55 protein-coding genes (1 of these 55 running past the window's edge) are annotated in these 57,671 nt (G+C 40.3%); 27 read left to right on the top strand and 28 right to left on the bottom strand.

The annotated features are described in order from the left end of the window. On the bottom strand, positions 1–651 hold the start of the coding sequence (locus ABMY35_RS11620; protein WP_349286352.1) for an alpha-amylase family protein. It extends 771 nt beyond the left edge of the window; 651 of the gene's 1,422 nt are visible here — the first part of the coding sequence; its start codon is at positions 649–651; the stop codon falls past the left edge of the window. A 145-nt stretch (positions 652–796) separates the two neighbouring features. Then, positions 797–1,465 carry a DUF1826 domain-containing protein gene (locus tag ABMY35_RS11615; protein ID WP_349286351.1) on the bottom strand — a complete coding sequence of 223 codons (669 nt, stop codon included), beginning with the start codon at positions 1,463–1,465 and terminating at the stop codon, positions 797–799. 119 nt (positions 1,466–1,584) lie between these two features. Between ABMY35_RS11615 and ABMY35_RS11610 the strand changes: the two genes are divergently transcribed. Together ABMY35_RS11610 and ABMY35_RS11605 are read left to right on the top strand one after the other, a co-directional pair. Then, positions 1,585–2,229, top strand: coding sequence for a TetR/AcrR family transcriptional regulator (locus tag ABMY35_RS11610; RefSeq protein WP_349286350.1), 645 nt, complete (start codon positions 1,585–1,587; stop codon positions 2,227–2,229). Between the two features lie 233 nt (positions 2,230–2,462). Then, positions 2,463–3,440, top strand: a complete 978-nt coding sequence (locus ABMY35_RS11605; protein WP_349286349.1) for an MDR family oxidoreductase — start codon at positions 2,463–2,465, stop codon at positions 3,438–3,440. A 69-nt stretch (positions 3,441–3,509) separates the two neighbouring features. Here ABMY35_RS11605 and ABMY35_RS11600 read toward each other — a convergent pair whose 3' ends face one another. Both ABMY35_RS11600 and ABMY35_RS11595 read right to left on the bottom strand, forming a co-directional pair. Next, a complete protein-coding gene (locus ABMY35_RS11600) occupies positions 3,510–6,557 on the bottom strand; it encodes an efflux RND transporter permease subunit (RefSeq protein WP_349286348.1) in 3,048 nt (1,015 codons plus the stop codon). A 2-nt stretch (positions 6,558–6,559) separates the two neighbouring features. After that, positions 6,560–7,654 (bottom strand): efflux RND transporter periplasmic adaptor subunit, encoded by a 1,095-nt coding sequence (locus ABMY35_RS11595; protein WP_349286347.1) that lies wholly within the window; start codon positions 7,652–7,654, stop codon positions 6,560–6,562. A gap of 171 nt (positions 7,655–7,825) precedes the next feature. Between ABMY35_RS11595 and ABMY35_RS11590 the strand changes: the two genes are divergently transcribed. Next, positions 7,826–8,437, top strand: coding sequence for a TetR/AcrR family transcriptional regulator (locus ABMY35_RS11590; RefSeq protein ID WP_138481152.1), 612 nt, complete (start codon positions 7,826–7,828; stop codon positions 8,435–8,437). A gap of 85 nt (positions 8,438–8,522) precedes the next feature. On the opposite strand, the gene ABMY35_RS11585 is transcribed toward ABMY35_RS11590, so the two are convergent. The 3 genes from ABMY35_RS11585 to ABMY35_RS11575 are packed head-to-tail and all read right to left on the bottom strand — an operon-like array spanning position 8,523 to position 10,044. Continuing rightward, positions 8,523–8,894: a hypothetical protein gene (locus ABMY35_RS11585; RefSeq protein WP_349286346.1), complete on the bottom strand. Its 372-nt coding sequence runs from the start codon at positions 8,892–8,894 to the stop codon at positions 8,523–8,525. 4 nt (positions 8,895–8,898) lie between these two features. Further along, positions 8,899–9,441, bottom strand: a complete 543-nt coding sequence (locus ABMY35_RS11580) for a redoxin domain-containing protein (protein ID WP_349286345.1) — start codon at positions 9,439–9,441, stop codon at positions 8,899–8,901. A 21-nt stretch (positions 9,442–9,462) separates the two neighbouring features. Beyond that, positions 9,463–10,044 (bottom strand): NAD(P)H-dependent oxidoreductase, encoded by a 582-nt coding sequence (locus ABMY35_RS11575; protein ID WP_138481146.1) that lies wholly within the window; start codon positions 10,042–10,044, stop codon positions 9,463–9,465. 107 nt (positions 10,045–10,151) lie between these two features. Between ABMY35_RS11575 and ABMY35_RS11570 the strand changes: the two genes are divergently transcribed. Then, positions 10,152–10,517, top strand: coding sequence for a helix-turn-helix domain-containing protein (locus tag ABMY35_RS11570; RefSeq protein ID WP_349286344.1), 366 nt, complete (start codon positions 10,152–10,154; stop codon positions 10,515–10,517). Positions 10,518–10,536: 19 nt separating this feature from the next. Here ABMY35_RS11570 and ABMY35_RS11565 read toward each other — a convergent pair whose 3' ends face one another. After that, positions 10,537–11,016: an Lrp/AsnC family transcriptional regulator gene (locus tag ABMY35_RS11565; RefSeq protein ID WP_349286343.1), complete on the bottom strand. Its 480-nt coding sequence runs from the start codon at positions 11,014–11,016 to the stop codon at positions 10,537–10,539. Between the two features lie 122 nt (positions 11,017–11,138). Between ABMY35_RS11565 and ABMY35_RS11560 the strand changes: the two genes are divergently transcribed. Continuing rightward, positions 11,139–11,735, top strand: coding sequence for an OsmC family protein (locus ABMY35_RS11560; RefSeq protein WP_349286342.1), 597 nt, complete (start codon positions 11,139–11,141; stop codon positions 11,733–11,735). A gap of 80 nt (positions 11,736–11,815) precedes the next feature. Here the strand turns inward: ABMY35_RS11560 and ABMY35_RS11555 are convergent, their stop codons facing one another. Then, positions 11,816–12,520: an enoyl-CoA hydratase/isomerase family protein gene (locus tag ABMY35_RS11555; RefSeq protein ID WP_349286469.1), complete on the bottom strand. Its 705-nt coding sequence runs from the start codon at positions 12,518–12,520 to the stop codon at positions 11,816–11,818. Between the two features lie 201 nt (positions 12,521–12,721). On the opposite strand from ABMY35_RS11555, the gene ABMY35_RS11550 reads away from it, so the two are divergent. Continuing rightward, on the top strand, positions 12,722–13,318 hold the full coding sequence (locus ABMY35_RS11550) for a LysR substrate-binding domain-containing protein (protein ID WP_349286341.1): 597 nt from the start codon (positions 12,722–12,724) through the stop codon (positions 13,316–13,318). Between the two features lie 65 nt (positions 13,319–13,383). Further along, a complete protein-coding gene (locus ABMY35_RS11545) occupies positions 13,384–13,674 on the top strand; it encodes a hypothetical protein (RefSeq protein ID WP_349286340.1) in 291 nt (96 codons plus the stop codon). Between the two features lie 197 nt (positions 13,675–13,871). Here the strand turns inward: ABMY35_RS11545 and ABMY35_RS11540 are convergent, their stop codons facing one another. The 5 genes from ABMY35_RS11540 to ABMY35_RS11520 form a co-directional block, all read right to left on the bottom strand. Continuing rightward, positions 13,872–15,332: an amidase family protein gene (locus ABMY35_RS11540; protein WP_349286339.1), complete on the bottom strand. Its 1,461-nt coding sequence runs from the start codon at positions 15,330–15,332 to the stop codon at positions 13,872–13,874. A 172-nt stretch (positions 15,333–15,504) separates the two neighbouring features. Further along, on the bottom strand, positions 15,505–15,924 hold the full coding sequence (locus ABMY35_RS11535) for a GNAT family N-acetyltransferase (RefSeq protein ID WP_349286338.1): 420 nt from the start codon (positions 15,922–15,924) through the stop codon (positions 15,505–15,507). Next, complete coding sequence (locus ABMY35_RS11530; protein WP_349286337.1) at positions 15,921–16,454, bottom strand: endonuclease V; 534 nt, start codon at positions 16,452–16,454, stop codon at positions 15,921–15,923. The genes ABMY35_RS11535 and ABMY35_RS11530 overlap by 4 nt, the downstream gene beginning before the upstream one ends. 220 nt (positions 16,455–16,674) lie before the next feature. After that, positions 16,675–17,391 carry a penicillin-insensitive murein endopeptidase gene (locus ABMY35_RS11525; RefSeq protein ID WP_349286336.1) on the bottom strand — a complete coding sequence of 239 codons (717 nt, stop codon included), beginning with the start codon at positions 17,389–17,391 and terminating at the stop codon, positions 16,675–16,677. Positions 17,392–17,454: 63 nt separating this feature from the next. Then, on the bottom strand, positions 17,455–18,330 hold the full coding sequence (locus ABMY35_RS11520) for a LysR family transcriptional regulator (RefSeq protein WP_349286335.1): 876 nt from the start codon (positions 18,328–18,330) through the stop codon (positions 17,455–17,457). A 781-nt stretch (positions 18,331–19,111) separates the two neighbouring features. Between ABMY35_RS11520 and ABMY35_RS11515 the strand changes: the two genes are divergently transcribed. The 7 genes from ABMY35_RS11515 to def all read left to right on the top strand — a co-directional run bounded on the left by ABMY35_RS11515 (position 19,112) and on the right by def (position 23,622). Further along, positions 19,112–19,825 (top strand): type 1 glutamine amidotransferase domain-containing protein, encoded by a 714-nt coding sequence (locus ABMY35_RS11515; protein WP_349286334.1) that lies wholly within the window; start codon positions 19,112–19,114, stop codon positions 19,823–19,825. Further along, a complete protein-coding gene (locus ABMY35_RS11510) occupies positions 19,822–20,430 on the top strand; it encodes a glutathione S-transferase (protein WP_349286333.1) in 609 nt (202 codons plus the stop codon). Before ABMY35_RS11515 ends, ABMY35_RS11510 begins: the two co-directional genes overlap by 4 nt. Positions 20,431–20,615: 185 nt before the next feature. Beyond that, a complete protein-coding gene (locus ABMY35_RS11505) occupies positions 20,616–21,377 on the top strand; it encodes a hypothetical protein (RefSeq protein ID WP_349286332.1) in 762 nt (253 codons plus the stop codon). An 18-nt stretch (positions 21,378–21,395) separates the two neighbouring features. Beyond that, positions 21,396–21,689, top strand: coding sequence for a hypothetical protein (locus tag ABMY35_RS11500; protein WP_349286331.1), 294 nt, complete (start codon positions 21,396–21,398; stop codon positions 21,687–21,689). Between the two features lie 572 nt (positions 21,690–22,261). Then, complete coding sequence (locus ABMY35_RS11495) at positions 22,262–22,756, top strand: nuclear transport factor 2 family protein (RefSeq protein ID WP_349286330.1); 495 nt, start codon at positions 22,262–22,264, stop codon at positions 22,754–22,756. Positions 22,757–22,846: 90 nt separating this feature from the next. Continuing rightward, positions 22,847–23,038, top strand: a complete 192-nt coding sequence (locus tag ABMY35_RS11490; RefSeq protein ID WP_349286329.1) for a hypothetical protein — start codon at positions 22,847–22,849, stop codon at positions 23,036–23,038. An 83-nt stretch (positions 23,039–23,121) separates the two neighbouring features. Then, positions 23,122–23,622, top strand: coding sequence for a peptide deformylase (gene def / locus ABMY35_RS11485; protein WP_349286328.1), 501 nt, complete (start codon positions 23,122–23,124; stop codon positions 23,620–23,622). 433 nt (positions 23,623–24,055) lie between these two features. On the opposite strand, the gene ABMY35_RS11480 is transcribed toward def, so the two are convergent. The 5 genes from ABMY35_RS11480 to ABMY35_RS11460 all read right to left on the bottom strand — a co-directional run bounded on the left by ABMY35_RS11480 (position 24,056) and on the right by ABMY35_RS11460 (position 29,413). After that, positions 24,056–25,666: an ATP-binding protein gene (locus tag ABMY35_RS11480; RefSeq protein WP_349286327.1), complete on the bottom strand. Its 1,611-nt coding sequence runs from the start codon at positions 25,664–25,666 to the stop codon at positions 24,056–24,058. Then, a complete protein-coding gene (locus tag ABMY35_RS11475) occupies positions 25,663–26,280 on the bottom strand; it encodes a hypothetical protein (RefSeq protein WP_349286326.1) in 618 nt (205 codons plus the stop codon). The genes ABMY35_RS11480 and ABMY35_RS11475 overlap by 4 nt, the downstream gene beginning before the upstream one ends. A gap of 8 nt (positions 26,281–26,288) precedes the next feature. Further along, entirely contained in the window at positions 26,289–27,227 is a 939-nt protein-coding gene (locus ABMY35_RS11470) for a hypothetical protein (RefSeq protein ID WP_349286325.1), read from the bottom strand. Positions 27,228–27,457: 230 nt separating this feature from the next. After that, complete coding sequence (locus tag ABMY35_RS11465) at positions 27,458–28,318, bottom strand: hypothetical protein (RefSeq protein WP_349286324.1); 861 nt, start codon at positions 28,316–28,318, stop codon at positions 27,458–27,460. A 171-nt stretch (positions 28,319–28,489) separates the two neighbouring features. Then, positions 28,490–29,413, bottom strand: a complete 924-nt coding sequence (locus ABMY35_RS11460; RefSeq protein WP_349286323.1) for a histone deacetylase — start codon at positions 29,411–29,413, stop codon at positions 28,490–28,492. A 147-nt stretch (positions 29,414–29,560) separates the two neighbouring features. Between ABMY35_RS11460 and ABMY35_RS11455 the strand changes: the two genes are divergently transcribed. Next, positions 29,561–30,175: a flavin reductase family protein gene (locus ABMY35_RS11455; protein ID WP_349286322.1), complete on the top strand. Its 615-nt coding sequence runs from the start codon at positions 29,561–29,563 to the stop codon at positions 30,173–30,175. A 107-nt stretch (positions 30,176–30,282) separates the two neighbouring features. Here the strand turns inward: ABMY35_RS11455 and ABMY35_RS11450 are convergent, their stop codons facing one another. Then, complete coding sequence (locus tag ABMY35_RS11450) at positions 30,283–30,864, bottom strand: hypothetical protein (RefSeq protein WP_349286321.1); 582 nt, start codon at positions 30,862–30,864, stop codon at positions 30,283–30,285. Between the two features lie 153 nt (positions 30,865–31,017). On the opposite strand from ABMY35_RS11450, the gene ABMY35_RS11445 reads away from it, so the two are divergent. The 3 genes from ABMY35_RS11445 (at position 31,018) to ABMY35_RS11435 (ending at position 33,986) form a co-directional block, all read left to right on the top strand. Beyond that, positions 31,018–31,785, top strand: coding sequence for a DUF3667 domain-containing protein (locus ABMY35_RS11445; RefSeq protein WP_349286320.1), 768 nt, complete (start codon positions 31,018–31,020; stop codon positions 31,783–31,785). Positions 31,786–31,975: 190 nt separating this feature from the next. Next, positions 31,976–32,410: a nuclear transport factor 2 family protein gene (locus ABMY35_RS11440; protein ID WP_349286319.1), complete on the top strand. Its 435-nt coding sequence runs from the start codon at positions 31,976–31,978 to the stop codon at positions 32,408–32,410. A gap of 631 nt (positions 32,411–33,041) precedes the next feature. Then, positions 33,042–33,986: an alpha/beta hydrolase gene (locus ABMY35_RS11435; RefSeq protein ID WP_349286318.1), complete on the top strand. Its 945-nt coding sequence runs from the start codon at positions 33,042–33,044 to the stop codon at positions 33,984–33,986. A gap of 229 nt (positions 33,987–34,215) precedes the next feature. On the opposite strand, the gene ABMY35_RS11430 is transcribed toward ABMY35_RS11435, so the two are convergent. The 3 genes from ABMY35_RS11430 to ABMY35_RS11420 all read right to left on the bottom strand — a co-directional run bounded on the left by ABMY35_RS11430 (position 34,216) and on the right by ABMY35_RS11420 (position 39,819). After that, positions 34,216–35,772: an amidohydrolase family protein gene (locus ABMY35_RS11430; protein ID WP_349286317.1), complete on the bottom strand. Its 1,557-nt coding sequence runs from the start codon at positions 35,770–35,772 to the stop codon at positions 34,216–34,218. 10 nt (positions 35,773–35,782) lie between these two features. Continuing rightward, positions 35,783–36,910 (bottom strand): M14 family metallopeptidase, encoded by a 1,128-nt coding sequence (locus ABMY35_RS11425; protein ID WP_349286316.1) that lies wholly within the window; start codon positions 36,908–36,910, stop codon positions 35,783–35,785. A gap of 65 nt (positions 36,911–36,975) precedes the next feature. After that, a complete protein-coding gene (locus ABMY35_RS11420) occupies positions 36,976–39,819 on the bottom strand; it encodes a TonB-dependent receptor (RefSeq protein WP_349286315.1) in 2,844 nt (947 codons plus the stop codon). Between the two features lie 259 nt (positions 39,820–40,078). On the opposite strand from ABMY35_RS11420, the gene ABMY35_RS11415 reads away from it, so the two are divergent. The 4 genes from ABMY35_RS11415 to dgcA all read left to right on the top strand — a co-directional run bounded on the left by ABMY35_RS11415 (position 40,079) and on the right by dgcA (position 44,807). Continuing rightward, positions 40,079–41,797, top strand: coding sequence for a Na+/H+ antiporter NhaC family protein (locus ABMY35_RS11415; RefSeq protein ID WP_349286314.1), 1,719 nt, complete (start codon positions 40,079–40,081; stop codon positions 41,795–41,797). A 14-nt stretch (positions 41,798–41,811) separates the two neighbouring features. After that, complete coding sequence (locus ABMY35_RS11410) at positions 41,812–42,696, top strand: LysR family transcriptional regulator (protein ID WP_349286313.1); 885 nt, start codon at positions 41,812–41,814, stop codon at positions 42,694–42,696. A 114-nt stretch (positions 42,697–42,810) separates the two neighbouring features. Then, the gene (gene dgcN, locus ABMY35_RS11405) at positions 42,811–43,824 is read left to right on the top strand and encodes an N-acetyltransferase DgcN (RefSeq protein WP_349286312.1); all 1,014 of its coding nucleotides are present in this window, start codon (positions 42,811–42,813) and stop codon (positions 43,822–43,824) included. Next, positions 43,821–44,807: an N-acetyl-D-Glu racemase DgcA gene (dgcA, locus tag ABMY35_RS11400; RefSeq protein WP_349286311.1), complete on the top strand. Its 987-nt coding sequence runs from the start codon at positions 43,821–43,823 to the stop codon at positions 44,805–44,807. The genes dgcN and dgcA overlap by 4 nt, the downstream gene beginning before the upstream one ends. Before the next feature lie 93 nt (positions 44,808–44,900). Here the strand turns inward: dgcA and ltaE are convergent, their stop codons facing one another. Next, a complete protein-coding gene (gene ltaE / locus ABMY35_RS11395) occupies positions 44,901–45,908 on the bottom strand; it encodes a low-specificity L-threonine aldolase (protein ID WP_349286468.1) in 1,008 nt (335 codons plus the stop codon). A 227-nt stretch (positions 45,909–46,135) separates the two neighbouring features. Between ltaE and ABMY35_RS11390 the strand changes: the two genes are divergently transcribed. Next, the gene (locus ABMY35_RS11390) at positions 46,136–47,680 is read left to right on the top strand and encodes an FAD-binding oxidoreductase (protein ID WP_349286310.1); all 1,545 of its coding nucleotides are present in this window, start codon (positions 46,136–46,138) and stop codon (positions 47,678–47,680) included. Positions 47,681–47,727: 47 nt separating this feature from the next. On the opposite strand, the gene ABMY35_RS11385 is transcribed toward ABMY35_RS11390, so the two are convergent. Next, positions 47,728–49,134 (bottom strand): alanine/glycine:cation symporter family protein, encoded by a 1,407-nt coding sequence (locus ABMY35_RS11385; RefSeq protein ID WP_349286309.1) that lies wholly within the window; start codon positions 49,132–49,134, stop codon positions 47,728–47,730. Positions 49,135–49,184: 50 nt separating this feature from the next. Beyond that, a complete protein-coding gene (locus ABMY35_RS11380; RefSeq protein WP_349286308.1) occupies positions 49,185–49,580 on the bottom strand; it encodes an arginine deiminase-related protein in 396 nt (131 codons plus the stop codon). A gap of 173 nt (positions 49,581–49,753) precedes the next feature. Here ABMY35_RS11380 and ABMY35_RS11375 point away from each other — a divergent pair, with 173 nt between their 5' ends. Both ABMY35_RS11375 and ABMY35_RS11370 read left to right on the top strand, forming a co-directional pair. Beyond that, positions 49,754–51,577, top strand: a complete 1,824-nt coding sequence (locus tag ABMY35_RS11375; protein WP_349286307.1) for a 6-hydroxymethylpterin diphosphokinase MptE-like protein — start codon at positions 49,754–49,756, stop codon at positions 51,575–51,577. Positions 51,578–51,603: 26 nt separating this feature from the next. Beyond that, complete coding sequence (locus ABMY35_RS11370; protein ID WP_349286306.1) at positions 51,604–52,470, top strand: hypothetical protein; 867 nt, start codon at positions 51,604–51,606, stop codon at positions 52,468–52,470. A gap of 270 nt (positions 52,471–52,740) precedes the next feature. Here the strand turns inward: ABMY35_RS11370 and ABMY35_RS11365 are convergent, their stop codons facing one another. Next, positions 52,741–54,957: a TonB-dependent receptor gene (locus ABMY35_RS11365; protein ID WP_349286305.1), complete on the bottom strand. Its 2,217-nt coding sequence runs from the start codon at positions 54,955–54,957 to the stop codon at positions 52,741–52,743. A 448-nt stretch (positions 54,958–55,405) separates the two neighbouring features. On the opposite strand from ABMY35_RS11365, the gene ABMY35_RS11360 reads away from it, so the two are divergent. Beyond that, positions 55,406–56,680 carry an amidohydrolase family protein gene (locus ABMY35_RS11360; RefSeq protein WP_349286304.1) on the top strand — a complete coding sequence of 425 codons (1,275 nt, stop codon included), beginning with the start codon at positions 55,406–55,408 and terminating at the stop codon, positions 56,678–56,680. Positions 56,681–56,729: 49 nt separating this feature from the next. Here ABMY35_RS11360 and ABMY35_RS11355 read toward each other — a convergent pair whose 3' ends face one another. Then, on the bottom strand, positions 56,730–57,173 hold the full coding sequence (locus ABMY35_RS11355) for a hypothetical protein (RefSeq protein WP_349286303.1): 444 nt from the start codon (positions 57,171–57,173) through the stop codon (positions 56,730–56,732). 323 nt (positions 57,174–57,496) lie between these two features. Here ABMY35_RS11355 and ABMY35_RS11350 point away from each other — a divergent pair, with 323 nt between their 5' ends. After that, entirely contained in the window at positions 57,497–57,670 is a 174-nt protein-coding gene (locus ABMY35_RS11350) for a hypothetical protein (protein WP_349286302.1), read from the top strand. The last annotated feature ends 1 nt before the right edge of the window (position 57,671 follow it).

Below are 57,671 nucleotides of genomic sequence, written 5' to 3'. Positions count from 1 at the left end.
TTTTAACGCATTTAAATACGCTTTTTGTTGAGTGATAACCCAATTGTTAGGGTCTAAATCGGGGAGGCCGGGATCGGGGGCAGCGCCACACAGCCGGTTATATTGTACATCGCCAACGTCATTGTAATTACTGATACATTTTGGACCACCTTGGTCGTATGTACCGTGAAAATCACCCGCGCCGAATAAACCATCTTTAATATCACCGAATAGTGTAATGTCGTTGTAATAGTTAATATCAGCGGCGTAATCGGCTAAAACTTCGCTTCCTGGGTAGTTAAGATCAGCGCGTTTCCATTGCTCGTTTGCCATATGATTAAAAACAATGTCGGCATAAGTCTCTACACCTTGTGATTTAAGCGCTTGCACCATGGCCTTAAAATCATTGGTATCGCCCAAAGGGTTATCGATGACACGAAGATCTTGTGGCTGATAACGAGACCACCATGCATCTCCAGTCGATTTATAAGCAGGAGAGACGAGTACTTTTTTATACCCAAGTTCAGCAATCTCTTGAGCCTTGTTCGCAACGTCATCATAGCGCCAATTAAATGCATGCAAAATAACATCTGCGCTACTTTGGAAGCTAACAGCACCAAGTACAAGCGCTGCAATTTTAAGTTGTTTATTTGATTTCATATGTGTTGTCATGTGTTTACCTTTTATCGCATTCCTTGCGTGTTGAAATAGGAAACATAAAACTCACATATAAACTAAGTTAATGAAATGTTATGCATACGTATTCATTAAAAGTCTTTTCTCAATAATCAAAACTCCAGGAGAGTTTGAACAGATTTTATTCAATAAAATCAATGTATATACAAAGTTTAAATTCGTTATTACAAAATGTAGGAGAGGCACAAGTAATTGCGCTTTTTTCATGATCAACCCAATGAGCGCCTTTCATAAGAGCAATGTCACCATCTTGTAATTGAGAAATATGATGAGGTAAAGGCGCTTTAATTTCGGGCTTTAATTGGTTTGGCGCTAATGGCAAAAACTTCACTTCATCGGGAGCAATCCACCTCTCACCAAGGCCACCTAATGTAGAAGCCATTCTTACAAGGTTTTGCGGTTGATGGAAATGAGGGCTTAAAGAGGTATCACAAGCAATCAGTCTTAACCCAATTTCTTTGGGCTCAAATAACACCTCAAACATTTCTAGCATGAGTTCAATATGTTGTGCTAATAACGATGAATGTGTACTACCCTCAAGCTTAAATAGAATCTCTTCAAATAAGTCTTTATTTATCTCACCCTGATATTGGATCACAGTACCTAGGTTTTGCTTGGCAAATAACTGTGCTGCATGTGATATAGCCCAACTAGATTTCTTTGAGAAGCAAGTCAGTGTGACTTCCTTTTTGTAAATTTTGCTTAAAACATCCGCAGAGGCGCTTATTTGGCAACTAGCTGTTTGGTTTAGTTCAGAGTATTCAAGTGGGGCCGCAGTGTTATGACTCATGTTAATTTTATTTGATTGATACAATATAACAAAACTAACATTAAATAATTCTCATTTAAAGTTTTGATAGTTAAAAAATGAGAATTGCTTTTATTAGACAGTCGGTCTAATATCGTTTCATGATCGAAAAAACAGCAAAACCTCGACGAGGTCGCCCACCCAAAGTGGCGCGTGAAAATCAAGATACAAGAGCCGAGCTAATTCGAGCTGGACTTGAGCAGTTAACAGAATCAGGCTTTGCCGCTTCAGGTATTGAACAAATATTAAAACGAGTGGGTGTACCAAAGGGCTCGTTTTATCATTATTTCAGTAGCAAAGAGGCCTTTGGTTTGGCCGTACTTGAAAGTTATGCCGTGTATTTTTTGAAAAAGCTAAACAGGCATTTAGCGCAAAGTGATGAAGCGCCTCTGTCAAGACTGAGTAATTTTGTCGAAGATGCCAAGTCAGGTATGCAAAAGCATAGTTTTAAACGCGGTTGCTTGGTCGGTAATTTGGGGCAAGAGGTAGATTTATTACCCATCAGTTTCAGAAAAGAGTTGGTGGCAATATTTAAAACTTGGCAATGTGAAGTCGCGGTATGTTTAGAAGAAGCCAAAAAACAAGGTCAAATTGCACAAAACGCAGATTGCACGCTGCTTGCTGAGTATTTCTGGATTGGCTGGGAAGGCGCTGTCAGCCGTGCTCGTTTAGAGGCTTCGGTCAAACCACTCGATAATTATTTTAAGTGTTTTGTTATGGGGGTTTCAGTGACCCCAGATGGGTAATACCAACCCTCAATAATATTTAATCATTTTTAGGGATTAAAGTTACCGCTAACTGCTTTAAAAATTTCTCATTTAGAACAACTAAATAGAAAAATTTTTGCCTTGTTATCGACAAACTTTCCTATCCTAAAAATAGCCCACTTAGTTAAGAGAATGGGTATAAGTAGGTAAAGTAAGTTTAAGAAAATTTTTTTAACCATTAATAGACGACCGGTCTAAATTAGGAGCGAACGATGTTTAAAGGTATTTTGATCAATAAAGATGAACAAGGTTATCAGGCGTCAGTTACTGATATTGATGATAAGGTCTTACCTGAAGGAGATGTCACTGTAAGCGTGTCTCACAGTACGATAAACTACAAAGATGCATTGGCAATAACAGGTAAAGCGCCCGTCGTTCGTACTTTTCCGATGATCCCTGGTATCGATTTAGTTGGCGAAGTTGAGCAATCTGATTCTGATAAATTCAAAATCGGTGACAAAGTATTATTAAATGGCTTTGGTGTTGGTGAAGTACACTGCGGTGGGTTAGCTGAAAAAGCTAGACTAAAAAGTGAGTGGTTGATCCCTTTGCCTGAGTCTTTATCTGCGAAACAAGCTACGGCAATTGGCACAGCGGGTTACACCGCTATGTTATGTGTTTTGGCACTTGAAAAGCAGGGTGTTACGCCTGAAAAAGGCGATATTCTTGTTACGGGAGCAAATGGTGGTGTAGGCAGTTTTGCCATCGTTATATTAGCTAAGCTGGGCTACAAAGTGGTTGCTTCAACTGGTCGCATGGAAGAATCTGATTACTTGACCAAATTAGGCGCAAGTGACGTGATTGATCGCAATACGTTATCTGAGCCTGGCAGGCCACTTGGCAAAGAGCGATGGGCAGCAGCAATTGATTCTGTGGGAGGCCATACTTTAGCCAATGTGTGTGCGGGTATTAAATATGGTGGTGTTGTAGCTGCATGTGGTTTGGCGCAAAGCATAGAGTTTCCTGCAACTGTGGCGCCTTTCATTTTAAGAGGTGTGACGCTTGCAGGTATCGATAGTGTAATGCGTCCGCTTGAAGACAGAATAGAAGCTTGGTCACGTTTAGCAGATATTATTGAACCTGACATGTTTGAGGCCGTTGCGGCTGATATTGGTTTAAACGAAGTCGTTGAAACCGCTTCTAAACTATTAGAAGGCAAAGTGAGAGGGCGCGTGGTGGTTACCCTTTAATTGTTTTTATCGACTAAAAAAAGGAGAGCGAATGTGATGCTCTCCTTTTTGTTGGGAATTAAACGGCTATTAAGACACGGTTTTACGATAACTTAATCGATAAAACAGACTGTAAAACACAGGGACTGCAATCAAGGTCAAAATGGTTGCAAATGCTAAACCGCCCATGATGGTCACAGACATATCCGCAAAGAACGCATCGCTCAATAGTGGGGCCATACCTAAAATGGTAGTGATAGCAGCCAGTGCAACAGGGCGTAAACGCGAACTACTCGCTGAAACAATCGCTTCTCTAGGTTCGGTGCCTTCGGCAATTTGCAGGTCAATTTCTTCAAGTAAGACAATGGCGTTCTTGATCAACATGCCAAATAGACTTAAAAATCCGAGCAGTGACATAAAGCCAAACGGCATATCAGTGACGAGCAGGCCTGTTACCACACCTACTGCGGCCATAGGCACCACAAGCCAGATTATGAGCGGCTGACGCACGCGACCAAATAGCAAAATAGACACTAATAACATTACTAAGAAACCAGCAGGTAGGCCTGTGCCTAGGGCTTCTTGCGCGTCTCTTGATGATTCGTACTCGCCACCCCATTCAATTTTGTAGCCATCAGGTAGTGGTAGGGCTTCAATTTGTGGCTTAATGCGGGCAAACGCTTTACCTGCGGTTTCGTTAAAGCCAGGCTCTGCCGAAATGGTAATGGTTCTAACACGATCTCGACGATGAATAAGAGTTTCTTCATTTTCTAATTCAACCCCCTTTGAAACCTGTTTAAAAGGAATATAAGTGCGCTGTGATGAACTCCAAACTTGGCTGTTCTCAATGGCTTCGATATCGTTTTGTTCAACTCCTGCCACTTTGGCTTTGATTGAGTAGCTGTAATCACCATTTTGTAACTTACCTAACTCAAGTCCATTTGAGGCATATTGAATGGCTTGTGCGAAATCGTTACGAGATACAGCAGCAATACCTGCGCTGACAGAGTCATAGTGGGCATTCAGCACAAGCCCTTTTTCGCGCCAGTTGTGACGAATATCTCGAATTTGCCCATCATTTATCATCAGCAACTCGGCTTGTTCGGCAAGTTCTCGCAGTACCTCGGCATCTGGACCTGAGAATCTAACCGCGAGCTTTGCGCTTCCTCCCGGGCCAAATTGCATACGCTCAGTATAAAAATCGGCGTTTAAATCGAGTGCAGGCATACTCCTATTAAGCTTTTGGATCAGACCATCGATTTCATCACGATTGTGCGTGCGCACCAAGAAGTAGCCATAGCTTTCATTTGGTTGCTGTGGTGCATAAGTTAGGGTAAATCTATCTGCCCCACGACCAACAAAACTGGTGACAGACTCGACTTCATCATGCTCTAAAATAAGTGCTTCGGTAAGCGCGACTTTACGGGTGGTCTCGCGAATATCTTGGCCTTGCGGGCCCCAATAATGCACAAAGAACAATGGCGCATTTGATGGCGGAAAGAAACCTTGTTTGACTAAGCCAAAACTGCCATATGCCACAACTGTGATTGCGAATAAGCCAGCAACCGTGAGCCAGCGGAGCTTAAGCGCACCACGAAGTACTTTTTCATAGCCACGGTAAAATGCACTATGCTGTTGTTGGTCAGCTTGGCTTTGTTCAACTTTGTAAAAGTACTTTCCAAATAGCGGCACGACTGTGATTGCAAGAACCCAGCTCAGCATTAAAGACACCAAAACAACGGCGAATAAAGAATACAGAAATTCACCTGTTGCATCGTCAGATAAACCAATACCAGAAAAGGCTGCGATCCCTATAATGGTAGCGCCCAACAATGGCCATTGTGTTCTTTTGACAATAAAGCTTGCAGCTTCAGCGGCTTTTTTACCTTGCTTCATGCGCAGCATCATACCTTCTGCAACCACGATGGCATTGTCGACCAGCATACCCATCGCGATAACCATCGCGCCTAACGAGATACGCTCTAACTGTAATCCCATTAACCACATGATTAACACCGTGCCCATGACGGTTACTAATAGTACAGAGCCAACCACCACGCCTGAGCGCCAGCCCATGAATAGCATCAAGGTCAGTGTTACAACCACAACCGATAGCACCAAGTTATTAATAAAGCCTTTTACTGACTCATCGACGATGGCTGCTTGATCATAAATAGGCGTGAGGGTGATCCCTGCGGGTAATTTTGTCAGTAATTCATTGGCTTTATCGTTAACACGTTGGCCCACTTCAACAATGTTCACATCATTAATGGCAGAAACAGCCAGAGTAATGGCATCGTGACCTTGATATCGAATAAGCACAGGTTGAATGTCGACTGGCTCAAACTTAAGAGTGGCGATATCACGAACTTTGATTGACTGATTCGTCCCTGGTACGACTAAGGTGAGATTATAAATTTCTTCAATGTGATCAACTGGATTTTCAACAACTAAACGAAGCTGGCGACCTTCCACTTCAACACGACCGCCGTTAAATGGCTGCAGGTTTTCTTGCAATAGTCTGGTTAGATCAGGAAAAGAGATCCCTAAGCCAGATAGTTGATAGGGGTTGATATAAGCCACTAATTGCTCTTGCTGAATACCGCTCACTTGCACTTTTGCAACGCCTTCTGTTACTAACAGTTCGCGACGAATAACGCGGGCAAATTCACGTAACTCATGTAGAGAAAAGTCAGGGGCACTGAGTGCGTAATACATGCCGTATACATCACCAAAGTCATCATACACATTGGGGGCGTGGCTGCCCGTAGGCAATTGTTTTGCTGCATCTCTTAAGCGTTTTCTGAGTTCATCCCATATTTGGGGGAGTACATCAGAATCAAAATGTGATTGCACTTCGACTGAAATTTCAGAAATGCCTGGCTTAGAAATTGAGGTTAACCGCTTTAATTGCGGCATTTGCTGTAATGCAATTTCTAAAGGCTCGGTGATCTCGCGCTCTACTTTCTCGGCACTGGCACCGGGAAACTGCGTGACTACTTGCACTTGTTTAATAGTAAAGGCGGGATCTTCTAAGCGACCAATTTTACCAAGGGCAACGGCACCACCGACTAAAAATACGATCACCAGCAACCAGATGTTGACTGGATTTTTTATGGCATAACGTGCGATATCCATGGTTATAGCTCCGCTTTATACGGTTTTACTGCTAAACCTTCACGCATTTTCGGTGCGCCGGCTGCAACCACTAAATCATCTCTACTTAAACCTTGAGCAATGGCAGCCATATTGTTATCAATTTTAAGTACCTCGACGTTGCGTTTTTGCACGGTTGAATTGGCTTTGTCGTATGCCCAAACATGAAAGCCGTCAGCGTTACTACCTTGTAATGCATTGAAAGGTACTAACATCACATCATCGTTTGCATTGTCTTCGAGACTGACTTTAACAATGGCGCGAGCACCGGGTGTTAAACTGTTGTCGCTGACTTGTGCAGCAAATACGACTTTGTATGTTTGTGTGATGGGATCAGGCTGTGTGGCATGCTCTATGTAAGTAAGTTCATACTTCTTTTCTGGAGTAGAAATAATATGGGCTTCAGTTTTGAGTAAACTACCTTGTTGGTAGCTACTAAGCAGGCGCTCAGGCACATTCACGTTGAAGTAAAATAGTGAAACATCTTGCAATTTGGCGATGATGTCGCCAGCTTTTACATAGTTACCGTTTTCAACAAAGCGTTCAGATACTTGTGCATTAAATGGCGCCGAAAGCGTAGTGTAACTCAAGTCTTGCTCGGCTTTACTCAGGGCTATTTCAGCTAATTCAAAGTTCGTTTTCGCATTGTCTAATTGACTTTGTGAGGCCAAACCATTTTTAGCTGTCGCTTCAATACGTTTTAAATCTCTTGCGGCTTGATTCAATCGCGTTTGTGCTTCTTGTACTCTTTGTTTGAAAAGCGTTGGGTCGATTTTCGCCAAAATCTCACCTTCATTCGCCACAGATCCGGTTTGCAGCTTGGTATTGATAAGACGGCCTGACACTTCAAAACTTAAATCTATGGTTTTTACTGCCGCAACTTCAGCAGGAAAAGTTCGGGTATATTGCTTCGCGTTGGTTATAACAGGTGAAAGTTTTACTGTTTGAACAACTTGCGTTTCTGTTTGCTGCTCGTTGGCAGGCGCGCAAGCGGTGAGGGCAGACGACATAGCGATTGTCATAATAAATGCAGTCGTGACCTTGAGGGTTGTTAAATTAACTAAAGCATTAAGTTTCATACTGTATAGGCTCGCCAAAAAGTGAAATTAATTTTTTGACTTGCTGCTGCTGGAATATTAAACGAACTTGGCAGTCTAGCAAGTAAACTATACGGTGTAGTTTACTGGTGAAAATTGAAAAGTAAACTAATTAGTGTAAAAATAACCTAGTCAGATATCTGAGAGTGAGTTATGAGCGAAGTTAAAAAAACACGTAGTGAGCTTAAGCGTGAAGCCATAGTGAATGGCGCAGTAGAGGCGTTTCAAAAATATGGTGTAAGTGATACCAGCATGGATAAAGTGGCCGAAACTGCTGGCGTGTCGAAGCGTACCGTGTACAATCACTTCCAAAATAAAGAGACTTTAGTTACAGAAATAATTAAAGATATTTGGAGTCAAAACTTCGTAAACCACGACTTTCCTTACGATGCCACGACCCCTGTAAAAGCGCAACTTCATGAGCTGGTGGTGAAAGAAATTCAGTTCATGAATGACAAAAAGATGCATGAACTTATTCGCGTTGCGATGGGGGTGTGTTTATTCAACCCAGACAAATTTGTCGATAACATTGGTGAGTTTTTCGAACAAGAAACGACAACAATCCGATGGTTAAAGTCGGCCATGCAGGATGGAAAAATCAAAGAGGCTGAGCCACGTTTAGCGCATGAGCAGTTGGTGAGCTTATTAAAAGGCCAAGCATTTTGGCCGCAAATTTTGCATCAAGCAGAGTCATTGACTGAGCAAGAGATCACTAAATTGGCTGAAGATACCATCGACTTCTTCTTGGCCTACTACGAAGTTTAAGCTAACAAATATTAAAACACCTTTTAGTTAATATACTAAAAGGCGTTTTTGTTATGGTATTCAATTTGTTGCCTAAAATCACATCTTAGTTAGTCTGCTTTGACTCCACAATAATCGCAATAATTTCGGTGTCGCCAACATTACTCACTTGATGTACCCATTGATCGTGCCACATAGTGTGGCCATCAGGGATATCTATGTTGAGTGAAGCTTTTTCAGTTTTTATAACAGCATGGCCACCTTGTTGAAAATACACAGTTTCGGCATTGTGCTTATGAAAACGGTCACTCTCACCGGGTTTAAGTACCATTTTGAGTACCAGTACCTGTTCGTTTTCAAGCAACACGCTGTAGTGCTCAGGTGAAGCAAGATGCGCATGTTCATAAACAGGCTTGGTTTGTACATTGAACACCAACAATAAACAAAGAAAGCAAAATCCGGTTAATTTATTAAACATAAACTTACCTGTGCATACCACGAATAGGGTAGTTATTGTCTGGGTTTCTGATCCATGCTAAGCCATTTACAAGTGCTTGAAGTTCAGGACGCACAAATGGATTGTTTGAAATATCGACCACCTGAATATGACCTTCAGCGTTTATTACGAACAAGCCAGGCTCAGCAAATGGGTGATCAGTTTCTTGTTCTGAGCGCGGATCTGAGATGTATAAGCCAAGCGTTTTCATTTGCTCAATACTCAAGCCATAACTTATGTCATAGCTTATCTCTAATTGCTCACGGTGTGCCTCTAGCTGCGCTTTACTGTCGCCAGAGACGGCAATGATGTCGACGCCAATGTCGGTTAGGGCGCCTTTAAACTGCTCTAGCTGGTTGAGATAGCGAGTACATAAAGGGCAATGCTTACCACGATACACCAGCACAAGTTTCCAATCAAAACCAGTCTTTGGCTTTGCAAGATTGACTGACTCACCACTTCGTAAAGTGGCAGTGGTGTCAGGAAAAACAGCGCCCGCATGAAGTTTAGTCGTGTAATCTGAGTTCATTTTATTATCCTAGAGTGAATTTTAAAAATGTGCGTTTAAATGTGCTTCAAAGCGTTTTAAATCGTTCTCAATATCGGCGTTTTTCATCACATCAAAGCAGGCAAATGTGGCCATAGGTTGCATATCAAAAAACTTAAAATTCATATGCATAGGGAACATTAAGTCATCAACTGACTTACCTTCAAAAAAGTCATTAGTGTCGTTAAATGATTCTTCAGGTGCATTAAATGTCAGTGAAAGCATGTATTTAGTGCCTGTCATTGTACCGCCTTTGCCATAGTTGGCTTTAGGTGCTTGTTCATTTCGACCGTCACCTAAGCACAGTGCACCGCCCATACCTGCTGTGTAAACTTCATCCATATACTTTTTGAAAGACCAAGTTACGCCCATCCAATTGACCGGTGTTTGTAAGAATACATAGTCAGCCCATTGGTGGTTTTCAAGCTCTTTTTCGACGTCGATGTTGTCTTGCATCGTCACAACGCGAGTTGAATGACCCTTGCTTTGAAAAATGCTGACAGCTTTGTCTACCAAGGTTGCGTTTAACTTACCTTCAGAGAACGGGTAATACTGATGACCATTGATGATTAAAATATTGCTCATGTTTTGCTCCAGTGTGTTTGCAATTAACTTGTGGTATATTTTAGAAACCTATCAACCTTAATCAATTAGTATACTTTTAGTAACCTATTAAAAATGAGCGTCAAAAAATGAAAAGTCGAGTAGAAACAGATAGTAAAGGGCGAAAAAAAGTTTTAGATGCCTGTACTGAACCCTGTGCTATAGAAAAAGGCATGCGTTTAATTGGTGGTAAGTGGAAGGGCTCGATTATTTATCACTTAAAAGATGAGCCAGTGAGATTCAATGATTTGTCACGTATGTTAGGCGGCGCCACCAAGAAAATGGTCGACCAAAGACTTAAAGAGTTAGAGCAAGAAGGCATGGTGTTGCGCAAAGTAATCAGTGAACGCCCTGTTGCTGTGACCTATGAGCTCACAGAGTTCGGGCGCTCAGCCTTGAGTATTTTAGAAGCATTGCGACAGTGGTCAGAATCGCATGATATTGAATTGAGCTAACATGCAAAAAGGCGACACCTTAATCCAACTCTACAGGCAAGGCAGTGGTGTGTTTAACCTGATCTAACACAAATAAGGTTTGTGCTTCTTTAATTTCAGGAAAACTTCTTAATTCTTTGAGTATAAAACGAGAAAGTTCTTTATTTGAACGCGCAACGACTTTCATTAAGTGGTCATAGGCACCAGAGAGCGAATAGCATTCTAAAATAAGTGGGTGCTCAATCACAGCCAGTTTGAATTTATCAAATGCCGCTTCATTTTTCTGGTCAATGCTCACCTGCACAAAGGCTAATACTCCAAACCCTGCTTCTTCGGCATCGAGTACGGCACTGTAACCTTTAATGACGCCTTTCTCTTCAAGCGTTTTGGTGCGACGTAAACAAGTCGATTCAGACATATGGGTTTCTTTGGCCAAATCAACCATAGACATGCGGCCGTTACTCTGTAGCTGTGAAAGTATTTTTTTGTCTTGCTTCTCAAGCATGGTGGTTTCCGTCATATTTTACCTTTAAGATAAAGGATAACATCAAACTAGATTCAATTTTAGGCTATTTTGACGGCACCCTGCAGACAAAATGGCATAAGCTATTTTTAAACAAAAACACGTTTAAAGAGAGCATCATGACAGAACAAAAGTTTTATCACGTAGGTGAGAGAAGCCCTGAGCAACCCGCAACAACTCAATACCAACCTTCAAAATTTGCTAAAGCAAAGCACCCAGAGCCGTACCGCTTTGAAGTCAACTTAAGTGCAGAAGCAGGCAATATGCAAAGTAAAACCGGTGTGGTTTCGGTGAATATTCCGGGCTTTAGCCCAGTGAAATTATATTGTGACGAACAACCTCCTGTAGGTGAAGATACTGCGCCGCCGCCACTGGCATTTTTCTCGGCAGGCATTGGTTTTTGCTTGATGACACATTTAACCGATATTTTGACGGCACGAAAAATTCAGGTAGATAGCTTAAAGTTAGAGCAGCGCATTGTATTTCGTACAAACTTGGGACACATGCGTGAGCATGGTTACATGACAGATGGCGGCTGTGATGTAGTCGAGACTCATGTGCTCATCGAAAGCCCAGAGCCTGAAGAGAAAATCAAAGATCTATTGGATGAAGCTGAAAATGGCTGTATGGCACACTTTGCGCTTCGAAATCCTATTCCTTGGTCGACACGCTTAGTTTATAACGGTAAAGAAGCGATCAGTCGTTCAGGTGAATAATCTTGATTTACGACAGAACATCAGCCAATGAATAGGCTAGTGAATTAAGAGGCTAACCTCGATTAGCCTCTATGCATTTACTAACTTAATTCTGCCGCTGTATCTTGAAAGATCCCTTGAATGTTATGTGCTTCGCGTTCAGTTTGGCCATCATGTTTTAAAAATGCTTTGATGATAGTTTGCGTTTTTTGTTCTTTGGCGCGGTCTAAAAAGTATCTCAATTCTAATTCTGCACCCGCATTCATGGCAATATCTCGCAACTCCCAGTGACTAACTAGTGCGAGTAAAGGTGCTAAAAATTCATCGAGATCACACTTTGGTACAAATTGAGTAATGATATTCAGCGTTTCCGCTTGTTGAGCAGTAAAATCAGCACCTGTGAGTAACGCTTGCAGTGCTTTGCCTTTACCTAAACGCCTTGCGAATTGAACCGCACCTTGACCACCTGTAGGTATGTTAATGTAAAGCTCTGGTTGCGCAAATGCCGCACTTTCAGTGCCATAGGCCAAGTCACAAGCCATTACAAACTCATTGCCACCTCCTCTAGCCACGCCATCAACTACTGCAATAGACAACTGCTTCATCGCTTTGATGTTTTCAATCATATGATTAAATTCGATTGATGCCGTTTGGCCACCTTGCGTGCCATTAATGACATGTAAATCTAAATGAGCGATAAAAAAAGTGTCATGAAAAGACGTAAAAACCACCACTTTGGTATCTCTGTCATCTTTTAAAGACAGCATGAATGCATTGATTTCGTTTATTAAATCACTGGTTAATATATTGATTGTCGGATTCTAAATTAAAACAGTTGCGACACCAGCTTGTTTTGTAATTGCGAGTTTAGACATGAGATGACTCTTTTACGTGTATTAAGTGGCAATTTGCCGTGTTGTTGAGCACACTTTAAGGTTTAATTTGTTATCTAAAAAAAAGCCAAATTGAATTATAGTGATTCCAATTAGGAACCAATTGGGTGGGTTATGGATCTGGCAAGTCGATTATTATTCCTGTTGGAAGTGTCTGAGTTGGGCAGTTTTGCTAAAGTCGCGGAATACCGTAATGTCAATCGTTCCGCGATTTCAAAGCAAATAACGAAGCTTGAAGAAGAGCTTGAGGTATACCTATTAAATCGCTCAACAAGGGCTATTTCTTTTACCGCTGCAGGGGTTGAGATGCTAAATCAAGCGAAGCAACATCGCACTGTATTAAGTGACTCGAAACGTTTAGCACAGAATTATCATACCGAGCCAAGAGGGGAGTTAAAAATAGCCAGCCCAACCTTGTTTGGACGCCAATATGTTCAGCAAGCCGTAACAATTTACCAAGAGAAATATCCTGATGTCACGATTGAGCTTTTGCTTGAAGACAGGCTAGTTGATGTGATCGGTGAAGGGTTTGATTTGGGTATTCGGATGGGAGAGCCTTTAGAGTCAAATCTGATCGCTAGAAAAATTGCAAGAAATCGCTTACTGTTGCTGTCTTCTCCCGCGTACTTAGCAAAATTCGGTGAGCCAAAAAGCATTGCAGAATTAGAGCAACTACCTGCAGTGGTTTATTGTGCCCCGGCTTCGTCATAGACAAAATCAAGTATATAGATGAAAGCGGTAAGCAAGCGTTTCTTCATTTGAATACGGCTTATAAAGTGAATGAAGCCGAGTTACTGATTAAAACAGCTTTGAATGGTCGTATGCTGACAGCTGCAACCGCGCAAATGCTCGGGGACGAAGTTAAAAACGGTGAACTTACCCCAATAATGACAGGTATAGAGCTCAGTAATTACGGTAACTTCTTTGCTGTTTATCCACATAGAGATTTGGCATTAAAAACTCAGCTATTTTTAGACATACTCACTGATATTGTTGGAGCGCCAACACCGGTTTGGGCAAGTAAAATTCCAGGCTTTAATAAAATGTATGGTTTTGATGAGCTTTAAAACAGAAAAAGCGCACTGTAGGGTAGTGCGCTTAATTTCTGCGAATGGTGAAGGGGTTTACTAAATGCAAGGACTAGTTATTGGTGAATGCAACACCGTTTCGACCCTTCAATATGTTAAACGCAGCTGCTATTAGAAAAGATCAGTTAATTTAAAAAAATCTTTAAGATTCTTGCTTAGCACTATGCTTTTCCATTTTATAGCTTAGGTGCGACTCGCCCCTGAGTTAATTGCTCAAGCAGCTTTGCGATTTCAAGCACTTTCATATCTTGGTCTAAGTCACCAATAATACTTACAGCAAACGGCATCCCGTCTTTTAACCCCATAGGGATAGTGATGCTTGGTGAGCCAGTTACGGCGGCAAGTGTTGAGCTGCTACCTGTAAATTTGTCTCCATTGATCGGATCTATTTTCCATGCAGAGCCAACACTCGGTGCAATAATGGCATCGAGTTTATGTTGTTTAAATATTTCCTTTAATTGTTGCTTAGCGTATTTGTTTATCGCAGCGACAGCTTGTTTGTATTTAGCTTCGTCATTTGCTTGAAGTGAGGCAAGTAAGAGCTCTTGTTTTTGATCGTTCAATTTTTTGTTGTATTCAATTAGTTCAGGCAGTGATTTAACACTGACACCATCGCCAGTATTTGCTAAATAAGCAGTGACGCCATGATTAAACTCGTACAACAGTACATCAAATTCAGCTGGAAATATTTTATCCATATGGTTGAACTGGATATCGTTAACGATAGTTGCACCCGCTGAACCCAAGCGTTTTAAGGTGTCTTCAAATTCAGCTTTATAAGCTTGATTAAACTGGTTTATGCCTGGAATAACTCCAATGCGTTTACCCTGCAATGAATTAGTTGAAGGTGACTCTTTGTGAGCATACTCCGAGATTGCTAAATAAGTAAGCTCAGCATCAGTCACGGTTCTTGTAATAGGGCCTGCTGTATCTTGAGAATGCGCAATCGGGATGATCCCTGTTTGGGAAATATGATGAATACTCGGCTTAAAACCAACAACGCCATTGAGCGCGCTTGGGCAGTGAATTGAACCATCGGTTTCTGTACCAATACTGACTAATGCTAGGTTACTAGATACTGCCACAGCAGAGCCAGAGCTAGAGCCGCAAGGAGTCATAGTTAGGTCGTAAGGATTCTTTACTTGACCACCGACATGGCTATAACCACTCGAGCTAGGTGAAGATTTAAAGTTTGCCCATTCACTTAAATTTGCTTTTCCTAAAATGATTGCGCCTTCTGAAAGCAACATCTCAACAATAGGTGCATTTTTGCTTGGGTAATGATTTCGCAACGCGAGCGCCCCGGCAGTGGTTGCCATTAACTTGGTATCTATGTTGTCTTTTAGTAAAACGGGTACACCAAATAAAATGCCTTGTTTTCCATTTTCTTTGTAGTGTTTGTCTTTGCTCAAAGCTTGCTGGTAGGCGTCGGGATTGACAGTTATCACTGCGTTTAGTTGAGGGTTATGTTTTTGTATGTTGCTTAAGTAATACTGGGTAACTTCGGCAAAAGTAAACTGACCTGCTTTTACCCCTTGATGAAGCTGGTTTATTGTCAGCTCAGAAAAGTCTTTTGGTTGTGATAGCGCTGAGGTTGAAATTAATAAAGACAGCACGACCATGCAGTTTTTTATCATGAATGTATTCCTTTTAGGTATTTATTCGATGGTATCTGATGGATTTTTAAACTGCAATTGTTCTAGAAAATTTAATAAATGTATTAGACCAATATATTTTGTAAATAACTTTGGATAACAGTAAAAGCTAAGTAATAGGTTTTTAGCTACTGTTTTGCGTTAAGCCGAGTTTTTATTTTACAAATACACGCTGAGACTTAGTACTTTTAAAGCCTTGCTGTTCATAAAATAGATGGCTTTCTAGTCGAGTTTCATTGCACCGAACACGAACTACCTCAGTGACTTGAGATGTCGCAAACTTAACTAAGTTTTTACCAATGCCCTGACCTCTATACTCAGGATTTACGACCAATCCACCAATTTCATAAAAGTCATTTGATGCTAGTCGGCGTGCATAAAATAGATGTATCCAACCGATTATTTTACCTTTTAGTTCGGCGACAAAAATCTGATCAGCTTCAGAATTCAGTAGTGACAGCAACTTTTCTGAGGCCTGATTTTCAGATAATCTTTGATACCCTAGATGTGTTGATACAGAGTTTATCTCTTCTGCATCATCAATTACTGCAAGTCTGAAAATGGCTTTATTCATATATTAAACTCTTCGCTAAAATTCTGGCTACTTTTGGCAAACTCACGACATAGTTGATCAGCACGTTTCAATAACGTTGGAATTCGGTGTTTACCATGCATATGTAAAATATGCTGTTTTGCGACTTGTGTTGAGTCAGTGCTGGTCACATAGAGGGGTTTATTACTTTCTCCTCGATATATCGCATGTTCATCACCAATATCTGAAAAGGTTTTTTTCGCAACTCCTACAACAGACGATTCACCACGAAGGGCATCAAACACATGTTTACCTAAACCGGGCTTTTGATTAGCATCTAAATAAACATACCCGTCAACAACAATGGTATCTGGTTTAAGAGCATGGTCAGACAGCACTTTTAGGATACAAGGCAACTCTCTTTTGTAAAAAGCGCCTGGTTCGTACTCTTCGACATGGTTTACAACTGTTGTGTATTCCTTGAGTGGAGACTCCGCATGCCAATTTTCAAAGGCCACACAAGCAACAAATGCTTTATCGTTAGTGTATTGCACATCAATGGCGACGATCATGAAGGTATCCTACATTTAAAGCTTTTAAATAGGTATACCTCTGAGCAATTTCAAGAATCAATAGCAGGAATATATGCTTTAGGTTCAAAGGTAATGGTTTAAAAGAGCTATGCTTATGATGTTATGGAGTCACATACTTAAGTAAATCCTCCCATCACCCGTTCATAAGATGAATCATTCTAGCGGTTAAGGAAGAGCCTAGAGAAGCAACGCTAGGCTTTTATTCCTCACAAGGCACTGCAAAATCCACATGATAGTGCTCATCATGTCTTACCCATGAGCGTTTTGTTGAAAACTGTATGTGTGTTTTAAGGTAATTCCCATATTTGGTTTTGAACAAATTGGGCTGTAAATTTGGATCAAAAATAACTCGCCATAAGTCTACGCCATGTTTTTTTGACGACTTGTGTAATGCAACTAGATGTGCAGAAAACGCGACATAATCTATTTGATACTCATCAAATTTACCTTCATTACCAAATTCAATGTTATAACCAAATTTGTTAAAAGGGTGGGTAGGAAGGTGAACTGATTTACCATTCTCATTTAATACGGGAGTCATGAAATCTACAGATAAACCATTTTGATGTGTTTTATGAGGTCGAAACTTTCCACCGTCAACAAAGCCTGTTTCTGCATACTTAAATACTTTGTCAGGTTCGGATTTTTCTAAACGAGAATAAGCATCAAGGATGATATCTTTGACTTTTGAGTGCACGTATGTGCGCCCAGCTAATCTTGCTATTTCACTATAACCAACAAAGTTACTGCCTGCTTTTGGTAGCTGAACACCATTTTGTAAACTACCGTTTGATGTCGTGCCATAGCAAACGCTTGAACTGGCCAAAGGCGAAAAGGTGCTCAAGAGAAAAATAGAGCATACTGATAGCGTTTTGAGTTTATGTAAAGCGGTTAAAAAGAGAGTGTATAAATCCATTTGTATGTCGTTGTTTGAAAACGTACTAATAGTCTAAACACCTAATCTGAATGCAGTTTTAATTTACCACTTTGCAAACCGCTCCAATAAAAAGTCTATGGCTAGGCGTGCCCTGAGCGGCATAAATTGCTTGTTCTGATAAACAATCCAGCTGGTTGCGCCTTTAATGCAATATGAGTCTAAAAGCGGTACCAGCTTTTGCTGTTCGATTGATTCTGTGAAGGTGCTTTCGGGCATATAGGCGATACCCAGACCTTGCTCGCAGGCTTCGCGTACCACATTGGCGTTATTGCTGCGCCAGTTACCAGTGACTTTCACACTTTGTTTGGTACCGTTGATATTAAACGCCCATTGGTCGTTATTGGCGATAATACAGCGATGGCTTTTTAGTTGGTTGGGATGGTTTGGTATGCCATAGGTTTTGAGATATTCAGGGTTGGCAACCACCATCATAGAGCGGCTAATTAACTTACGGGCGATGAGGTTTGAATCATTCAATTCGCCATAGCGAATAGCAAAGTCGATACCGTCTTCAACAAAATTAACCAGTCGAGAATTGAAGTCTATTTCAATATTGAGCTCGGGGTGCTGTTTGGCAAATTCCATCAGAGCAGGGGCGATGTAACTTTCGGCAAACCCACCTGCAGCACTGACTCTAAGCGTGCCAGATAACTGATATTGCTGCTGGCTTAATTGTTCGTTGGCTTGTTGTAAGCCAGTGACGAGTTGCTTGCACTGTTGGTAGTAAAACTCGCCATTTTCAGTAAGGCTAATTTGGCGTGTGGTACGTGCTAAAAGACGCGAGCCTAAGCGTTCTTCTAAGCGAGAAACTTGTCGGCTGACATGGCTGGTGGAGCAGTTTAACTTTTTTGCAGCCGCTGAAAAGCCACCGCTTTCGGAAACAGCCAGAAACTCAAAAATACCTTCAAAACTGTCCATCACTACTTTGCCTATTTCGTAAATATTTGCAGGTGTTATTTAACAATCACTTATCGTCAGCTTTGTATTTGCTAGTGCAGTGGAAAGGCTAGGCATCTCATTTTTTAATACAAACATAAGTGGCTGTTAGAAGATGAAGCAATTGATGCTCCTTTAGAGCTTAATATCCACTTATGATGCTCAGCTCAAATCAAAAAAATGGTCAAAACTCTGAATAAGCCCATAATGAAAACGGCAATCATAAAGTAACGAACACCTTTATGTCCTTTAAATGTGGGAATTATAACTGATGTTTGCATCAACCTCGGGCAAAAACCATATGTAATACTTATAATGAATCCACTAGTTAACATAATTAATAAACCTGTTATAACTAGCTCCATCATTACTCCTGCGCTTCAACTTTTTCTATTATATCACTCATTGTATCTGTGCTTTAGATATTGTGTTAGCTTTTTCTAAAGCACCACCTACTACTTTAACATAAACAACTTTAAGTAGTTGTTTAAAGGCTAAGCAATAGGTTTGCATGAAACGGATTAAATCAATTTTAGGTTTTTAAAGAAAGAAATAGAAAAGCGATCTTCCTGTGGGCAGCGCCGTATCTTATTAGCTTGAATCAATTACTTGTATTGGTTGTTGCTAAATGGCAAAAGAGTTTCACAGATTTAGCTAATTATCATTTGCTGGGGAACAATATACAGTATCCATATCGTCTTTTTAGCAGTTTGCACAAAAGCATCAAACAACTTTATGACAACACTGAGTTAAGGTAATCATCATGAAAAAAGTACTTATTCCAGTCACTAATCACGCAACACTAGGCAGTACAGATCAAGCTAATGGTACCTATGCACCAGAGCTAACGCATGTTGTTGATGTATTAAATGCGAATAACATTGGGTTTGATATTGTCTCTATTCAAGGTGGTAAAGCGCCACTTTATGGCACCGATATTGAGGGTGACGAGGTAAATAATAAGGTATTAGGTGACGCGTCATTCCAAACGCAGATCAACAATACCGTGCCTATCTCTCAGGTCAACGTAGACGACTATGATGCTATTTTCTACCCAGGTGGCTTTGGTTTACTGTCAGATTTAGCAAGCAATGAAGAAGTCGCAGCAATGGCAGCCAAGCATTATGAAGCGGGTGGGATCATTGCGGCAGTGTGCCACGGCCCAGCTGCATTATTGCCAATTACACTCAGCAATGGCGAATTATTAATTGCTGATAAAGAAGTCACTGCATTTACCCGAGAAGAAGAAGTCGACTTTGGCACCATCAATGATATTCCTTTCTTATTAGAAGAAGCGTTAACGCGAAAAGCGGCTCAATATAGCAAGGTGCAACCTTGGAATGAGTTTGTCATTCAAGACGACCGTTTAGTGACAGGTCAAAACCCAGCAAGTGCCCATGCGGTAGGTGAGTTTTTGGTGAAATTGTTAGCTGAGTCATTGGCTAGCAACATCTGTAAAATAAGGAATGATTTATGATTAAAGTACATCATCTTAATCAATCGCGTTCAACCCGCGTGTTATGGCTGCTAGAAGAGTTAGGTATGGCATATGAAATTGAGAAACACGAACGCGATGCGGCAACGCGTTTAGCGCCCGCAAGTCTAGGTAAAGTACATCCATTAAATAAAGCGCCGATCATTGAGCACAATGACATAGTGATCTGTGAGTCAGGTGCAATTATGGAATACATTCTTGACCAAGACACAGAACAGCGTTTACGCCCAGAAAAAGGCAGCAAGGCCTACTATCAATATGTAGAGTGGTCGCACTTTGCAGAAGGCTCTTTGGGCTTACCTGTGATCACAAGCTTGCTGATGCAAATGGAAGAGCGCAGTGGCACAAACCCGATGGACGGGTATATTGCCAAAGAACTAAATCTAGACTTTTCATACATAGATTCGGTACTTGCTCAGCAAGTCTACTTTGCTGGTGATGAGTTCTCAGCAGCCGACATCATGATGACAGTTACACTTGAAATTGCAGGTAGTCTAAACTTGCTAGAAGGCCGCGAAAATATTGCCCGTTATCTGACAAACGTACAAAGTCGTGAAGCGTATTTGAAAGCGCGTTCATTCGGTTAAATCGCAGTCAGTTAATTTTTAAAGCGTGCGTTACATTGTTTGTCTCGCACGTTTTTATTTGAGTGGACTGCTTCAGCATTTATTCATTCTAAGTAGTGACAATAAGTAATGGGTGTCTGTTGTTATAATAGGTACTTTGACGGTGCATAAACCGTTATTAATCAATGAATGGATTGAATTACTTTATGAATGCCCTAAAAGCGGTTTTTCTCGCCTTTCTTACCCTTAGTTTTAATGCACTTACGCTAGATAAAGCGCTGCAAGCACAAACTCAAGTTGTAAAAAAAGCTTTTCAACAAAACGATGTTGAAGCAATCTCTAAGTTGGTCGCTTATCCCCTTAATAGAGAACACCCGATCCCAGCAATCAAAAACGAAGCTGAATTTATCAAACGATACAAAGAAGTTTTTGATGACGCACTTATAAACTTAATTATTAACTCAGATACTGAAAAAGACTGGAGTCATATGGGGTGGAGAGGCATCATGCTGTCACATGGCGTTGTTTGGATTGATGCTTCAGGGTTTATATCAGCTATAAATCACCAATCAGCAACAGAGGCAGTGATGAAAAAGGAGTTAATCAACCGCTCTAAACAAAAAGTACACGCTAGCCTCCAAGGCTACAAAAAATCAATACTGGCCGGTAAAACTAAAAACAGAATTTTGCGAATTGATGAACTCGATGATGGCAGTTACAGGCTGGTATTGTGGGCGCCAGATAAAACGCAAAAAGATGCACCTTCTTTAGTGCTTGGGGCCGGAGAAATGAACATGGAAGGCAGTGGCGGAGGTTATTCTTTTATGTTTGAAAAAGGCAAGGAGCAGTACCTGTGCTATGTATTTATGGATCATACGCCGGATTCTCCAAGTATTGCTTTTGAGATTCATGAAGGCAACGACATTAAAGTCATGGAAGGTGTTAAAGAGAAGATAAAAGCAAATTAAATTGAGATTGGATTAATAATGATAAACGCTGAATATGATGCCATTAACGCTTCGGGCGAGAGAATTAAACTGAATATTGAAGTCCGCGCTCCTGAACTTGACCCTTTACCCGGAGGCGATTTTCGCTGTAAGGTGCGCATTCAAGCTCTGAATATCGATGAATTTGCATATGGTGTCGACGCACTTCAAGCTTATTGTTTAAGTGTTAAATTACTGAAAATACGACTAGACGAAAAACAACAACAAGGCTGGCGGTTTTACTTTCCAGGTTACAGTGACCAGGCTATCGACTTTAATGAAGGCTACTTTTAATGAGGTCATTTTTATCTTTTTGAATTTCGACATCATGCACAAAGATGTGCTGACAAAGCGATTTGTGAGCATTTAAGTGGTTGTTTATTAGACTATCCTGAAGTATAAATATAGGTACTATTGATATGGCTTATTTATCTACATCAACAGTCAAGTTATTTAGATAAGGACAATTATATTTAGCTTCAAAAATTAGTACTTTTACAGCTTCAATAGCATGTTCTTTGTTTGCTGCATCTTTACTTTACCATGAACACCTCTTTAGTTTATGTGGTATTGAACAAAGCAACTCTGCACTTTTTTCGGTCGAAGAATGGCAATACTGTTTTTGGGTTTAGTTATACTGTTGCGGGTTTGTAGAAATGCTGAGCATTCAGAGTTAAGAAAGGCAATAAGCATAAGTATGCGATTTCAATGTGTGTTCTTGCGTGGACGTTTTTGAGTTTCAACAGAGGCAGGCTGGACCGGGCATTTTGCTGGCGGTCATGATTAGATTAGCAGTCTCATTTTTATATCTAAAGGTATTGCTGAGCCATAAACCAATAGTAGTTGATTTATTAAAGGGAGCTTAAATGACAGTCTTAAAATTAATTTTTACTTTATTTGTATGTACTTTTTTTTCGAGCACTTTTGCTACTAGTGCACTCGCAACGGAAGTGACTCGAACAGAGCAAGAGCAAAATAATTTAGATAAAGCTTTATATTGTATGGAGATACTTGAGAACCGAAATGATCTCAAGCCCGCTAAACGCCTTGAAATTTTGAAAGCAGATTGCATTGTTGAAAACTATATTCAACACTCGCCCCATGTGCAAGATGGTCGAGAAGCATTATTAGCCATTTTTGCTAAGCGATATAAAAAATTTCCGCAGTTATCAATGTCAGTAAAGCGTGCCGCATCAGAGGGCGATTTAGTTTGGTTGCATCTTCATGTAAAACGCACTCCTGATTCACTTGGCTCAGCAGTTATGCATGTGTTTCGCATGGAAAATGGCAAATTTGCAGAGCATTGGGGGGTAAGCCAACGAGTACCCGAAACTTCCAAAAATAATAATACGATGTTCTAGCTTCAATTAAGGCTTGTCATTAATTGAAAAGTACGGCTAGATAAAGTGTGGGCTTAAATAATAATTTGATAAAACTAATAAGGAAACGGTATGTGGGACCTAGTTTCATTTATGTTGGGTCTTGTGGTCTTCATGTTCATTATAAATTACATGTTTGAACCGCAAAAGATAATTGAAGACTTGAAGTCGATGAAAGGCTCAAATGCAAAAATTGAAGCGCTAGAAAAAAGAGTCGAAGAGTTGGAACGTACAGTTAAAACAATAAAAAATAAAGAGTTATAATAGTAAGAATCAAGCTTAGTAAATTCGGTACATAACAGATTGAGCCTGATTGAGACGTTCCATAACAAAAATATAGAGGTAAAATGGCTGTTTTAGAAATTCTAAAAACTCCAAATGAAAAGTTAAAAGTAGTTGCAGAGAAAGTAACTGACGTTGAGTGTGTACAAACTTTGATTGATGACATGCTGGATACTATGTACGACACCGACGATGGTATTGGTCTGGCGGCGACTCAAGTTGGCCGTAAAGAAGCCATCATCATCATAGACATTTCTGAGGGAAGAAACGAACCGTTAATTCTGATTAATCCAGAAGTGCTGGGGGGATCTAACAGAAAAATGGGGCAAGAAGGCTGTTTGTCTGTCCCAGGATATTATGCTGATATAGAGCGTTTTGCCTCTGTTCAAGTAAAGGGCTTAGATCGAACGGGGGAAGAAGTTGTTGTTGAGAGTGATGACTTTTTAGCGATCGTGCTACAACACGAAATTGACCATCTAAAAGGTAAGTTATTTATTGATTACTTGTCGCCTTTAAAGCAAAAAATGGCAATGAAAAAAGTAAAGAAAGCGATTAAAGCGGCTTAACAGCTTTGAGTAAACTTGCGATTATATAGCCTGTTAAGCGAGTAATCTTGAATATCTGAAGCCTAGATGTTGTTTGAACATCAAGGCTTTCTTCTTAGTAAGCTACACCCATTATTTTGTTGGTGCGTGTAGTTTTTCCAATTTACATTTCGAATGCGACGGCATAATCGCTGGCTGAAATACGGCTGTTAACTTGTTCATCAGTAATAAGTTGCTCTGCACTGCTACGATATTAGCTTATCACCCGGGAAAATCTAAGTAGGAAACTCAGCGGTATCAATTACAGAGATCAAGCTCATGCCACTTTCGCAAGATTTTAAAACAGAGAATAATCAATTTTGGTGGTGTACTTATCAAGAAGTTTTCAATCGCCTGTTGTGCGCGCTTTTATCGATTTTGTGGCTGACCTTTGGCAAGAAGACATAATGCCTTGTTAGTAATCATTATTTCTCAAGACTGGTAAACTGATTGTAAAACACGTGCCTTTGTCAATTTCACTCGAAACTGATATGTCGCCGCCATGGCTTTTAATAATTGTCAGGCAAATATGTAAGCCTAGACCGGTTCCTTTGCCAACAGGTTTAGTGGTAAAAAACGGATTGAATATGTTGTTTTGAGTTTCATCATCCATACCACAGCCATCATCTTCAATTAGAATTTTGATAATGCTATTTTCAGATAATAATGTAACGTTAATGGTGCCTTGCTTTGTAATAGCATCAGCGGCATTGAGCATTAGGTTCACTAAAACTTGTGCAAGTTTGGTGGCTGACCCATTTAATGTTTGCTCTGTGTTTAAGTTTAAGTTTAAGTTTAAGTGAATTGACACATTGCTCGGCAAACTTGGACGTACTAAATTGGTCGCTTGTTCTATTAGCTCTTTTACGACTATTTCTTCAATATGATTGGGCATATCATGGCTAAAGGCCCGTAAATCTTTGACTATGGTTTTTACTCGTTTTAATCCCGAATGAGAGCTATCGAGTAGCTCTGGCAAATCATTGAGAATGTAGTCGATATCATATTGTTCTGAATATACATTTAATTGTGGCATCTTATTTTTAAGCTCATTTGCATGCTCAATAAATGCCTTCATATCACTAATATAGTCTTCTAAGGTCTCTAGATTAGACATTACATAACCGATAGGGTTGTTAATTTCATGGGCAACGCCGGCAGCTAACTGACCTATTGAAGCCAATTTCTCATTTTCAACTAACTGTACCCGTGTTTCTTCAAGTCGTACTATGGTGTCTTGTAATTGAAGGTTTTGTTGTTCAATCTTTTGGTTTGCTAATTCAGCTTGTCTCTTCTCTTTTGCCAAATTATAAAAAGAGCTAGTGAGTTTTTGCGAAATTGTTTTGATCTCTAAGGGGGCATTATCAAAGGATAGAGAAGGGGCTGCATTGTCTGACAGACTAGAAAGAAGTTTCAGAGGTTGGATTATCCTTCTACTATTCCAAATGCCGAGTAAGGTCAAGATAGCTACTGTAAATACGGTTACCGTAATAAAGCTAAAAACTAATTGTTGTTTTTGTGCCTCAAAATCATCTCGTTTTCTGTCTGAGAGTACTTTGATTTGCTGTTTAAGAGACTCATATTCTTGAATGAGACGAATGGTTTTGCTGTCAATTTCTTCTAGTAAAGAGAGCCATCCTTCCGTTTCTTCTGGACCAACAATTGCTGCTTGATTTACTAAGGGTAGTGCACTATTCATATGGTTTTTTAATTGAGTCAAAGGCTTAGCAATATGTGTTTGACTGAATTCTAAATTTTTTAGCTTCTCCTTTATTTGTATGCCTTGACGCTCAATTCCCATAACCAAGTAGCTTTGACGGTTGTTAAAAAATAAATCTACTGTAGTGAGCCATTGGCCTAACATACTCTCTAAGTGATTGATTTGACCTTTTTCTATCTCTATTTGGCTTAGCTCAGTTTGTGTTTGTGAGCTCTGATAAAATTGTAAACCCAACACACAAAAAGATAGCAGGCTGATAATAAAGCAGCTCATAACTAACATTTGGCTTTGAACTGCTATTTTCATGGCACCTCGTTTACTAGAGATTGATTAATAGAATCTAATTCTTTCTGCCAAACAATTTGTGTGACTAACAGAGTCTTCATCGCGCATTTTAGGACACTGTCACTGAGATCTCCTTGATGCTTTACTTGTTCATAATAAGCAGTGCTTGGCCTGTTATTGTTAAAATCATACAGCAGCATTAAGCCGTTTAAAGACTTGCCTTGGAATACACTTTTAGCAATAGATGTTTCTAAATACTTTCTATCACTATGTCTGCATCGCTGAAATTGGAAATCAATTATTTTCATTTCCAGGTCTATGGCCCATGCGATTTCGACTAACCCCCATCGAGTTTGCTCAGAACGCACGTGCACAAAACCTTGGGTCATTCCTTTTGCTTCAATGACATATAAGGTATGTCTTCCTAATTCGCCAAAATGTAAGGGCATGCCCGGTAATTGCTCAGACACTTTGATACGAGTTCGAGCATCTATGGTCCTCACAATCGAGCGGTAGCTTTGATAATTCGGATATAGTTTACTGATCATTGCAACTGGATCTCTTAAGCCACAGTATGCTTCGGCCCAAAGGTATGGACTTGATAGCAATAAAATCATAAATATAAGAATACGCATACCTTCTCCTAAAAGCGCCACCTGAACTGCGCCATGAATTGGCTGTTATGCTGCTTTAATAAACGTGTGAATTGAGCACTTACACTGATTCTAGGTGTAATTGCATAGTCTGTGCCTATGATGAAATCTTGCCGAGTAACTTTTTTACTCTCTTGATATCGAATTTGCGTGTAAAGCTCTAACGTATTGCTCGGGTTGGTTCTATTAAGTTCTAAGAAGGCTTGCGAATAATGCTGTTGTTGGCGTTCTCCTGACTGTAGTTCAATTAGCATTCCCCATAGTTGATAATAATAAGCAATATCGACAGCTATGCTCTGGCGCTCTAGTAAATTAATTTTGCTTTTATTAAGAGACACGCCATATTGAAAGTTTTGGTGAGAGGGGACACCTAAATACCCTGTGAATACAAAAGAGTTGTTTTGATTGGTAAAGTCTTGGCCGCCACCAGTTGTTAATGCAAATTCATATTCATAGCCTTCATACTGTTTATTGAAACTTAGCCCCCAATCAGCTTTTGGACCTAAATTAACACCGTGGTTGTACTGTTTGAGTGTGCCGTTGGTATCAATGCGGTATTCAGAGCCATAAGGGAGCTCTAAATGACCCACTTTTATATTCGGCAAATCACGCCCTAGGCCTGTGTAATTGAAATTAAAAATACGGGTGACAATTTCGATATCGTTTTCGTCTGAGAAAAACCCTGGGTGAGGGCTGAGATTATCTATTTTTGTAGCGTAAAGCTGCATTATTAACGTACCAATATCTCCAGACTGACCGCTGATCACGTTATGGTAGTCAAAACCTAAGGGGGTCATGGACCCAACATTGTCGAGGTTATGGTTATAAACCATACGGGTGGCTAAATCGAAAGAAAATCGAGCGTTTGATTGCGCATATGTGCAAAAGCTGGCTATACACAGAAGCACGGATAAAATAATTTTGTCCATAGTCTAGCTTCTTTTCAAGCGAATATAATTTAAGCATAGTCGAATATGCAAATTTATTGGTTTTTAAAAATCTGCACAGCTAAACCTATTTAGATTTTTTGTTAAACAGTCATTTTTTATTTTAAAAATCTTCTGCAAGCATACCTGCATTTTCATTTAGTCTTTATCGCAAACTTTATTTTTTCGCAATCAATGTGTGTATAAACCTAGGTAAGCCTTATATGGGAAATTTATTTACTAAGTTGTTTTAATTTCAAAAACAAGTCGCTGATCCTGCGTGTTAATAAGCTTTGATCAGTGTTTGGCACATGATCTAAATGCAAAGATAAATAAGGCTCTGTGGGATAAAGCTTGAGTAGGGTTTTATTTATCTCTGATATTATTTTTTTAGATCTTGGCGTACTACTACAGGCGATATGTCCGGCAATAAACATGGGGTGATTACTAATGGTAACTGAAGCAATATCAGTATCATCTTTAGGATAATATTGTTTAAAAATAGTGGGGTACGCAATTAAGAAATCGATGCGATGTCGCTCAAATAACTTGATCATGGCATCATATGCATCACTGCCTGCACGAGCGAATATGTTTTCATTTTTTAACTGTTGTATTTGCTTATCTAATTCTTTTCCATAAGACCTGCCAGTTTCAATCGCAAGACTCGCCATCGAGTAGTGATTAAAAAGTCTATTTAAACTAGCCAACTCGCCGCTTTCAGTTAACATATTTTCTAGCAGAGGTGTGAGGTCTTTAAAGTAATAAAGACGATGACTGGGATACAAGTGCACAGGATAAGAATAGAGGTTGTAAAGTAGGCGCCCTTCGGTTTTGATGCGGTTTACCGCACAGATGGTTTTGTCTTGCTTGAGCAAAGAATCAATACGGGCTATAGGGGCGATTTTTAGCTCAAATTGAACGTTCTCTAAATGTTTAAATAATAAGCGGTAAGAGTCACTGGCAATATCGTTTCGGCCATCTTTGTAAAACAGCTCAAGATCCTTTATATCATCACTCAGCAATGTGACCTTATCAGCCTTGGCGATAAATGACATCAACAAGAAGATAAACAATGATAGTAAATACTTCATAAACACCACTTAAGCTTAATTTCATCAATTATAGTCAATAAATACGATAACTGATAAAGCGCTTTTAAAACACGCTAAAAATACCATGTGGTGTATTTGCACTAACGAGATATGACTATAATATCTAGACTTTTGCGCACTTAACAGGTTTTAAGTTTTTTTAACACCTTTCTATAATATCGCAGCTTGTTTCACTACAATCGCATGGCGCTTTGCCAACCTTAAATGATCTTTGTCGTAACCGCCGCCGATCACAGTGGCTACTGGCACCCCCTTATTTTTGCAGGTTTTAAGCACTAAGGCATCGCGTTTTTCTAATCCTTGCCATGAAATATTGAGCTTTCCGAGAGTATCTTGCTCCCACACATCAACGCCTGCATCGTACAATACTAAATCGGGGTTCAGATCTTCAATTAAGCCCGTTAAGGTTTCTCGCACAATATGCAAATACGCAGTGTCTTCTAAATGGTTTTCGAGACCGACATCTAAATCACTGTCGTACTTTCTAAATGGGAAGTTTTTTTCACAATGAATTGAGCAGGTAAACACATAAGGGTTGTGTGTTAACATAGCAGCGGTGCCATCACCTTGGTGCACGTCTAAATCAAAAATCAGTACATTATTTACCTTACCTTGCTGAATAAGTGTTGTCGATGTAAACGCAAGGTCATTCACCATGCAATATCCAGAGCCAAAATCATAATGGGCGTGATGGGTGCCACCGGCAAGGTGGCAGGCTATGCCATGTTCAAGAGCTAGTTCTGCGGTCTTTAATGTGCCAAGTGGTGCAGTAAAAGTACGCGCCATTAGTTGTTCAGACCACGGTAAACCAATCCGACGCATCGCTTTGACATCGAGTTGGTTACGCCACAGATCCCAAACATAGTCTTCGCAATGAACTAACTCGAGTGGCGTAGGCGAGCCAAGTTCTGGTTGAACTAAGTTCTCGCCAATTAAGCCCATGCTTTTTACTTCATTATATAAATTAGCGAATTTACTCATCACAAAGCGGTGTTTAGGATCAAAACTAAACGAGTAATTTGGATGATAAACAAGCGGTAAACGGGTGTTGAGCGGGCTATGATTTGAGAGCATTAAAGACGATACTTAGTTTAAATTGCGATAATTTTAACTGATATACGTATAAGGTAATAGTTGAGATTATTATCTGTACCTACAGGTTTTTTTACACCTTGGTTTATGCAATCATGTTGGCCTTATTTTTCAAAGTGGCAAAGATAAATGGAACTGAATTTCTCTGACTTTTCTGGCAATCAAATCTATCACTTAATGACGCAAAGCATTATTCCGCGTCCTATTGCTTGGGTGTTAACTGACTCAGGCGAGCAAAGCTACAATCTTGCGCCATTTTCTTATTTCACAGCGGTGTCGAGTGCGCCGCCTCTGATGATGTTTTCGGCTGGCAAAAAGCCAACAGGCGAGATTAAAGACACAGTTAAAAATGTGATTAATACCAAACAGTGCGTTATTCACATTGCCTCAGAGCAAGACGCTGATTTAGTCACAGCCACCGCTGCAACTCTCGAGCATGGCGAGTCTGAAATCGCCGCCAACGACATTGAGCTGGTGGAGTTCGCAGGCTATGGTCTACCTCGCATTAAAAGCTGCCATATCGCTTATGGTTGTGAGTTATATGAGGTGCAACAAATGGGCGAAGCACCGCAATCGTTGGTATTTGTAAAGGTGAAAACTTTATATGTGAACGATGAAGTAATTGAGTTGGATGCCAAGCAACGTTTAAAAATTCATGCCGATAAAATCGCTCCGCTGGCGCGTTTAGGTGGAGGGGAGTATTCGGGTATTACAGCGCCTTTTGCGATGACAAGACCGAAATAATCAAAGATTAATCTAAATAACGTCGATTGAATTGGTTATCAAAAAAACAAGCGCAGCATCACACTGCGCTTTTTTGTTGGGAGGAACTTTTATGGGGGAGAAGTTAGTTAAGCGGCTCGCGGTTTTAATGCTTTTTGTACTTTCAAGTTTGCCCATCTCTTTTCAAGGACCAAGATGGTAAATAAGTAACACAGCACCACAATGCTCGGTTGTAATACAAAGCTGTTCTCAGGACTGATGATAAAAGCGACGGTGCATAAAACGGTTCTAACAACTGCGTGCGCCACACAGACCTTAATCTTACAAATTGCACCATGTACTAACCACATTAAACCCGACTGTACAGCAATCGCAAATGGCAGGGCGTAAGGATTTTGCATTGCAAAGGTAATACTGATTGAAAAGGTCAAAAATGTCATCGCAACCGCGGCTAAAAAGATGGTATCGAATGGGTTACGCTCAGCGCCTTTTTTAAACTGTACGTCTTCACCGGTTAACTTTGCGAGACCTAAACCCAAATATACAATTGAACCTGTACCAATATAAATCGCCCAAGTTTGCATATGTAACGACAAAGTCATACCGGTAAAAATCAGCAAGCTCCACACAATCATGCCAGCCAGTGGTACAGCCAAAAAGCGGCGGTTTTTATAGTTTTGTAAATGTGTTTCTAGGTTAATGGTGTTCATGGCAATCTCCGTCTGTTGATGGAGTAAGTATGTCTAGTAGGTAGGGTGTTTATCAGTGAGGTTTGTCACGACGTTGCATGACAAATGTCATTGCTGCAATATACATATATACTTCAAAAGTAATTGACGCTCTCAAAGGAAAAGATAAGAAAAATGACAGCTCAAAATACAGCAACAGCATCTAAGTGTATGAATTGCAGTACCCCTATTTCGGGTATGTATTGCTCTCATTGCGGACAGAAGCATATTGAAGGAGGACTCACAGTTGGTTTTTTTATTAATACTTTTATTGATACGTTGACCAACACTGATACGCGTATTTTCAAAACATTCAGAGACTTATTGATTCGACCTGGACATGTCGCAAAGCTATATGTTTCAGGAAAACGTAAGCAGTACGTCAATCCGTTGAGACTATGTTTTGTGATTATTGGCCTTTACCTTGCACTATTAGCTTTGACAGGGGGTATCGCTGCTCTAAATGAACATGCAGTGAATCAACAGCATTCTGGTATCAGTGAATTCGTAAAGGTTTGGCAAGAGGTTTATATAAATCATCGCATTTTAATTTACCTTGGCGCTTTACCATTCGCGGCCTTAGTGATCAGATTTTCTTTTTATAAATCGGGTTATAACTATATTTCAACTTTAATTATGCTGTTATATACCAGCACACTCTATTGTTTGTATGGCATTGTGATGGTAGCAGTTTTTAAGGCCTTTAGCTTAGATTATTTTTCTGAGTATAGAAGACTGGTAGAAAGTGCTATTGGCTTAACCGTATTTTACCAGTCTGCAAAAGTTTTTTATGGCTGGAGTTGGTTAAAAGGAATCATCTTCGTACCATGGATCTTCTTGAGTTTGTTTTTTTCCGCTTACTTGGCAGCCTTCATGATCACTTCGATCATTACTTTGTTTTAATTTTGGGTAATTTAAGGCGTGCCGCTTTGGTTTGTTATGTTAGTATCTAGGTTGGTATAGTGCCAATTTGCGTATTACTAAGGTAAAGCCCTGTATTGAGATTTGTAACTGTGCCTGAATATTTTCTTTTATAAAATAGCAGTTTAATCGCTCGGAAGTATTATACGAACTTTTAAAGGAACTAGAATCGATGAAATTAATAAATATAATTTTTTATGTGGCGATGTTGCTTTCAACGTCAGCTTTCGCGGCTTCAACCTCTTCAGAAACAGCAAACAGTGTCACAGAAATTGTCGATATACAGCTCAAAGCCTATAACGCCCGCGACATTGACGCGTTTTTAGCAACCTATCACAAAGATGTAGAAATACACTATTTTCCAGAAGGTCTTAAATACAAAGGTATTGATAAGCTTAAAGAGGAATATGAGCTGATGTTCAGCAGATTAAGCTATTTAAATGCTGCAATCACAAACCGCGAAATTCAAGGTCGTTTTGTTGTCGATACTGAAGAAGTAACCGCAAAGTTCATGTACCAAGGCAAAGAACACGAAAACAAGTTTAAAGCGATTGCTACCTACGAAGTTGAAGATGGTTTGATAAAGCGAGTCTTGTTTTTGAAATAGCAAACTGTGTATTGCCAAGTGTTGAAGTTGTGCCACTAAAAGACAATAAAACAGCACCTCCTTAATCCAGATGTCTAACAGTCATGAATATTTATGAATTGATAACCTATAATGAAGGTGCCTGCTTTTAATACTTATGTTCTAAATCTTATTCATGACGACAAAACTGGTTTTTTCTTCGTGCCAATAAACGGCAGAGTTACAATTCATATAAAAGTATATTACCTCCTGCGGTTCAAGTATATTGATACTGTAATTTGGTTCAAATTATCGGGTTAGTGACACCTGATTTCAGATAATAAGAGCGATACTAATAGAAAGGTATAGTAGATTAAACCAATTGTCATAAGTGCTTCGATCTTCTCGCTATAAAAACAAGCAATGCCACCAAAAGTTATCAGCATTTGAACTATGCAAAACACACCAGATTTCTTTCCTTCCGGAACTGAAGTTTCAATCTCTGAAATTGCCAAAAAAATGCAATGCTGCCTTGCAATGGTATATTGTGAGTTAACAAGAAATCGAATTCATGGAGAGTACTGCCTTCAGAATGCGTATGATTTTTCAGTTCGCAGGCGCAAAGTATGCGTACCACTTCGAATGTCTTGAAGTTACATCAAAAAGGATAACTATGAAAAACATCACAAAAATAACTTTGGGTCTATTGTTCACTGTACTTTTCGGATACTTTGCTCTCTCATCAGAGCAATTATTTTATGCAGGGCAATCAATTGAACGAAAGCTTGCAGGTCTCAGTGTCAAATCAATAAAGATTGATGAGGGAGAAGTTGCTTACCTAGAAGGCGGAAAAGGCGACGTGATCGTTTTTCTTCATGGCTTTGGCGCGAATAAGGATAATTGGGTCAGGTTAGCTAAGCACCTCAAAGATGATTATTCCATAATAGCGATAGATTTACCTGGGTTTGGCGATAGCTTTAAAAAGATGGACCTGAAATATGATGTTGAGTCTCAAGTTAGACGAGTAAATGAACTCATCAATCAATTAGGTATTGATAAGTTTTATATCGCTGGAAATTCAATGGGAGGGTACATAGCTGGAAACTATGCAATCAAATACCCTGAAAGAGTAACTGGTTTATGGTTATTGAATGCGTTAGGGGTTGAATCTGCCGACGAAAGTGAAATGTTTAAAGATATTTCAAATAATAAAAAGCCAATCGTACTTGTGCAGGACAAAAATGACCTTCAAAAACTGACGTCATTTGTCTTTCAACGTCCACCTTACATACCTGAATTTGTTATTTCTGAGCTGGCTAAAAAAGCCGAGAAAGATTACCAGATTAATCAGAAAATATTTTATGAAATCCATAAACAAGACAAGAGCAAAGTAAAATTTGCTTCTCCCTTAGACCGAGGGCTAGCCAAGTTTAGTAAACCTGTGTTGATTACATGGGGAAAACAAGATCGCGTGCTTCATTACTCAGCGGCAAAGGTGCTTTCTCAAATAGCGCCCCAAGCTGAAATGGTTGTTATGGATGATATTGGACATTTACCTATGATAGAAGCGCCCAAGGCCACTGCAAAACAATTTATCTCTTTCAGTAGTCGAAATTAAATCATGTGTATTTGTACCTTCTTCTAAGTCTATGAATTAATGAGGTGTTCTATCAAACGTTCCTACTTAATTTATTTTTCGCATTTATCGAGATTTATTCGGTCTAGTGCATTCAGTAGCGTGTGCTAAGAAGGTATTAATTTGTAAATAAACTACAGTTATTAAGCGAATTAAAAAAGCCTAGATATCATTTATCTAGGCTTTTTAGTAAGGGAGATTTTTTACTGCACTAATCTATAACTTTACCAGCATGAATATTCGTAAATTTATGATCGTTAATGACAATTTCACCATTAACAAAGACATATTGCATTCCTTCAGTTAATACATTCCAATGAGCGAATGATGCGTTAACACTTATCTGCTTAGGGTCAAATACGATGATATCGGCAAAATAATCAGGCTTAATTTGACCTCGTTTTTTAATATTAAAATACTTTGCTGTGTCTGCACTGCTTCGCTGTATGAAGGTCTCAAGAGACATTAAGTTTTTATCTAAAACATAGCTTTTTAACTTTTTTGGAAAACTAGCGTATTTTCTTGGGTGCCCATCGGTACCATCTGATGAAGTAACAACCCAAGTTTGTTGCATAAAGTTTTCGACATCTTCCGCAGACATGTTAAAAGAAGCAATACGAACTTGACCCATTAACACCAGTTTTTTTGTTGCGGAGATAGCTGATAAATTCCACTCTTTGGCAACTTGCTCAAGTGTCTTACCTTCTAAGCTTTTATCATAGAATTTAGTGATTAAAATGGCTTTAGCTCCACCGCGACGACGCAAGTTTTCTGCAAGCTCTCGGTCAATTTTATCTTGTAACCTTGGATCTTTGAGTCTTGCATGAAACGCTTTTTTGCTATCTGCCATGACCCATTTAGGCATCAATGCACTATGCAGTTTAGTGCCAGATGCTAACCAAGGATATTGATCGGCTGAAATACTTAAACCTCGCTGCTGTTCAGACTCGACCAGATTAATGATTTGTTCACTTTGCCCCCAAACGTCAACGCCTAGTGCTTTTATATGTGCCAGATGCAAGTGAATATCTGCAGCTTTGGCAATATCAATCGCTTCTTGTACGGCGGGAATGAGGCCGATTGAAAACGTACTTTCATCGCGAATATGGGTGTCATAGATGCCATTGAATTTTGCAGCGACTTTAGCTAAACGAACTACTTCGTTGGTATTTGCATAGCTGCCGGGAACATAATAAAGACCACTAGATAAGCCTAGTGCGCCTTGTTCCATGGCTGCTTCTAACAAGGCTTCCATTTGCGACATTTCTTTTTCTGTGGCGTGACGCGCCACTTTTCCCATGACTTGTTTTCTAAGAGAGCCATGACCAACTAACAAACCTACATTGGTACCGATACCATTGGCATGTAAAGTATGTTTGGTGGCATTAAAGTCAACAGGACCACCGCCATCATTGCCATTGATGACAGTCGTTACTCCTTGAGTTAAATAGTTTAGGTTGCTATTTCGGGTGCTACTTTTTAAATCTGATAGTGAATGTGTATGTGGATCTATAAACCCTGGGGCTATCACCTTACCAGACACATCAATGACTTGTTTTGCTTTAATATGTGTGCTGTCAGGTGCAAATATTCCACAAATTTTATCTTCACAAATGGCAACTTTTTTAGCATTTGCGGCGGAGCCATCCCCCGAAATGAGTAAACCACCTGTCAGCAAAATATCGGCATTGAAAGTTGGTTTGCTAGCACAGCCCGTGAGCGCCATCAACATGACTAAAGCGCTCAACTTTAAAGTATTAGCTTTCATGTTAGTGACTCTACTGTTTTTGCTTGCTGAGCAGTGTTGACATGAGCGTTTCTGCAGCCTCGATCGCCGCTTTATCGATCAAAGCTCTGTCAGTGTTGTCACCCATTTCATAAGTGACCGCATGTACTTTATATTTATCAGCGATAAATTGCTTGAAAACGCCGCGATTTGGATTTTGCCCAGCTTTTCTTCGTACTTCAAATTCAGGTAATGTTTTTTCAAGTTTATCTAGCCAATCATTCGTTAATGTGTGGTTATGACTTAAATAATCTTCAGGGATGGTATAAAAAATATCTTTGTAAGTAGAATGAAAATCTACAGCGTATTTAATTTCTCCGCCATTTTCGACTAAGCCATCAAGATACTTTACGACACTCGCTACTTCAGGTTGCATAGCTGTTTTCCAATCTCGGTTGAGATCTTTTCCAGCTACATTGTGACGCCAATATCCATGGTAGACACCATCAGGGTTTATATTTGGCACAACCAGTATATTGAAGCGTTTGCGAAATGTATTTGCGATTGCTGAATCTGAAAATACATGGTCAACAAAGGTAAGCATGGCTAAGGCTCCGGTTACTTCAGGCGGATGTTGCCTGCCAACAAGGATCAACCATTGATTACTCTTAGCTCGGCTTTCAAGTTTAAAAATAGGTCTGTGTTCGATAGACCAACCGATTATGTCATGGTTGAGAAAGCTTTTTTGCGCATGTGCTTTTGCCCAGCGGTGATACTCCAGACTATTAAGAGATTCTTGAGCTGATATCCAAAGTGGCTCTGAAGAGACATTGAGTGAAAAAGAAATGTCTTTGTCATGCTTCTCAAAAGGGATTAAATGCCAAGTATTGTCTTTAAATACTTTTGGGCTGTAGCGCATTTTTCCGCCATCCGCTTTGATAGAAATCTTAACTTGCTTTTGTTCTTTTGCTGAAATCTTAAAACCGAACCAAGGGCTATTGTTGATGGGGGTGTTTTCTGGTAACAAGGTTAACTGTATATGTTTATCATTAATTTGTTCACAATGACCTATTCGTGCTGTCGCAAATTGAGTATCTATGGTTATATCACCGTTTAAACAGGCGTTTGCAATATTCGAGAATATTGATAGGGAAAGTAATAAAATTGACTTATGTATCATAATTTAATGCCGTAAAAAGTTAGGCTTACCTATGACGGTAAGCCTAAGTTTGAAAACCAACTTATTTAAAATGACTTGCTATAGCTTAAGTAAAAATAGCGCCCTTGGCTTGAATGCATGCTACTTTGATAACCGAAATGTGCATCTGCCAGTGGTGGTTGCTTATCAAAAAGGTTTCTAACCCCGAATGTTATCTTACTATTGTTCAGCCAACCTTCTTTTGTAAAGTTATGATTAACGTACGCATTAACTGTGGTCCAGCTCTCTACTGGTAAATAAATTAATTCACCTTGCTCGTCAGCATAATTCGTACTGGTGTCTACAAACTTGCCGACATATCTAGCACTTATACCTGCTGCCCAATTATTTTGTTTCCATCCCATAGAGGCATTAAAACGCCATTTAGGTCGACCATTTTTCTCGACTAAACTTCCACCGCCAGTCAGTTCAATATTTTCACCGTCAAACAAAATACTTTCGTTACCAGCTGCTTGTGCTGCACTTATTGTGGCAGTAATGGCATCTATATCTTGATAAAACTCTAATAGTCGCGCTGCGTTAACCTTGAAGTCGAACCGACCAAAATCAGATTTAATATCATAGTTAATGCTTAAGTCGACACCACTGACTTTTCTCGGATTCAAGTTGGCATAATCATTTTTAACATGGAGAATTTCAAGATTTTCATCGCGAATAACAAATTCATTTTTACTGCCCTGACTGCGTAGCAAAGCATCATAGAGCAAGTGAGTTTGACTGCTTAGTAAGCCAACTAGATTCTCCTGCTCAACTTGCCACCAATCAGCAGTTAATAGCAAGTTATCAGTGGGTTTTAAGACAATACCAAAAGACTTGTTTATATCATCTTCAGGTTTTAGTGTGTCACTGCCGCTTCTCAGTTCTAATACACCACCTCGAACGCCAGTAACAGGATCGCGTCGGGTATTAGTACGGGCAAGGTTATCGGCTACCACCTGAGGTAACCCAGGAGCTCTAAAACCTTCTGCATAAGCGGTACGGAATTGTAGCCAGTCATTTACTTCCCAAGATAATGCCAGTTTAGGTTTTAAGACGTCTCCAACATCACTGAATCTTTCATATCGAGCAGCAGCTTGTAGATTGATGTTTTTTGCAAAAGCTGCATCTTCAACTAAGGGGACATAAAACTCAGCATATGCAGACAACACATTGCGGCTACCACGACTGTCTTTCGTAGGGCTATTACCTAGTACATCACTTTCGGTGAGCAGTTTTCCGGTGTTCTGATCAATAAATGGTGAGCTGGTGTCTAGCAAGTTATCTCTATCTTCTTCATAACTTTCATGACGGTATTCAACGCCTGCAGCAAAACCCAGGTCTCCGGCAAATATAGGCATTAACTCACTATTTGAGATCTTGAAATCCCACTGTGATAAGGTCGTTTTACTTTCTCTATCAACGGTTGTGGTAAAGCTATCTATTACAGCCTGTGGATTTGCGCTGCTGTCACCTTGAGTGACATTGTTGATATCACCACCTGTGAATATATTGTAAGCTGTATTTTTATCTGTGCTGTTAATTGCAGCCTGGAATTTACTTGCTTGCACCCAGTTAAAAGTTCTATCTAGTGAGTTGGCCTCAGTATGAAATATCGCTGACTCCCAATCCCATTCATCAATGTAACCCTTTAAGCCTGTCAATAATCGATAACTGTGATCGGTTACTTCAACTTGTCTGCGACCAGCATCTACAGGACGATAATTTCTCACCGTGATCAGTTCGTCAAACGGGTTGTGATAGGCGTCGGCGGCGATACTGAAACGCTGTGATGATAAATTGTGTGCTTGAAAGCGGGTTCTTTCTGATTTGGCTTGGTAATAAAGGGCTTCACCGAATAATTCTATTTCATCAGTCAACTCTTGAGTATAAAGCGCATAGGCATTAAATCTCTCAACATCAGACGTTAAAGAGTTATCGTAGTTTCGGTTATATCTCAAATCTCGAGGCTGGCTGCCACTACTCGCGCAAACACCATTTTCTAGAATTACTTCACAGTCTCCCATCGTTTGCGGGCGAATGTGAAACTTGCCAATTTCTTTACCGCTGAACTCACCCCATGGTGAAGCCGAGTGTCGATTATCTAACTGTGTATCGCCAATAAACTCTTCTGGGAGAGTAGGGTAACTTGATAAATCAGCTGAGCGAGCATATTCTCGTTCATTGGCCATCATGCCATTTTTAAAATAAGCGTTAAAAGAGGTAGTTAAATGAGATTTTTCGTCGTTGAACGCAAAGCCTGTAATGCCGCCAATGGTAAGTTGATCTTGTGATGTGCCTTCTGAACTACCGTAATTAAAACTCAGTTCACTGCCTTCATAGTTGTCTTTTAACACATAGTTAATGACGCCAGCGACAGCATCTGAACCATATATTGCTGCCGCACCATCACGTAATACTTCGACTTGCTTTAAGCCTTTCACTGGCAAAGTGTTACTGTTGACGGTTGTAACTGGTACTAGGCCTTCTGATTGAGTACCTGGGTGCAATACTAAGCGACGGCCATTCAGTAGAGTAAGTGTATTACCAGTGCCCAGACCACGCAGATTAATAGACGATACATCGCCTCTAGCGTCATTCACTCCAGCGCCAGAACGACCTTGGTTAAATGATACTTCGCCCATTTGCGGAATTTCAGCGAGTAGTTCAGCTCCTGTCATAGCACCTGTTTTTGCGATGTCCTCGCCTGACATAACAGTAACGGGCAGCTCACCTCTGTCTTGATTCACTTTAATATTTGAGCCAACTACACTGATTTTTTCTATTTCTTTATCATTACCCTGTTGAGCAAGTGTAGTTGATGAGATGCATGCAAGAGCAACACAAACACTTAAATATGCTGGCTTCATCGCGAGATTGGCTTTGAATGTCATGTTTTCACCATTTTAGTCGTTGTTATATTTGGATTGGGCTTTTTGTCTTTCAGTTTTTTTAAAGCCCTGCCTGCTACAGGCTAAACAATAAATAATTTATTTTAGTTAACAATTTATAGTTAATAGCTCATCCATAACCTTAGGTTATAGGGTGCAAGGTTTAATGATGTAAAGTTAATCCTTGAGATGTGTTAGCGTGAAAAAGTAAACATGTAAAACAATTAATTAACTTTCAATTCAAATCTCGTTAGGAATTGTCATGATAAAGTCTAAGCCATTAGCATTGCTTATCTTCTTATTTGGAGTATGTACTGCAATTTATGTGGGGCAGGGCGCTGGTGTGCACTGGGTAGAGCAACAATATAGCTATGATATTCATAAATCAGATTCTGGGCAGCTTAGTTATTATTTTAAGGGTGAGCAACGCGATATTCCGGATTTGGTGCCATATGACAGCTCTCCTCTCAGACAAAGCAACTTAGACGAACTGCAAGCAGCGCCCAAGTTGTCGCAACAGTGGGTTCAAAAGGCGGAGCAAGTTTTATTACTCAAACCCGCTTTTCATTTTGGTGCTTGGTCGTTATTACCTGCAGTGATCACAATTGTTTTGTGTTTAATGACTCGTGAACCTCTAACAGCTTTGTTAGCTGGGGTGATTGTTGGCGCAATGATGTTAGGGCGATATGATCTGACTGACAAAGTGTTAGTGCCCAATTTGGCAAGTGAGAGTGCAGCGGCAATTTTATTGTTATACCTTTGGTTGCTCGGTGGTTTATTGGGGATTTGGTCTAAAACGGGGGCTGCTCTAGCATTTGCAAATTTTATGACTAAGCATTTTGTCAAAGGGCCGCGCAGCGCTAAATTAATTGCTTGGCTTATGGGGGTTCTATTTTTTCAAGGTGGCACGATGAGTACTGTGCTGGTAGGAACAACCGTCAGGCCTCTTGCTGATAAGGCCAAGGTCAGCCATGAAGAAATGAGTTATATTGTTGATTCTACAGCTTCACCGATTGCATCAGTAATTACCTTTAATGCCTGGCCGGCCTATGTACAGGCTTTAATATTTGTGCCAGGCGTAAGCTTTTTGGCGACAGAGGCTGACCGTATTAGTTTTTTCTTCAGCAGTGTCCCTTTCAGTTTCTACGGTATCTTGGCTGTTTTAGGCACCTTATTATTGAGCTTAAATATCACCCACTTTTCAGGAGAGCGTATTCGTGCGGCGCATATTCGAGCAGCTAGAACAGGTCAATTAGATGCAGAAAATGCCAAGCCGCTCAGCGCAAAAGAATTGCAGGGGGCAGATAGTCCTGATTATTACACTGCAAATATTTGGGAGTTTTTGCTGCCTTTGGCAAGCATTATCGGTATCGCCATTGGTACATTTTATTTTTTAGGATCACCGAAAGTAAATTGGGCGTTTGCTATAGCCTTAGTGCTTGCTGCTTTCATGGCGATGGCACGAGGCATGGCACTAGAAGATATCATAGAGGGGTTTGGTAATGGACTAAAAGGGGTTGTTGTTGCCTCGGTTATTTTGATGTTGGCTATTACCATTGGTAGTATCAGTAAAGAGGTTGGTGGAGGTTTATACCTAACGCAATTGCTAGGTGAGCAAGTTCAATTTTGGATGTTACCTTGCTTTTTGATGGTATTAACTATGTTGATTGCATTTTCAACAGGCACGAGTTGGGGGACCTATGCCATTGCTTTTCCATTGGCTATGCCATTGGCTTGGTCGATTGCCGAAATGCAGCACTTAGCTGACCCTTATATGTTTATGACTTTATGTTTTGCTGCGGTATTAAATGGCAGTGTATATGGCGATCAGTGTTCTCCAATTTCTGATACGACTATACTAAGTGCAATGACAACCGGCTGTGATTTGATGGACCATGTGAAAAGTCAGCTTGTACCTGCAACATTTGCTGCGATAGCTGCGATGTTGTTGTGGACCGGTTGTGCTTTTGTATTAGTTTAACTCAGGTACTTTTTATGCGACTTAGGCACATTGAGATCTTTCATGCCATCTACACAACCGGCTCTATCACCAATGCAGCGAACTTACTCCACGTATCACAGCCCTCGGTAAGTAAAGTATTAGCGCATGCTGAGCTACAGCTGGGGTTTGACCTATTCCATCGGGTAAAGGGTCGATTGATCCCTACTGAAGAAGCGGAAAGCTTGTTTGGAGAAGTAGATAAAGTTTATCAACAAATACACTCGATTCGAAATAAAGCGAAAAACATTAAACGGGCCGAATACGGTAATATTAATTTAGGTATCTCACCGGCATTAGGTTTTACAGTTTTGCCTGAGGCGCTGGGTCGGTTCACCGCACAATATCCGAATATTAGTTTTAATATTAGTACGATACATAACGATACCGTGTTCCAGTCACTGATAGAGCATACCAGCGACATCGCGGTGTTATTCTCACCAAAAGTATTTCCTGGTGTTACAACCCTAGAATTAGCAGAGTCTGAAATGGTGGTGGTTTACCCTAAGGCCTATTTTCCTGAAACTCCGAAAACATTGAGTGTTGAGCAATTGGCTGAGTACGACTTTATTGATATCAGTGAAAGTGGACCTTTGGGTGATCTACTATGGAACCGAGTGGTAGAAAATAGCGTTGAACTTAATTGCATGGTCAAAGTACAAACATATTTTATTGCAACTCGGCTTGTTGCTCAAGGTATGGGGCTTTGCGTGGTAGATAAGTATACCGCAAATGCAATGTTGACGAGTGATACGGCGATGGCGTCATTTGAACCACCACTGACGTTTAAAGTTAATGCATTACATTTACAAAACCGTCAGTTAAGTAAAAGTTCTGAGCAGTTTATATCAGAACTAACCTATTCTTTGTCAGGGAGTTAAGAAACCCCATAACATAAGGTTATGGATGCTGAAATCCTTGTCACTTTATCTAATTGTGTTCTGAGATAAGCTCAGAATTAAGTTTCTTAAAGACGTTTAGCAAAGGACACAATTATGATTCTCTCTCCTCCTTATCTGTTATTTATTGGTGATGCAACTGACTTGTTGTCAATTAAAATGGCACGAGGTCTTGCTGATTGGCGACCAGAGCTATGCGTTGGCGAGTATCGTCTTGATGGTTGTACCGTTTCTACAGGGCTAGCACACATAGAAATTGAGCAAGCAGTTAAACAAGGCGCAAAAACCCTAGTTTTAGGGCTGGCAAATTCAGGTGGAATTATTAAAGAGGCTTGGTTGCCAGCAATTATGCAAGCTCTTGATGCGGGTATGGATATTGTGAGTGGCATGCATGATAAGCTATCTGATATCTCTTCAATTAAGCAAAGAGCAGACAAAAATGGCTGCCAATTACATGATATTCGTCATCCTACTGCTAAGTTCGTAACAGGCACAGGTGAAAAAAGATCGGGTAAACGTATCTTAACGGTTGGTACAGATTGCTCTGTAGGTAAGATGTACACCTCTTTAGCCCTAGAAAAGGCGATGGACAAAGCAGGGTTCAATGTTGACTTTAGAGCCACAGGTCAATCGGGAATTTTAATCGCAGGGCAAGGGGTGGCGATAGACTGTGTGGTATCTGACTTTATAGCTGGTGCAACAGAGAGTTTATCGCCGAATAACGAGGCTGAACATTGGGATATCATTGAAGGTCAAGGGTCACTGTCGCATCCCGCATTTGCAGGCGTGAGTTTAGGTTTACTGCATGGTTCGCAACCTGATTACCTTGTCGTATGTCATGCTTTAAATAGAGTATCTATGCGAGGTTTACCTCACTGCTCGCAACCAAGCATAGCCGATACAATTTCACTTAATATTCAGGCTGCAAAGCTAACTAATGAAAAGGTGCAGTTACTCGGTATTGCGGTGAATACTTCTGCGGTTGATACAGAAGAGGCAAAACAAATCTGTGACAAATTAGAAAGTGAATTTGGTGTCCCAGTTTTTGACCCATTGCGAGATGGTTGTGAACGTGTAGTACAAACTCTTGTTAGCGAGTCTGATCAATGATCGCGCTAGCAGTAGAGACACATTGCTTTGCCCTAAAGCAGGTATTTAAAATTTCACGTTCATCGAAAACCTCTGCTGATGTTATTGTCGTGAAGCTTAAAAGTGGTTCATACGTTGGTTTAGGAGAAGCGGTACCTTATGCAAGGTATGGTGAGTCACTTGACTCTGTAATGTCCCAAATAAATGCGATTAAAGCGTATCTTGATAGTGAGGGTATGCTCTCAAATGCAATTCAAAAGATGCCCGCAGGCGCTGCAAAAAATGCACTTGATTGCGCATATTGGGATTTGCGCGCAAAAATTGCGAATAAGCCTGTTCATGAGCTATTGGGTTTATCAAAACCTCAGTCATGTGTATCTGCGCAAACACTCAGTATCGACAGCCCAGAAAATATGGCTCAAGCAGCGGCAGATATGGGGCACCCTCCACTTATCAAAGTAAAATTAGATAGAGACAATATTGTCGATAAAATGCGAGCAATACATGAGGCCAGCCCCTTATCTAAATTTATTGTTGATGCTAACGAAGCTTGGACAATTGAAGATCTATGTGAGGTTGCGCCGACGCTTGCAGAGCTGAATGTGAGTTTAATTGAACAGCCTTTACCGGCAGACCAAGATGCTGATTTAGCAGCATATAATGGGCCTGTTGCAATTTGCGCTGATGAGTCTTGCCATACTCGTGAAGGCTTACAACAACTAAAAAGATATTACGATGCTATAAATATAAAACTAGATAAAACAGGAGGCATTACAGAAGCCGTTGCTTTAATGAGAGAAGCACAGCTTCTGGGTTTTACTATCATGGTTGGTTGTATGGTTGGGAGTTCGTTAGCCATGGCACCTGCTTTTTTACTATCTTCAGAAGCTACATTTGTTGATTTAGATGGTCCTTGGTTATTGTCTGAAGACAGGGCTAATGGCTTTGATTTTAAAGACGGGGTTATGTCGCCTGCTGAGCCTTTATTGTGGGGAGAAGTCTAAATTTTATTTCTTGTAGCCTGAGTGCTTGTTAAGCAAAAACCAATATAAACGGCATGCACGGCCGTTTATATTTTTGTTAAGGAGTATGGCAGGTTAAGTATTAAGAATATTTTTAAACGTGTTAATGACTTTTTTACAATCCTGTTTACTCACATCTTTATGCAATACAAAACGCATTTGCTCACCTGCACAAATTTTGATGCCTTTTTCTAACAGCTTATCGGCAAGCTCAGTGGGTGAAAGCGGGCCTTGGTATTCAACAAACAACATATTGGTGAATTGCTTTGTGACTGTTAGTTCATCGAGTTCATTTAGTTCTTTGGCTAAAAACTCTGCGTTTTGATGATCTTCAATCAGTCTATCAATATTGTTATCTAACGCGAATATACCGGCGGCTGCGACAATGCCAGCTTGACGCATACCACCGCCGAGCATTTTTCGCCACTTGTGAGCTTCATAAATAAAGTCTATCGGGCCACATAAAATACTGCCAAGCGGCGTACCTAGACCTTTCGATAAACAGATAGAAACCGAATCCATCTGCGACGTAATTGCCGAAACAGGCACATTGTGATGCACCGCAGCGTTAAATACCCTAGCACCATCAAGGTGTAAACTAAGTCCCGTGTCGTTACAAAAAGCGCGCGCATCATCCAAGTAAGGCATAGGCAGTGCTTGACCGCCTACGGTATTTTCGATTGATAACAAACGAGTGCGTGCAAAGTGATGGTCGTTAGGTTTTATTTTCTTTTTCGCGATATCCAGTGGAGTGGTGCCATTTGCTGCAAACTCAATTGGCTGAGGTTGAATACTGCCTAATACTGCTGCGCCACCGCCTTCGTATTTATAAGTATGGGCGTCTTGACCAACAATATATTCGTCACCGCGCTGACAATGGGCGAGTAGGGCAAGCAAGTTACTTTGTGTGCCACTAGGGGCAAATAATGCCGCTTCATGGCCGGTTAGCTCTGCGGCTTTTTGTTGTAGTGCATTCACGGTTGGATCATCACCAAATACGTCATCGCCAACAGGGGCGTTGGCCATTGCATCACGCATGGCTTTACAAGGTTGGGTGACAGTGTCACTGCGCAGGTCGATTATTTTATGGCTCATCTTGTTGTTATTGATCTTTCAAAAAAGTGATAGTCCAGTCTAGCGCGTGCAGTGCGGTGATTCAATTACCACGCTGATCTTTAAGGAAAGGTGAAAATTATTAATAATCAATTAAATAGCTACAGTTTACCCTGTTTAAATACAAAGGTTTAGCATAATGTGGGTAATTCAAAAGGTTATAAAAACAACAAAATAAACAATACCAAGGGATCGTCATGGACCGTCGACAGTTTCTCAGCTTTTCAGCCGCCTCTGTATTTTTAACTGCCTGTGGTGGGGGAGGTGGTTCAGCGCCTGAAGTCACACCGCCACTCATAGATAATCGCCCAGATACCGGTGTGGAGAGCAAACTCACAAACGCGCAATGGCAAACGCTGAAAGAAAATGTTTCTGGTCGTGTTATTCTCCCTACGGACGAGCAACCGTATTCGCTGGCACGTTTAAGCTTTAGTACACGTTTTGACCATATTTATCCGCAAGCTGTGGTGAAATGCGCGAATGCACAAGACGTGCAGACTGCGATCCGTTTTGCAAAAGAGCATGAGCTTCATATTGCCCCACGCTCTGGCAGCCATAGCTATGGTGGTTATTCGACAACCGAAGGTATGATAATAGACGTAGCAGATTTGAATGACATTTCATTACAAGGTGACATCGCCACTATAGGCTCAGGCGCAAGGCTTACAGACGTGTATGATCAATTAACACAGCAGGGCGTGTCTATTCCTGCAGGTAGTTGTTTAAGTGTCGGTATTGCAGGGTTAACCATGGGCGGCGGCTTTGGTGTAGTTGATAGAGCACATGGCCTTACGTGCGATACGCTGCAAACGGTTGAGATAGTCACTGCCGATGCTGAAATTATTAGCTGTGATGCGAACAATCATAATGAGCTATTTTGGGCACTGAGAGGTGGCGGCGGTGGTAATTTTGGCATTGTGACGCAATTTAAATTCAAAACACACGCAGCCAACGACATTACTGTATTTGAAGCGAATTTTAGTTTTGATGACTTTGAAGACGTGTTCGCGGTTTGGCAAACTCTGGCAGAGCAGTGGCCCAATGAGATGTGGGCGCAGTGCCTACCAACTTGGGTATTTGGTGGTCCGAGAGTCAATGTTCGGGCATTTTGTTTAAACCCTGCAGCAGAAGCAGAAACTCTCTGGCAAAACTTTATTGCCGAAACAGGAGCTACACCGAGTTCTAACATCCATAATACAAGTAGCTATCGCAGTGTGATGCTAGGTACTTGTGAGAGCAATGTGGCATCTTGTCATCTAAGCACGCAATTTGAGGGAGGAACGATGCAGCGCAGTGCGTTTGGCGCCAGCTCTGACTTTTTTAACTCTCTCATTCCACCAGCGGGTGTAAAAGCATTAAAAGCTGAAATTGAGCAGCAAAATAGCGATGGTCATAACGGCATGATCATTATGAATTTGCTCGGTGGCAAAATTGATGAAATAGGAAAGGGTGAAACCGCATATCCGCACCGCAAAGCCATTGTAAGTGCCGAATATTATTTACCCCTTCACCCAAGTGCCAGCAACGCACAGATAGATACCGCACAAGCTAAGCAAAACGGCTTTAGGCAAGTTATGGCACCATGGAGCACTGGTGGTGCATACGTAAATTATATCGACCCTTTAATTACTGACTGGCAACAGGCTTATTACGGTGAGCATTATCTAACACTTCAGACTGTAAAAAGTCAGTACGACCCAAACAATGTCTTTAATCATGGGCAGAGTATTTTGCCTGCTTAATTTATGAGACAATTTAAAGAGCGTGTTTAAACACGCTCTTTTGGCTGTTACTCCCATACGCCTTTTTCTGTTTTGCCCTGAATTTCAACATTGTCTAATTTAAACTCTGGAGTTTTATTGGCTTTTAGCTGACTTTGATAGTCTTTGGTAATACTAACAATGGTTGGGGTGAGCAGCACAATGGCGTAAACGTTCACTAAGGTCATTAAACCAAGGGCGGCGTCGGCCATGCTCCATACCTCTTTGAGTGATGCCGTTGCTCCCCAAAACACCATAAATAAATATAAGGCCGTATAGGCTGCGCGACCCAGTTTATTGTCGAGTTTGAACAAGTGAAGGTTACTCTCTGCGTAGGCGTAGTTTGCAACCACGGAAGTGAAGGCAAATAGGGTGATGGCCGCGGCAACAAAATAATGACCAAATTCACCAAAGTGACTGCTCATGGCGTTTTGTGTCATGCCAATGCCTTCCATTTCGCCACTGATGTTAATGTCAGACAGTAAAATGACCACGGCGGTACAGCTACATAAAACAATGGTATCGACAAATACTCCAAGCATTTGCACATAACCTTGCGCAACAGGGTGATTTGGCACAGGAGACGCACCAGCTGCAGCATGGGGCACGCTACCTGCGCCAGCTTCATTCGAATATAACCCCCGTTGAATACCATTTTTAATGGCAGCACCGAGTGCGCCGGCACCAGCTTCTGTTAAGCCAAATGCCGAGGCAAACATATCTGCAAACATAGTAGGGAGGTGATGAATATTCATTGCAGTAATTACAAGCGCAACGGCCACAAAGGCCAGTCCCATAAATGGCACTATGAGCTCGGCAAAACGGGCAATACTGCGAAGACCGCCTACCACAATGAGCCCTGCGATAACGGCAATCACCGCCCCTGAATAAGTTGGGTCGATAGCAAAAGTATTGTTCAGTGCATCAGCAATGGTGTTGGCTTGCATTGCACTAAAGCTCACCCCATAACCTAAAAACAAACACAGTGCGAACAGTACTGCAAGCCAAGGTTTGTTTAGACCTTTACGAATATAGTAGGCAGGACCGCCACGAAATTCATTGTTGCCGTCACGAATTTTATAAAGTTGACCGAGTACGCTTTCGGCGAACCCAGTCGCCATACCTAATAGCGCAATTAACCACATCCAAAATACCGCGCCACAGCCTCCTAGTGAGATGGCAATGGCAACGCCAGCTAAGTTACCTGTGCCGACCCGAGCCGATAAACCGGTACATAAAGCTTGAAACGAGCTGATACCAGATTTATCGCCTTGGGTGCTGTCTTTCATCACTTTGAACATGTATCTAAAGTGGCGAAATTGCACAAACTTGAGCTTGAATGAAAACCAGAAGCCTGCAAATAACAGCAAATAAATGAGTATTTGGCCTTGGCCCCACAGTAGATTGTTAATGGTACTAATTGCGCTATTTATCATTGTTATATGCTCTCTTTTTTATACCAAATAAAATTCTAAATTTAGCAGTGTTAGCGTTTTGACAGATTTATGCCCGCTAGCATGCAGCGAACTGAGCCGCCAGCCAGTTCAATGGCCGAAACATCGAGTGGTACTAACGTGACACTTTGCTCAAGCAATGCTTTTTGCGATTGGCTGAGCGCTGCAAATGCGGTGCTCGACAATGCCAATAGACGTTTAGAACCTGCGTGAAACTCTAGTGCATTTCCGCAAAATGCGCCTATTTGCGCTTCCGTTAAATGAATCACTTTTTTGCCAGCAAATTCAAAACGTCGAATGATCTCATCACGGCGTTTGGTATCTGTCATCATCTCAAATCCAGCTATAACAAAGTCGCTGCCAATACACATAAAGACATTGGTATGGTAAACCGCTTTGCCCTGCTGATCTTGAGCGTCAAATACCATAGGTTCAAGACTTTTGAGTTTGATAAGTTATATATTTTTACGACTATTAATGTCTAAGGTATTGATTAATTTCTACTAAAGTTAAATTCTTTTTCTGGAAATTTAAATTAATAAAAGTTACCTTTTCTAGGAATTTTTACGTTTTTGGTATAATATTTTAGGAAAATATTCTAATGGACAATATGTTAAGGGACAATATAAAGCTTATATCAACTGAGGTTTCGGTAGATTTAGCTCAAAGTATAGAAAACTTCACTGAATCCGAAATCAACTCTTTATGTGTAGACTTTTACGGCGAAAACGCGAAAGCATCGTGCTACACCCAAGTCAATTTGTTCTTAAATCATCCTCAACACTTAAGCATATGTCTTCAAAGTTTAGATAGTAATGGCTATGTGCATCAAAAAATTATTAATAACCTTAATAAAGCGGCGAGAAAATTAAACTGGCAGCAAAATTCTAAACCGCAAAGAGGTACATTAATTATTCTGGGTGTCGGCATTGGTTATCACATCATGCATTTATTAGAAAGAGTAAACTATTCAGATGTGATTATTGTTGAACCGAATGTTGAGCAATTAGCCCTTGCCTCACATCATATTTGTTTGAGTAGCATAAAAAACATTTGTGAAAAAAGGCACGGTAAACTAAGAATCTTTACCTGTAAAACTTACGAAGACTTCGTTAGGGAATTTATAAATTTAGTAAATAATCACGAACCCTCACTGGTTGCAGATGTCAGCCTTTTTCGTCATTACAGCTCTCCGGAGTTTGACAAGGTATTTACTAATTTTAAAGTTTGGCGCAATAGTGCGGCAAGTCTGTGGGGTTTTTATGAAGATGAATTAATGAGCTTAACTCATACAATAGAGAATAGTCATCATAATAAAATTAGTAGCCATTCAAATGTGTTTGAAAAGTACAAAAGCACACCAATCATAATTGCTGGTAATGGACCATCCTTGGATGATGACATATCACATTTACAATCAGTGAAGAATAATGTGCTGATTGTATCTTGTGGAACATCGCTAAACGCTCTGCTTGAAAATGGTATTACGCCTGATATTCACGTTGAAATGGAACGTTCGCCTGAAAGTTTGTACATAAAAAGAGAGCAAGTTAGGCAACTGGTAAATAAAGAGTCTATCTTCATAGGTTTAAATACTGTGTTTCCTGAATATATACAGCTTTTCGAAAACCGTATTATATTTGCAAAGGCAAATGATCTAGGAGCCTCATTGTTAAAAGAAGAGTTTACTAATCTACAGCTCCTGTATAACTGTAACCCAACGGTTACTAATATGGCTTTAAGCTCATTGCTACGCTTAGGGTTTAAGAATATTTTTCTACTAGGTTGTGATTATGGTTATACAGATCCTAAGTACCACCATAGTAAGCACTCAGCTTATTTTGATGAAGATAGTAATTTATCAAACTCAGTCTTTTTGGCAGAAATAAGTGTAAAAGGAAATTTTGAAGATACTGTCTCAACTTCGAGAATATTTAACGAATCTAGGTTAGTACAACAAAAAAACATCATTGGCGATGCATCCCTTACAGTCACTAATTGTAGTAATGGTGCGAAGATAGAAGGAACTAAGGTTGAACATTTTAAGAACCTGAAGTTCCCAAATATTCACAAAGAGAAAGTTATAAATGACATAAAACTTTACTCAAAGTTTCGTTCAAATAAAGCAATTAAATCAGATAATACACTAAACACTGCATCTTATTTAGTTGCAGCGCTCATGACTAAGTTACGAGAAGAGAAGTCTATAGAGGGTATTGTCAAGTTAATATCAAGTTTGGTTAAAGATATATCATCAAGTTCAGACTTTAAAAAAGTAAATTATCTATTAAGCGGCACCTTGAAGTATATTTTATTGGCAATTTCATCTCATATTAATCATATTCCAATATATAATAGAGGTGATTATTTAGTTGAGTTAAAGTTTTATCTTGATAAGTATTTATTGTTTTTGACAGAGAAATAGAGTTGTAACGTTCATAAGGAAGATATATGAAATTTAATGTAATGGCAGTTTTACCATTAGCAATGGCTACTATACATGTAAGTGAGTCAATAGCTGACACATTTGACAGGGTCGCTCAGCATAACTCAGGCTCTACCCAAAACGCAGCTGACAATTTCAATTCAGCTTATTTATTTGGTGCAGGCGACTCATTTGGTGCAGGCGACTCATTTGGTGCAGGCGACTCATTTGGCGCGGGCGACTCATTTGGCGCGGGCGACTCATTTGGCGCGGGCGACTCATTTGGCGCGGGCGACTCATTTGGCGCGGGCGACTCATTTGGCGCGGGCGACTCATTTGGCGCGGGCGACTCATTTGGCGCAGGCGACTCATTTGGCGCGGGCGACTCATTTGGCGCAGGCGACTCATTTGGTGCAGGTGATCGCCCAGAAGGTTTTATTTCATTCCCAACAAATGAAGCTAATTTTGATTTGCCAAGTGGAACTTCTAGTTTCATCCATTACGGTGTTCTCTATATGGAAATAAAGAGAGATGTTTATAGTGAATATGAACCATATTTTGCTACATGCGTTAGGACTGCTAATAGGCAAATTATAGGTTCTGCATCAACTTCTGATATTTTTCTACTTGATAAACAATATATGTTGTCAGGTCGTTATAAGCGACACATACCAAAGACTGATACTTATGACCAACTAAAATTAACTTTACAGGGAGCTTTATCAAAGAAAAAAGAGCGTATTGTTTTAAATAAGCATGAATATGGTCAGTATGAGTTTTATGGTTACTCTAAGATTGGAAAGGACTATTTAGGTACTGTCAGGGCTTATTACAAAGGTCGTGAAGCTTATGATGTCGAATGTAGTAATTCTTTTGGCTATGCTCCTGATTAGGTATCAAAATAGCATATATAATAAGTTGATTTTTATTCTATAGACATTATTAATGTATAATATAACCTTAATTATTAGTTTTTAGATTGTTCAATATAACCTTTTGAATAGCTTAGCTTTGAGCGCCCTTTTTTATTTTTTGTTGGGCAAATATTTTTGATGCTGAGTTCGTGCTTCTAGCTATAAAGTTAGAGCTGTTGATAATAGATAATAATACCGCATTGTAATTTGAGTAATGGCAATGCGGTATTAATTTAAACTTACCTTAAATTAAAAAGTAGCGCGGTAGCGAACACCAAACTCGCTTGCATCATTGCTCTTAATCACAAGCAGGTAATCACCAGTGTTTAAGCGTGCATCATCATAACGCTCATCAAAGATGTTACGACCGTATAGTGATACGTCCCAGTTTGCGTTTGCAGGCGCATAAGAGATATCGAAGTTCACTGTTGTGCGGCTATCAACTTGCGTCATGCGCAGTGGATCTGAACTTGGCTCACCGTACATGCTGTCACGGAAAGATACGTCAAAGCGGCTTGCTACTGTCGCGTTGTTTTCAAGTTCAAACGTATATGACGGGCTAAGTGATGCAGTCCACTCAGGTGTAAGTGGTGCAACTGGCTTCACGCCATTTTGCTCTTCAACGTCTACGTCCATAAAGCCAAAGCTTGAGTGAAGCGTGAAGTTATCAGTCACGTAATACGTGCTTTCAAATTCAACACCGCGAGAGGTTTGCTCAACGATCAGGTTATTGGTATCAAAACCTGTCTCTGTTGACGTGTTTACTTGGTAAGGTAGGTCGTCATACTCGGTGTTGAAGAATGCCACACTCATGCTGAAATCATCTGTTAACTGGCCTTTGAAACCTGTTTCGTAGTTGATAGCACTGATGTTATCACTCGCCATAAATGCGTTGTTTGCACGAACAATTGCAGCGGTTTCTGGGTTATCAAAACCACCTGCACCGAAGAATTGACCGATTAAGAAGTATGGACGCGCAGGGTACTGACCTGATTGGTAACCAGTTTGTACTGTACCGTACCAGTTTAGACCGTTTTCGAATGTGTAGTTTGCAGCGACTTCATAAGACACTTCGTCCCATTCACGGCTTGAGTGAATTGTACCTACTGGGTCAAATACGTTTGTTGAAGCTGACTTTTCATCTTCTGTATAACGCACACCGCCAGATAGACGTAAGTCGTCAGTTGCATCGTAACCCACGTTTACGAATACAGCGCGGCTTGTCGTTTCTTGGTCGAGCTCAAGTTTTGTTGGGCCGCCATTGAACTGTGCTTCAGTGTCGCTTTGACGGTTGCTACCTTCTTCGTTAAACCAGTAAACACCCGTTACGAAGTCAACAGAGCCTAAATAACCTGTTAATTGTAGTTCAACAGAGGTTTGATCTGCTGTACCACGCTCTGGGTAGTGGTCTAGTTTTACTGCCGTGCCGTCGTCATCAAGACCTGCTTTGTATTCTGATGAACGCTTAGAGAAGATGAATTTAGTACCAAGATCAGCGTTGATATCGTATTCAGCAGTTAAAGAGATGCCGTTTGCTTTGTTTGAAACGGTTGCAGTTTCGATTGTGCTGGTTGCATTGTCATATGGGTCAGCTGCAACGTCGGCGTTTGTTAAACCGCTTTGCGCTAAACGGCCGTTTGGTAGTTCGTCAATTAATGTTGTGAATGGACGCGTACCGCCTTCACCATCGTTTGCATCAGCTGTGAATACCAAACGTAAGTCTTCGCTTGCATTATATTTTACAGAAAGACGACCGTGGAATTCTTGGTTTTCGCCCACATCGTATTCAGCATTTGGCAAGTTGATGAACTCACCTAAACCACCGCGACGGTTAAAGCCCATGTTGAAGTTAAACGCTAAGTCTTCAGTCACTGCTTGGTTAGTGAAGATGCTGCCTTTTAAGCGACCACGAGTACCCACTTCAGCACTTACTTTAGTAACTGCAGCTTGATCTGGCTGTTTAGTGATGATGTTGATTGCACCACCGATTGAGTTACGTCCGTAAAGTGTGCCCTGAGGACCACGAAGTACTTCGATACGCTCGATGTTTGCTAGGTTCCAGTTTTGACCTACTTGGCGACCTAAGTAAACGCCATCAACGTAAACACTTACGCCTGGATCTGTCGTGATAAGGTGATCTTGCAGACCAATACCACGGATGAACGGGTTCGCAGATGAGTTGTGGCCCGCTGAGAAGCCAGTGATATTTAAGTTAGGAACAAACTTGCCTACATCAGTGATGTCAGAAATACCTTGTGAATCAAGGTCATCACCTGAGAATGCACTCATCGCAATTGGCACTTCATAAATAACTTGCGAACGTTTTGTTGCTGTTACTGTAATTGCTTCGATTTTTTTGTCTTCAGCTTTAGCTTCGTCAGCCATTACCGAAGTTGATGAGAAGCTGCTCAGTGCAAAGGCCATCGCCGCAGCGATAGGAGATAAATTGCGTACAGGGGTGCTCATATTTATTCCTCAAGAAACTGTGTTTTAAATCTCGTGTGTTTGTTGGTTTCTTGCGAGGTGACTCGCCAACCTAGTGGAATAGCAGAGAAATGAGATTTTAATTTATAAAACACACGCGCACAAAAACGCCATCACCTTAAAGGGGCGATCGCTTCCATGACAAGTGGTTTTTATAAAATGAAGGTCAGCATCATGCTGCTATTCGGTTGGGCAGGCATTATAGGGGAAAGTGTAATAATTCTGCAATGATAAATTAGATTTTATTCTCAAAAGTGAGAGCTTGGTTAAATAATTAAGCTGAATTATTGGTTTAATTAGAAATTTCCGTACCTTTTTTTAATATAAGTTAATGGTTTTATAAAAGTCGCAAAAGCTCGCATTAACAAATACTTTATGAATAAATAGGTTTTGTGAAAACAAAAAACACTTAAAACAACAAGGGCTCCTGATGAAACTCACCTCAATTGCAATGAGCATATTCTCTATAACAGCGAGTATGTCTGCATTAGCCGAAGACTTAATTATTCATGCCGATGCGGCACTCGATGTTAAAACTGGCAAACTGATTAAACCCGTCACGTTGGTTGTCGATGACAACAAAATCTCAGAAATTAAACGCGGTCATTCAACTGTATCGGGTGATTATAAAGTCATTGAATTACCAGGGCATACATTGTTACCAGGGTTATTCGACATGCATGTTCACTTAACCAGTGATTCTCAAGTTCATGGTTATAAACGCTTACAACGTACTTCACAACGTGCCGCTATTACGGGTGTACGTAACGCAAAACGTACTTTAGAAGCAGGCTTTACCTCAGTACGCAACTTAGGTGCTGTGGGTTATTCAGATATCGCGTTAAAGCATGCAATTTATGACGGTGATGTACCAGGGCCACGCATTTTTGCCTCGGGCCCGTCGCTGGGTGTGACTGGTGGGCATTGTGATAACAACCTATTGACTCATGAACATGCCGTAACAGCAAAAGGGGTTGCTGATGGTCCTTGGGCGGTGCGTGCCAAAGTACGTGAAAACATTAAATTTGGTGCCGATGTGATTAAGTATTGTGCGACCGGTGGTGTGCTCTCTAAAGGCACTAAAGTAGGGGCGCAGCAATATACTCAAGAAGAAATGGACGCCATTGTGTCTGAAGCACATTTACGTGGTTTGACTGTTGCTGCTCATGCTCATGGTACAGAGGGTATAAAATCAGCAATTAAAGCGGGCGTAGATTCAGTTGAGCACGTGAGCTTTTTAGATGATGAAGCCATTAAGCTTGCGAAAAAGCACGGCACTTATTTCTCAATGGATATTTACAACACCGAGTATATTTTAGGTGAAGGCGAAAAAGCTGGCATTTTAGAAGAAAGCTTAAATAAAGAGCGAGTCGTAGGTGCTAGGCAACGTGCGAGTTTTGGTAAAGCAGTAAAAGCGGGTGTAAGAATGGTATTTGGCTCAGATGCGGGTGTTTATCCTCATGGCGACAACGGCAAACAGTTCAGTCGTATGGTGAAGTTTGGTATGACCGAATTGCAAGCCTTACAAGCGGCGACCATCACACCAGCAACTTTATTAAAACAAGAGCAAAAACTAGGTTCTTTAGACGTTGGAAAATATGCTGATGTTATCGCCGTTAAAGGTAACCCGTTAGAGAATATTTCAGTGATGGAGCAGGTAAGCTTTGTAGTGAAAGATGGCGAGATTGAAGTTGATAAAAGATAAGACCTAGAATGGGTTTTAGCCCCGTAAAACAGTCACGGGGCCAAAACCATTAGATAGAAAGTTTTGAGTCTGACGTTAATTCTTCAGGCTTCTTGTTTAGTAATTTTTGACAGCTTTTAATTGGCTCTTCTTTCAATAACACAACATCCCAATTATTGATGTTGCCACTTAAAACATTTTTGTGCTGTGCTGAAACATAGTATCGAACGCAAGGTTTAAGATTCATCTCAACAGTTTTATTATTATAAGACGCGTTTTCATCAGCTTTTGTTCTTGCTGGTCTCTCAGATGAGAAGCGAAGTGTCACAAGGCCGGGTTCAAATGTTTCTCGTTTGCGATTCTCAAATTTAAGTTTTCCATCGATACCAGTTATAACTACATCAAAGTTGTTTGTATCCGTAGGGTTACTCCAATCACCATTGACTTCTGACCAAGGCTGAGAGGCACATGCTGAAGTAAGTAATGTTGCTAAAATTATTGCTGTTTTTTTCATATTTATTCCTTTCTACCTAAAAACAAAAATAATGTATTAATGACAATAGATCTAAGTGGTTAAATTTGCAACACAATTTTTAGTAGTTAACTTGAGTAAGTACGTTGATTATTTCATTAAATGAAGAGTGATTTGAACTTGATGGTGTACGCATTGCTACTTGAAATTTTTATTAAGGATATCTTTTCAATATAAAAAATTTTGAGTAAGCAAAAAGAGTGTTGAATATAAATTCTAAATTTAACATATGTTTACAATTTAACTGCTATAGTCATCATAAAGTTATTTATGATAGAGATGGTTCATCTTAGCAAGATATTATTATGACTATCACCCGCTTTGTTTTAATTCTCTTTTTGAGTGTCTTTATCTCACCTGTTTTTGCAAAAAAAGCAGTTCAAGATGATGAATATAGAATAAATGAGGCTGCTTATTTTCTTAATTCAAATCCTAAAAAAGCATCACTTTTACTTAAAAAATTACTCCGGAAAAACTAAA

This window comes from Pseudoalteromonas sp. BZB3, from assembly GCF_040104455.1.
Lineage (GTDB): Bacteria > Pseudomonadota > Gammaproteobacteria > Enterobacterales > Alteromonadaceae > Pseudoalteromonas.
Note: the sequence above shows the minus strand (reverse complement) of the source record. Positions and strands in the feature narration are given on the sequence as shown.

Bases quoted from the DNA above. Each gene is read 5' to 3' on its own strand.
- ABMY35_RS11615 (WP_349286351.1), bottom strand. From the start codon at position 1,465: ATGAGTCATAACACTGCGGCCCCACTTGAATACTCTGAACTAAACCAA.
- ABMY35_RS11610 (WP_349286350.1), top strand. From the start codon at position 1,585: ATGATCGAAAAAACAGCAAAACCTCGACGAGGTCGCCCACCCAAAGTG.
- ABMY35_RS11605 (WP_349286349.1), top strand. From the start codon at position 2,463: ATGTTTAAAGGTATTTTGATCAATAAAGATGAACAAGGTTATCAGGCG.
- ABMY35_RS11600 (WP_349286348.1), bottom strand. From the start codon at position 6,557: ATGGATATCGCACGTTATGCCATAAAAAATCCAGTCAACATCTGGTTG.
- ABMY35_RS11595 (WP_349286347.1), bottom strand. From the start codon at position 7,654: ATGAAACTTAATGCTTTAGTTAATTTAACAACCCTCAAGGTCACGACT.
- ABMY35_RS11590 (WP_138481152.1), top strand. From the start codon at position 7,826: ATGAGCGAAGTTAAAAAAACACGTAGTGAGCTTAAGCGTGAAGCCATA.
- ABMY35_RS11585 (WP_349286346.1), bottom strand. From the start codon at position 8,894: ATGTTTAATAAATTAACCGGATTTTGCTTTCTTTGTTTATTGTTGGTG.
- ABMY35_RS11580 (WP_349286345.1), bottom strand. From the start codon at position 9,441: ATGAACTCAGATTACACGACTAAACTTCATGCGGGCGCTGTTTTTCCT.
- ABMY35_RS11575 (WP_138481146.1), bottom strand. From the start codon at position 10,044: ATGAGCAATATTTTAATCATCAATGGTCATCAGTATTACCCGTTCTCT.
- ABMY35_RS11570 (WP_349286344.1), top strand. From the start codon at position 10,152: ATGAAAAGTCGAGTAGAAACAGATAGTAAAGGGCGAAAAAAAGTTTTA.
- ABMY35_RS11565 (WP_349286343.1), bottom strand. From the start codon at position 11,016: ATGACGGAAACCACCATGCTTGAGAAGCAAGACAAAAAAATACTTTCA.
- ABMY35_RS11560 (WP_349286342.1), top strand. From the start codon at position 11,139: ATGACAGAACAAAAGTTTTATCACGTAGGTGAGAGAAGCCCTGAGCAA.
- ABMY35_RS11550 (WP_349286341.1), top strand. From the start codon at position 12,722: ATGGATCTGGCAAGTCGATTATTATTCCTGTTGGAAGTGTCTGAGTTG.
- ABMY35_RS11540 (WP_349286339.1), bottom strand. From the start codon at position 15,332: ATGATAAAAAACTGCATGGTCGTGCTGTCTTTATTAATTTCAACCTCA.
- ABMY35_RS11535 (WP_349286338.1), bottom strand. From the start codon at position 15,924: ATGAATAAAGCCATTTTCAGACTTGCAGTAATTGATGATGCAGAAGAG.
- ABMY35_RS11530 (WP_349286337.1), bottom strand. From the start codon at position 16,454: ATGATCGTCGCCATTGATGTGCAATACACTAACGATAAAGCATTTGTT.
- ABMY35_RS11525 (WP_349286336.1), bottom strand. From the start codon at position 17,391: ATGGATTTATACACTCTCTTTTTAACCGCTTTACATAAACTCAAAACG.
- ABMY35_RS11520 (WP_349286335.1), bottom strand. From the start codon at position 18,330: ATGGACAGTTTTGAAGGTATTTTTGAGTTTCTGGCTGTTTCCGAAAGC.
- ABMY35_RS11515 (WP_349286334.1), top strand. From the start codon at position 19,112: ATGAAAAAAGTACTTATTCCAGTCACTAATCACGCAACACTAGGCAGT.
- ABMY35_RS11510 (WP_349286333.1), top strand. From the start codon at position 19,822: ATGATTAAAGTACATCATCTTAATCAATCGCGTTCAACCCGCGTGTTA.
- ABMY35_RS11505 (WP_349286332.1), top strand. From the start codon at position 20,616: ATGAATGCCCTAAAAGCGGTTTTTCTCGCCTTTCTTACCCTTAGTTTT.
- ABMY35_RS11500 (WP_349286331.1), top strand. From the start codon at position 21,396: ATGATAAACGCTGAATATGATGCCATTAACGCTTCGGGCGAGAGAATT.
- ABMY35_RS11495 (WP_349286330.1), top strand. From the start codon at position 22,262: ATGACAGTCTTAAAATTAATTTTTACTTTATTTGTATGTACTTTTTTT.
- ABMY35_RS11490 (WP_349286329.1), top strand. From the start codon at position 22,847: ATGTGGGACCTAGTTTCATTTATGTTGGGTCTTGTGGTCTTCATGTTC.
- def (WP_349286328.1), top strand. From the start codon at position 23,122: ATGGCTGTTTTAGAAATTCTAAAAACTCCAAATGAAAAGTTAAAAGTA.
- ABMY35_RS11480 (WP_349286327.1), bottom strand. From the start codon at position 25,666: ATGAAAATAGCAGTTCAAAGCCAAATGTTAGTTATGAGCTGCTTTATT.
- ABMY35_RS11475 (WP_349286326.1), bottom strand. From the start codon at position 26,280: ATGCGTATTCTTATATTTATGATTTTATTGCTATCAAGTCCATACCTT.
- ABMY35_RS11470 (WP_349286325.1), bottom strand. From the start codon at position 27,227: ATGGACAAAATTATTTTATCCGTGCTTCTGTGTATAGCCAGCTTTTGC.
- ABMY35_RS11465 (WP_349286324.1), bottom strand. From the start codon at position 28,318: ATGAAGTATTTACTATCATTGTTTATCTTCTTGTTGATGTCATTTATC.
- ABMY35_RS11460 (WP_349286323.1), bottom strand. From the start codon at position 29,413: ATGCTCTCAAATCATAGCCCGCTCAACACCCGTTTACCGCTTGTTTAT.
- ABMY35_RS11455 (WP_349286322.1), top strand. From the start codon at position 29,561: ATGGAACTGAATTTCTCTGACTTTTCTGGCAATCAAATCTATCACTTA.
- ABMY35_RS11450 (WP_349286321.1), bottom strand. From the start codon at position 30,864: ATGAACACCATTAACCTAGAAACACATTTACAAAACTATAAAAACCGC.
- ABMY35_RS11445 (WP_349286320.1), top strand. From the start codon at position 31,018: ATGACAGCTCAAAATACAGCAACAGCATCTAAGTGTATGAATTGCAGT.
- ABMY35_RS11440 (WP_349286319.1), top strand. From the start codon at position 31,976: ATGAAATTAATAAATATAATTTTTTATGTGGCGATGTTGCTTTCAACG.
- ABMY35_RS11435 (WP_349286318.1), top strand. From the start codon at position 33,042: ATGAAAAACATCACAAAAATAACTTTGGGTCTATTGTTCACTGTACTT.
- ABMY35_RS11430 (WP_349286317.1), bottom strand. From the start codon at position 35,772: ATGAAAGCTAATACTTTAAAGTTGAGCGCTTTAGTCATGTTGATGGCG.
- ABMY35_RS11425 (WP_349286316.1), bottom strand. From the start codon at position 36,910: ATGATACATAAGTCAATTTTATTACTTTCCCTATCAATATTCTCGAAT.
- ABMY35_RS11420 (WP_349286315.1), bottom strand. From the start codon at position 39,819: ATGACATTCAAAGCCAATCTCGCGATGAAGCCAGCATATTTAAGTGTT.
- ABMY35_RS11415 (WP_349286314.1), top strand. From the start codon at position 40,079: ATGATAAAGTCTAAGCCATTAGCATTGCTTATCTTCTTATTTGGAGTA.
- ABMY35_RS11410 (WP_349286313.1), top strand. From the start codon at position 41,812: ATGCGACTTAGGCACATTGAGATCTTTCATGCCATCTACACAACCGGC.
- dgcN (WP_349286312.1), top strand. From the start codon at position 42,811: ATGATTCTCTCTCCTCCTTATCTGTTATTTATTGGTGATGCAACTGAC.
- dgcA (WP_349286311.1), top strand. From the start codon at position 43,821: ATGATCGCGCTAGCAGTAGAGACACATTGCTTTGCCCTAAAGCAGGTA.
- ABMY35_RS11390 (WP_349286310.1), top strand. From the start codon at position 46,136: ATGGACCGTCGACAGTTTCTCAGCTTTTCAGCCGCCTCTGTATTTTTA.
- ABMY35_RS11385 (WP_349286309.1), bottom strand. From the start codon at position 49,134: ATGATAAATAGCGCAATTAGTACCATTAACAATCTACTGTGGGGCCAA.
- ABMY35_RS11380 (WP_349286308.1), bottom strand. From the start codon at position 49,580: ATGGTATTTGACGCTCAAGATCAGCAGGGCAAAGCGGTTTACCATACC.
- ABMY35_RS11375 (WP_349286307.1), top strand. From the start codon at position 49,754: ATGGACAATATGTTAAGGGACAATATAAAGCTTATATCAACTGAGGTT.
- ABMY35_RS11370 (WP_349286306.1), top strand. From the start codon at position 51,604: ATGAAATTTAATGTAATGGCAGTTTTACCATTAGCAATGGCTACTATA.
- ABMY35_RS11365 (WP_349286305.1), bottom strand. From the start codon at position 54,957: ATGAGCACCCCTGTACGCAATTTATCTCCTATCGCTGCGGCGATGGCC.
- ABMY35_RS11360 (WP_349286304.1), top strand. From the start codon at position 55,406: ATGAAACTCACCTCAATTGCAATGAGCATATTCTCTATAACAGCGAGT.
- ABMY35_RS11355 (WP_349286303.1), bottom strand. From the start codon at position 57,173: ATGAAAAAAACAGCAATAATTTTAGCAACATTACTTACTTCAGCATGT.
- ABMY35_RS11350 (WP_349286302.1), top strand. From the start codon at position 57,497: ATGACTATCACCCGCTTTGTTTTAATTCTCTTTTTGAGTGTCTTTATC.